Source organism: Chengkuizengella sediminis, from assembly GCF_010078385.1.
Taxonomy (GTDB): Bacteria; Bacillota; Bacilli; order Paenibacillales; family KCTC-33759; genus Chengkuizengella; species Chengkuizengella sediminis.
In genome coordinates this window covers 1-57069 of sequence record NZ_SIJC01000013.1, presented here as the reverse complement: position 1 = coordinate 57069, position 57069 = coordinate 1, and the positions used below count along the sequence as shown (strand labels likewise).

67 protein-coding genes, 1 pseudogene and 1 other annotated feature are annotated in these 57069 nt (G+C 33.1%); of the genes and pseudogenes, 23 read left to right on the top strand and 45 right to left on the bottom strand.

Features of this window, described 5'->3' with window-relative positions; all coding sequences use genetic code 11:
• The first annotated feature begins 209 nt into the window (after positions 1 to 209).
• Together EPK97_RS18805 and EPK97_RS18800 are read left to right on the top strand one after the other, a co-directional pair.
• Positions 210 to 1211 (top strand): NAD(P)/FAD-dependent oxidoreductase, encoded by a 1002-nt coding sequence (locus EPK97_RS18805; RefSeq protein WP_420826813.1) that lies wholly within the window; start codon positions 210 to 212, stop codon positions 1209 to 1211.
• A gap of 51 nt (positions 1212 to 1262) precedes the next feature.
• A complete protein-coding gene (locus EPK97_RS18800) occupies positions 1263 to 1520 on the top strand; it encodes a hypothetical protein (RefSeq protein ID WP_162038165.1) in 258 nt (85 codons plus the stop codon).
• Here EPK97_RS18800 and EPK97_RS18795 read toward each other — a convergent pair.
• On the bottom strand, positions 1517 to 1702 hold the full coding sequence (locus EPK97_RS18795) for a sporulation histidine kinase inhibitor Sda (RefSeq protein ID WP_162038164.1): 186 nt from the start codon (positions 1700 to 1702) through the stop codon (positions 1517 to 1519). The two genes, EPK97_RS18800 and EPK97_RS18795, sit on opposite strands and share 4 nt — an antisense overlap.
• 89 nt (positions 1703 to 1791) lie before the next feature.
• On the opposite strand from EPK97_RS18795, the gene EPK97_RS21435 reads away from it, so the two are divergent.
• Complete coding sequence (locus EPK97_RS21435) at positions 1792 to 1956, top strand: hypothetical protein (RefSeq protein ID WP_170295576.1); 165 nt, start codon at positions 1792 to 1794, stop codon at positions 1954 to 1956.
• A 31-nt stretch (positions 1957 to 1987) separates the two neighbouring features.
• Here the strand turns inward: EPK97_RS21435 and EPK97_RS18790 are convergent, their stop codons facing one another.
• From EPK97_RS18790 to erpA, 3 genes are all read right to left on the bottom strand, one after another.
• A complete protein-coding gene (locus EPK97_RS18790; protein WP_162038163.1) occupies positions 1988 to 2161 on the bottom strand; it encodes a hypothetical protein in 174 nt (57 codons plus the stop codon).
• A 66-nt stretch (positions 2162 to 2227) separates the two neighbouring features.
• A complete protein-coding gene (locus tag EPK97_RS18785; RefSeq protein WP_162038162.1) occupies positions 2228 to 2371 on the bottom strand; it encodes a hypothetical protein in 144 nt (47 codons plus the stop codon).
• Positions 2372 to 2496: 125 nt separating this feature from the next.
• Complete coding sequence (erpA, locus tag EPK97_RS18780; RefSeq protein ID WP_162038161.1) at positions 2497 to 2850, bottom strand: iron-sulfur cluster insertion protein ErpA; 354 nt, start codon at positions 2848 to 2850, stop codon at positions 2497 to 2499.
• Positions 2851 to 3131: 281 nt separating this feature from the next.
• Between erpA and mqnE the strand changes: the two genes are divergently transcribed.
• Positions 3132 to 4238 (top strand): aminofutalosine synthase MqnE, encoded by a 1107-nt coding sequence (gene mqnE, locus EPK97_RS18775; protein WP_162038199.1) that lies wholly within the window; start codon positions 3132 to 3134, stop codon positions 4236 to 4238.
• Positions 4239 to 4367: 129 nt separating this feature from the next.
• Positions 4368 to 5432, top strand: a complete 1065-nt coding sequence (locus EPK97_RS18770; RefSeq protein ID WP_162038160.1) for an NAD(P)/FAD-dependent oxidoreductase — start codon at positions 4368 to 4370, stop codon at positions 5430 to 5432.
• A 26-nt stretch (positions 5433 to 5458) separates the two neighbouring features.
• On the opposite strand, the gene EPK97_RS18765 is transcribed toward EPK97_RS18770, so the two are convergent.
• Positions 5459 to 5710 (bottom strand): YuzB family protein, encoded by a 252-nt coding sequence (locus EPK97_RS18765; protein WP_162038159.1) that lies wholly within the window; start codon positions 5708 to 5710, stop codon positions 5459 to 5461.
• A 118-nt stretch (positions 5711 to 5828) separates the two neighbouring features.
• Here EPK97_RS18765 and EPK97_RS18760 point away from each other — a divergent pair, with 118 nt between their 5' ends.
• A complete protein-coding gene (locus tag EPK97_RS18760) occupies positions 5829 to 6074 on the top strand; it encodes a NifU family protein (protein WP_160645670.1) in 246 nt (81 codons plus the stop codon).
• Between the two features lie 155 nt (positions 6075 to 6229).
• On the opposite strand, the gene EPK97_RS18755 is transcribed toward EPK97_RS18760, so the two are convergent.
• From EPK97_RS18755 to EPK97_RS18730, 6 genes are all read right to left on the bottom strand, one after another.
• Positions 6230 to 7006, bottom strand: coding sequence for an SDR family oxidoreductase (locus EPK97_RS18755; protein WP_162038158.1), 777 nt, complete (start codon positions 7004 to 7006; stop codon positions 6230 to 6232).
• Between the two features lie 59 nt (positions 7007 to 7065).
• The gene (locus tag EPK97_RS18750; RefSeq protein ID WP_162038157.1) at positions 7066 to 7773 is read right to left on the bottom strand and encodes a Cthe_2314 family HEPN domain-containing protein; all 708 of its coding nucleotides are present in this window, start codon (positions 7771 to 7773) and stop codon (positions 7066 to 7068) included.
• Between the two features lie 44 nt (positions 7774 to 7817).
• The gene (locus EPK97_RS18745; RefSeq protein WP_240903888.1) at positions 7818 to 8732 is read right to left on the bottom strand and encodes a DMT family transporter; all 915 of its coding nucleotides are present in this window, start codon (positions 8730 to 8732) and stop codon (positions 7818 to 7820) included.
• Entirely contained in the window at positions 8725 to 10482 is a 1758-nt protein-coding gene (locus tag EPK97_RS18740; protein ID WP_162038156.1) for a UbiD family decarboxylase, read from the bottom strand. Before EPK97_RS18740 ends, EPK97_RS18745 begins: the two co-directional genes overlap by 8 nt.
• On the bottom strand, positions 10479 to 11417 hold the full coding sequence (locus EPK97_RS18735; RefSeq protein ID WP_240903887.1) for a COX15/CtaA family protein: 939 nt from the start codon (positions 11415 to 11417) through the stop codon (positions 10479 to 10481). Before EPK97_RS18735 ends, EPK97_RS18740 begins: the two co-directional genes overlap by 4 nt.
• A gap of 225 nt (positions 11418 to 11642) precedes the next feature.
• On the bottom strand, positions 11643 to 11990 hold the full coding sequence (locus tag EPK97_RS18730) for a thioredoxin family protein (protein ID WP_162038155.1): 348 nt from the start codon (positions 11988 to 11990) through the stop codon (positions 11643 to 11645).
• Between the two features lie 182 nt (positions 11991 to 12172).
• Here EPK97_RS18730 and EPK97_RS18725 point away from each other — a divergent pair, with 182 nt between their 5' ends.
• Positions 12173 to 13384 carry a DUF2515 family protein gene (locus EPK97_RS18725; protein WP_162038154.1) on the top strand — a complete coding sequence of 404 codons (1212 nt, stop codon included), beginning with the start codon at positions 12173 to 12175 and terminating at the stop codon, positions 13382 to 13384.
• Here the strand turns inward: EPK97_RS18725 and EPK97_RS18720 are convergent, their stop codons facing one another.
• Positions 13385 to 15025, bottom strand: coding sequence for a putative polysaccharide biosynthesis protein (locus EPK97_RS18720; RefSeq protein WP_162038153.1), 1641 nt, complete (start codon positions 15023 to 15025; stop codon positions 13385 to 13387).
• Positions 15026 to 15148: 123 nt separating this feature from the next.
• Complete coding sequence (locus EPK97_RS18715) at positions 15149 to 15892, bottom strand: Cof-type HAD-IIB family hydrolase (RefSeq protein WP_162038152.1); 744 nt, start codon at positions 15890 to 15892, stop codon at positions 15149 to 15151.
• 293 nt (positions 15893 to 16185) lie between these two features.
• On the opposite strand from EPK97_RS18715, the gene EPK97_RS18710 reads away from it, so the two are divergent.
• A complete protein-coding gene (locus EPK97_RS18710; RefSeq protein ID WP_162038151.1) occupies positions 16186 to 17526 on the top strand; it encodes a sensor histidine kinase in 1341 nt (446 codons plus the stop codon).
• A 97-nt stretch (positions 17527 to 17623) separates the two neighbouring features.
• Here EPK97_RS18710 and EPK97_RS18705 read toward each other — a convergent pair whose 3' ends face one another.
• From EPK97_RS18705 to EPK97_RS22260, 4 genes and pseudogenes are all read right to left on the bottom strand, one after another.
• Complete coding sequence (locus EPK97_RS18705) at positions 17624 to 17752, bottom strand: cyclic lactone autoinducer peptide (protein WP_162038150.1); 129 nt, start codon at positions 17750 to 17752, stop codon at positions 17624 to 17626.
• 1 nt (position 17753) lies between these two features.
• Positions 17754 to 18269, bottom strand: a complete 516-nt coding sequence (locus tag EPK97_RS18700; RefSeq protein ID WP_162038149.1) for an accessory gene regulator B family protein — start codon at positions 18267 to 18269, stop codon at positions 17754 to 17756.
• 217 nt (positions 18270 to 18486) lie between these two features.
• Positions 18487 to 18582: pseudogene (locus tag EPK97_RS22665) on the bottom strand (hypothetical protein); the annotation flags it as partial.
• Between the two features lie 32 nt (positions 18583 to 18614).
• Positions 18615 to 18782, bottom strand: a complete 168-nt coding sequence (locus tag EPK97_RS22260; RefSeq protein ID WP_162038148.1) for a family 1 glycosylhydrolase — start codon at positions 18780 to 18782, stop codon at positions 18615 to 18617.
• A gap of 71 nt (positions 18783 to 18853) precedes the next feature.
• On the opposite strand from EPK97_RS22260, the gene EPK97_RS18685 reads away from it, so the two are divergent.
• Complete coding sequence (locus EPK97_RS18685; RefSeq protein ID WP_162038147.1) at positions 18854 to 19483, top strand: HAD-IA family hydrolase; 630 nt, start codon at positions 18854 to 18856, stop codon at positions 19481 to 19483.
• A gap of 32 nt (positions 19484 to 19515) precedes the next feature.
• Here the strand turns inward: EPK97_RS18685 and EPK97_RS18680 are convergent, their stop codons facing one another.
• From EPK97_RS18680 to EPK97_RS18650, 7 genes are all read right to left on the bottom strand, one after another.
• A complete protein-coding gene (locus EPK97_RS18680) occupies positions 19516 to 20604 on the bottom strand; it encodes a glycosyltransferase family 2 protein (protein ID WP_162038146.1) in 1089 nt (362 codons plus the stop codon).
• Between the two features lie 177 nt (positions 20605 to 20781).
• Positions 20782 to 21720 (bottom strand): metal ABC transporter substrate-binding protein, encoded by a 939-nt coding sequence (locus tag EPK97_RS18675; RefSeq protein WP_420826812.1) that lies wholly within the window; start codon positions 21718 to 21720, stop codon positions 20782 to 20784.
• 28 nt (positions 21721 to 21748) lie between these two features.
• Positions 21749 to 22624, bottom strand: a complete 876-nt coding sequence (locus EPK97_RS18670; RefSeq protein ID WP_170295574.1) for a metal ABC transporter permease — start codon at positions 22622 to 22624, stop codon at positions 21749 to 21751.
• On the bottom strand, positions 22624 to 23367 hold the full coding sequence (locus EPK97_RS18665) for a metal ABC transporter ATP-binding protein (RefSeq protein WP_162038145.1): 744 nt from the start codon (positions 23365 to 23367) through the stop codon (positions 22624 to 22626). The genes EPK97_RS18670 and EPK97_RS18665 overlap by 1 nt, the downstream gene beginning before the upstream one ends.
• 285 nt (positions 23368 to 23652) lie before the next feature.
• A complete protein-coding gene (locus EPK97_RS18660; RefSeq protein ID WP_162038144.1) occupies positions 23653 to 25683 on the bottom strand; it encodes a peptidoglycan D,D-transpeptidase FtsI family protein in 2031 nt (676 codons plus the stop codon).
• An 89-nt stretch (positions 25684 to 25772) separates the two neighbouring features.
• Positions 25773 to 26936: a transglutaminase domain-containing protein gene (locus EPK97_RS18655; RefSeq protein ID WP_240903886.1), complete on the bottom strand. Its 1164-nt coding sequence runs from the start codon at positions 26934 to 26936 to the stop codon at positions 25773 to 25775.
• Positions 26937 to 26961: 25 nt separating this feature from the next.
• Positions 26962 to 27378: a hypothetical protein gene (locus EPK97_RS18650; protein ID WP_162038143.1), complete on the bottom strand. Its 417-nt coding sequence runs from the start codon at positions 27376 to 27378 to the stop codon at positions 26962 to 26964.
• A gap of 200 nt (positions 27379 to 27578) precedes the next feature.
• On the opposite strand from EPK97_RS18650, the gene EPK97_RS18645 reads away from it, so the two are divergent.
• The 3 genes from EPK97_RS18645 (at position 27579) to EPK97_RS18635 (ending at position 30149) form a co-directional block, all read left to right on the top strand.
• Positions 27579 to 28724, top strand: coding sequence for an MFS transporter (locus EPK97_RS18645; RefSeq protein ID WP_162038142.1), 1146 nt, complete (start codon positions 27579 to 27581; stop codon positions 28722 to 28724).
• Positions 28725 to 28844: 120 nt separating this feature from the next.
• Positions 28845 to 29708: an SDR family oxidoreductase gene (locus EPK97_RS18640; protein ID WP_162038141.1), complete on the top strand. Its 864-nt coding sequence runs from the start codon at positions 28845 to 28847 to the stop codon at positions 29706 to 29708.
• A gap of 111 nt (positions 29709 to 29819) precedes the next feature.
• Positions 29820 to 30149, top strand: a complete 330-nt coding sequence (locus tag EPK97_RS18635; protein ID WP_162038140.1) for a toprim domain-containing protein — start codon at positions 29820 to 29822, stop codon at positions 30147 to 30149.
• A gap of 91 nt (positions 30150 to 30240) precedes the next feature.
• Here EPK97_RS18635 and EPK97_RS18630 read toward each other — a convergent pair whose 3' ends face one another.
• Together EPK97_RS18630 and cyoE are read right to left on the bottom strand one after the other, a co-directional pair.
• Positions 30241 to 30876 (bottom strand): SCO family protein, encoded by a 636-nt coding sequence (locus EPK97_RS18630; protein ID WP_162038139.1) that lies wholly within the window; start codon positions 30874 to 30876, stop codon positions 30241 to 30243.
• 10 nt (positions 30877 to 30886) lie between these two features.
• Positions 30887 to 31783 (bottom strand): heme o synthase, encoded by an 897-nt coding sequence (gene cyoE, locus EPK97_RS18625; RefSeq protein WP_162038193.1) that lies wholly within the window; start codon positions 31781 to 31783, stop codon positions 30887 to 30889.
• A gap of 251 nt (positions 31784 to 32034) precedes the next feature.
• On the opposite strand from cyoE, the gene EPK97_RS18620 reads away from it, so the two are divergent.
• From EPK97_RS18620 to EPK97_RS18610, 3 genes are all read left to right on the top strand, one after another.
• Positions 32035 to 32457 carry a cell wall hydrolase gene (locus tag EPK97_RS18620; RefSeq protein ID WP_162038138.1) on the top strand — a complete coding sequence of 141 codons (423 nt, stop codon included), beginning with the start codon at positions 32035 to 32037 and terminating at the stop codon, positions 32455 to 32457.
• A 68-nt stretch (positions 32458 to 32525) separates the two neighbouring features.
• Positions 32526 to 32990, top strand: coding sequence for a spore coat protein GerQ (gerQ, locus tag EPK97_RS18615; RefSeq protein WP_420826814.1), 465 nt, complete (start codon positions 32526 to 32528; stop codon positions 32988 to 32990).
• A 195-nt stretch (positions 32991 to 33185) separates the two neighbouring features.
• Entirely contained in the window at positions 33186 to 34175 is a 990-nt protein-coding gene (locus EPK97_RS18610; protein ID WP_162038137.1) for a metal-dependent hydrolase, read from the top strand.
• 81 nt (positions 34176 to 34256) lie between these two features.
• On the opposite strand, the gene EPK97_RS18605 is transcribed toward EPK97_RS18610, so the two are convergent.
• On the bottom strand, positions 34257 to 34475 hold the full coding sequence (locus tag EPK97_RS18605; protein WP_162038136.1) for an alpha/beta-type small acid-soluble spore protein: 219 nt from the start codon (positions 34473 to 34475) through the stop codon (positions 34257 to 34259).
• Positions 34476 to 34592: 117 nt separating this feature from the next.
• On the opposite strand from EPK97_RS18605, the gene EPK97_RS18600 reads away from it, so the two are divergent.
• On the top strand, positions 34593 to 34772 hold the full coding sequence (locus tag EPK97_RS18600) for a DUF5325 family protein (RefSeq protein WP_162038135.1): 180 nt from the start codon (positions 34593 to 34595) through the stop codon (positions 34770 to 34772).
• Positions 34773 to 34778: 6 nt separating this feature from the next.
• On the opposite strand, the gene trpS is transcribed toward EPK97_RS18600, so the two are convergent.
• The 3 genes from trpS to EPK97_RS18585 form a co-directional block, all read right to left on the bottom strand.
• Entirely contained in the window at positions 34779 to 35765 is a 987-nt protein-coding gene (trpS, locus tag EPK97_RS18595; protein ID WP_162038134.1) for a tryptophan--tRNA ligase, read from the bottom strand.
• Between the two features lie 152 nt (positions 35766 to 35917).
• Positions 35918 to 36148, bottom strand: a binding site (T-box leader).
• A 57-nt stretch (positions 36149 to 36205) separates the two neighbouring features.
• A complete protein-coding gene (locus tag EPK97_RS18590; RefSeq protein ID WP_162038133.1) occupies positions 36206 to 36685 on the bottom strand; it encodes a hypothetical protein in 480 nt (159 codons plus the stop codon).
• Positions 36686 to 36812: 127 nt separating this feature from the next.
• On the bottom strand, positions 36813 to 37193 hold the full coding sequence (locus EPK97_RS18585) for an O-methyltransferase (protein WP_162038132.1): 381 nt from the start codon (positions 37191 to 37193) through the stop codon (positions 36813 to 36815).
• A gap of 397 nt (positions 37194 to 37590) precedes the next feature.
• Here EPK97_RS18585 and EPK97_RS18580 point away from each other — a divergent pair, with 397 nt between their 5' ends.
• Positions 37591 to 38850 carry a methyl-accepting chemotaxis protein gene (locus tag EPK97_RS18580; protein WP_162038131.1) on the top strand — a complete coding sequence of 420 codons (1260 nt, stop codon included), beginning with the start codon at positions 37591 to 37593 and terminating at the stop codon, positions 38848 to 38850.
• Between the two features lie 81 nt (positions 38851 to 38931).
• On the opposite strand, the gene EPK97_RS18575 is transcribed toward EPK97_RS18580, so the two are convergent.
• The gene (locus tag EPK97_RS18575; RefSeq protein WP_162038130.1) at positions 38932 to 40029 is read right to left on the bottom strand and encodes an SDR family oxidoreductase; all 1098 of its coding nucleotides are present in this window, start codon (positions 40027 to 40029) and stop codon (positions 38932 to 38934) included.
• A gap of 207 nt (positions 40030 to 40236) precedes the next feature.
• Between EPK97_RS18575 and EPK97_RS18570 the strand changes: the two genes are divergently transcribed.
• Entirely contained in the window at positions 40237 to 40389 is a 153-nt protein-coding gene (locus EPK97_RS18570) for a YycC family protein (RefSeq protein ID WP_162038129.1), read from the top strand.
• 70 nt (positions 40390 to 40459) lie between these two features.
• Here EPK97_RS18570 and EPK97_RS18565 read toward each other — a convergent pair whose 3' ends face one another.
• The gene (locus tag EPK97_RS18565) at positions 40460 to 40831 is read right to left on the bottom strand and encodes a globin domain-containing protein (RefSeq protein ID WP_162038128.1); all 372 of its coding nucleotides are present in this window, start codon (positions 40829 to 40831) and stop codon (positions 40460 to 40462) included.
• A gap of 211 nt (positions 40832 to 41042) precedes the next feature.
• Here EPK97_RS18565 and ylbJ point away from each other — a divergent pair, with 211 nt between their 5' ends.
• Entirely contained in the window at positions 41043 to 42272 is a 1230-nt protein-coding gene (ylbJ, locus tag EPK97_RS18560) for a sporulation integral membrane protein YlbJ (protein WP_170295573.1), read from the top strand.
• Between the two features lie 66 nt (positions 42273 to 42338).
• Complete coding sequence (locus EPK97_RS18555; protein ID WP_162038127.1) at positions 42339 to 43145, top strand: NAD kinase; 807 nt, start codon at positions 42339 to 42341, stop codon at positions 43143 to 43145.
• A 116-nt stretch (positions 43146 to 43261) separates the two neighbouring features.
• Here EPK97_RS18555 and EPK97_RS18550 read toward each other — a convergent pair whose 3' ends face one another.
• Positions 43262 to 43543 (bottom strand): YutD family protein, encoded by a 282-nt coding sequence (locus EPK97_RS18550; protein WP_162038126.1) that lies wholly within the window; start codon positions 43541 to 43543, stop codon positions 43262 to 43264.
• Positions 43544 to 43629: 86 nt separating this feature from the next.
• Positions 43630 to 44526, bottom strand: coding sequence for a lipoyl synthase (lipA, locus tag EPK97_RS18545; protein ID WP_162038125.1), 897 nt, complete (start codon positions 44524 to 44526; stop codon positions 43630 to 43632).
• Between the two features lie 246 nt (positions 44527 to 44772).
• Here lipA and EPK97_RS18540 point away from each other — a divergent pair, with 246 nt between their 5' ends.
• Positions 44773 to 45744 (top strand): M23 family metallopeptidase, encoded by a 972-nt coding sequence (locus tag EPK97_RS18540; protein WP_162038190.1) that lies wholly within the window; start codon positions 44773 to 44775, stop codon positions 45742 to 45744.
• 30 nt (positions 45745 to 45774) lie between these two features.
• Here the strand turns inward: EPK97_RS18540 and yunB are convergent, their stop codons facing one another.
• The 3 genes from yunB to EPK97_RS18525 form a co-directional block, all read right to left on the bottom strand.
• Positions 45775 to 46527 carry a sporulation protein YunB gene (yunB, locus tag EPK97_RS18535; RefSeq protein ID WP_162038124.1) on the bottom strand — a complete coding sequence of 251 codons (753 nt, stop codon included), beginning with the start codon at positions 46525 to 46527 and terminating at the stop codon, positions 45775 to 45777.
• Positions 46528 to 46854: 327 nt separating this feature from the next.
• Positions 46855 to 47640, bottom strand: a complete 786-nt coding sequence (locus EPK97_RS18530) for a TrmH family RNA methyltransferase (RefSeq protein WP_162038123.1) — start codon at positions 47638 to 47640, stop codon at positions 46855 to 46857.
• Between the two features lie 7 nt (positions 47641 to 47647).
• Positions 47648 to 48307 (bottom strand): potassium channel family protein, encoded by a 660-nt coding sequence (locus tag EPK97_RS18525; protein ID WP_162038122.1) that lies wholly within the window; start codon positions 48305 to 48307, stop codon positions 47648 to 47650.
• A gap of 95 nt (positions 48308 to 48402) precedes the next feature.
• Here EPK97_RS18525 and sspI point away from each other — a divergent pair, with 95 nt between their 5' ends.
• Positions 48403 to 48606: a small acid-soluble spore protein SspI gene (sspI, locus tag EPK97_RS18520; protein WP_338075736.1), complete on the top strand. Its 204-nt coding sequence runs from the start codon at positions 48403 to 48405 to the stop codon at positions 48604 to 48606.
• 100 nt (positions 48607 to 48706) lie between these two features.
• Here the strand turns inward: sspI and EPK97_RS18515 are convergent, their stop codons facing one another.
• Genes EPK97_RS18515 through zwf form a run of 3 tightly spaced genes read right to left on the bottom strand, consistent with a single transcriptional unit; the run spans position 48707 to position 52522 of the window.
• On the bottom strand, positions 48707 to 50293 hold the full coding sequence (locus EPK97_RS18515) for a peptide chain release factor 3 (RefSeq protein WP_162038121.1): 1587 nt from the start codon (positions 50291 to 50293) through the stop codon (positions 48707 to 48709).
• A 43-nt stretch (positions 50294 to 50336) separates the two neighbouring features.
• A complete protein-coding gene (locus EPK97_RS18510) occupies positions 50337 to 50960 on the bottom strand; it encodes a cyclase family protein (protein ID WP_162038120.1) in 624 nt (207 codons plus the stop codon).
• An 11-nt stretch (positions 50961 to 50971) separates the two neighbouring features.
• Positions 50972 to 52522 (bottom strand): glucose-6-phosphate dehydrogenase, encoded by a 1551-nt coding sequence (zwf, locus tag EPK97_RS18505; RefSeq protein WP_162038119.1) that lies wholly within the window; start codon positions 52520 to 52522, stop codon positions 50972 to 50974.
• 247 nt (positions 52523 to 52769) lie between these two features.
• Between zwf and EPK97_RS18500 the strand changes: the two genes are divergently transcribed.
• Positions 52770 to 53111, top strand: coding sequence for a hypothetical protein (locus tag EPK97_RS18500; RefSeq protein WP_162038118.1), 342 nt, complete (start codon positions 52770 to 52772; stop codon positions 53109 to 53111).
• Positions 53112 to 53216: 105 nt separating this feature from the next.
• Here the strand turns inward: EPK97_RS18500 and EPK97_RS18495 are convergent, their stop codons facing one another.
• From EPK97_RS18495 to EPK97_RS18475, 5 genes are all read right to left on the bottom strand, one after another.
• The gene (locus EPK97_RS18495; RefSeq protein ID WP_162038117.1) at positions 53217 to 53861 is read right to left on the bottom strand and encodes a response regulator transcription factor; all 645 of its coding nucleotides are present in this window, start codon (positions 53859 to 53861) and stop codon (positions 53217 to 53219) included.
• Positions 53845 to 54915 carry a sensor histidine kinase gene (locus EPK97_RS18490; protein ID WP_162038116.1) on the bottom strand — a complete coding sequence of 357 codons (1071 nt, stop codon included), beginning with the start codon at positions 54913 to 54915 and terminating at the stop codon, positions 53845 to 53847. The genes EPK97_RS18495 and EPK97_RS18490 overlap by 17 nt, the downstream gene beginning before the upstream one ends.
• A gap of 112 nt (positions 54916 to 55027) precedes the next feature.
• On the bottom strand, positions 55028 to 55678 hold the full coding sequence (gene liaF, locus EPK97_RS18485; RefSeq protein WP_162038115.1) for a cell wall-active antibiotics response protein LiaF: 651 nt from the start codon (positions 55676 to 55678) through the stop codon (positions 55028 to 55030).
• A 166-nt stretch (positions 55679 to 55844) separates the two neighbouring features.
• Entirely contained in the window at positions 55845 to 56516 is a 672-nt protein-coding gene (locus tag EPK97_RS18480; protein WP_162038114.1) for a PspA/IM30 family protein, read from the bottom strand.
• Positions 56516 to 56905 (bottom strand): PspC domain-containing protein, encoded by a 390-nt coding sequence (locus EPK97_RS18475; protein ID WP_162038113.1) that lies wholly within the window; start codon positions 56903 to 56905, stop codon positions 56516 to 56518. Before EPK97_RS18475 ends, EPK97_RS18480 begins: the two co-directional genes overlap by 1 nt.
• Positions 56906 to 57069: the final 164 nt, after the last annotated feature.

The window sequence follows — 57069 nt, the reverse complement described above, 5'->3', positions numbered from 1 at the left end:
TATAACGTTAATTCAAAAATAGCAAGAGAAATTTGTCTAAATTCGTAACAAAATTCACAAACTAACATCATTGATAACAATAAGTGATTAAATCCATATAAATTTTGTATCGATGAATTATATTCTGGGTAATTTAAAAGGTTTTCTTTTAAGATAGGTAAGTTTATAATGAATTACGGAAGGTTCAAATACTCGGAGGTGCAATTTTCGTGTCAAATTTACAACATAATAATGAAATCGTTGATATTACCGTTATTGGTGGAGGACCTGCAGGAATGTTCGCTGCTTTTTATGGTGGTATGAGACATGCTTCTGTAAAAATTATAGAAAGCATGCCACAATTAGGTGGTCAATTAGCTGCATTATATCCTGAAAAATACATATATGATGTTGCTGGATTTCCTAAGGTAAGAGCTCAGGAGTTAATCGATAATTTAAAGGAACAAATGAAACACTTCCCCACAGAAGTTTGTTTAGAAGAAAAAGTATTACAAGTTGAAAAAAAAGAAGAGCGTTTATTTGAAATCACTACCAATAAATCTATACATTTAACAAAAGCTATCATCATTACAGGTGGAATAGGTGCTTTTGAACCTAGGAGACTAGATTTACCAAATGCAGATCAATTTGAAAAGAAGAACTTACATTATTTTGTTCCAGATCTAAGTGTATATAAAGATGAAAAAGTTGTAATTTGTGGAGGTGGTGACTCTGCAGTGGATTGGGCATTGATGTTAGAGCCCATCGCAAAGGAAGTAACGATCATCCATCGAAGAAATAAATTTAGAGCACATGAGCACAGTGTGGATAATTTAATGAATTCTTCAGTTAATGTGTTTACACCAAAAGAGATTAGTAAGCTTCATGGTACAGATAGAATTGAAAAAGTTACGATTAAGGATTGTAAAACAGATGAGGAATTTGACTTAGACGTAGATACAGTTATCGTAAACTATGGTTTTATCTCATCATTAGGTCCGATTGCTGAATGGGGTCTAAATATTGTAAAAGGGTCCATCGTTGTTGACTCAAGAATGGAAACAAATATACCAGGTATTTTTGCAGCAGGGGATATTTCAACATACCCAGGAAAACTAAAACTTATTGCTGTTGGATTTGGTGAAGCTCCAACTGCCATTAACAATGCAAAGGTATATGTTGATCCTGATGCAAAATTATCTCCAGGACATAGCAGTAATATGAAATTTTAAAATATAGGGTATCCTACTCCTGAAGAACTATTTAAAACGGAGGGATATCCTATGTCTTTTTTTTGTTCAGTTTGTAATGGTTTCTCAAAACTTAAAGTCATTTGCCCCAAATGTAATCAAGAAGCAAAAGATTGCGGACGAATCGGTGACTTTATGGGACCTTATTCTGCTTATCTAGCTATAGATGAATTAAAAACTACAAACGGTTATCCTGATTTGATCAATCATCAATGCGTGCATCTTGTTTATTGTGAATCATGTCAATCTGAATTTCATAAAATTATTAATGAGACTGGATATAGCACTTAAGCACATTGAATAGAGTATAAAACACTACTTTCTTTGATTTCAGTTTTATACTCTTCATCCTTAACCTTTAAACCTCTTCTATTACATTCTTCTAACAATAATTGAATAAAATCTTGATCTAATTTTAATTTTAAGGACAAAGCATACGTTTTCAATAATTTTTCATCACTAAGTAACTTCATTTTAATCACCTGTTAAAATAGATTTATTCATAGTGTAACAAAAAATAAGTTTTAGAACAAGTGTTCTGATGAATCGGGAGAGTGAAGAAATGTTACAATGGTTAAAAAATTTATTTGCTCCAAAAAAATGTGCGATCTGTGGAAAACAAGCAATCGATGCTAGGAAATATTACAATGACACTGAGGAACCTGTAGTGGTATGCAGGAATTGTACAGAATATGCTGAAAGACGCGCATTTCGTAAAAGAAGCTGATGAAGGATTTCATCAGCTTCTTTTAAAAATCTTATTTCAGTTTTGTATTACTCAAATTCATTTCTTCCAAACTTATATTAAAATCCTGCCATAAATAGGTTTGATCATACAATGCTGTATCTTTTTTCACTGCTAACATAAGAAGATACGCTAGATAACAACAAAAACTTAAAAAAAGAATGATAATAATCAAAAACGGCCACATATATAACTCCCCCTCTAATAAATGAGTAAAGTAATATATGTATATGTAACAAAATGATCACAATTTCTAATGATTTATATTTTTATCATCATTCCATAGATATTTATTGTCATATTCCGTTGTATCATTCTTTACCCCTACCATTAAAAAGTATGCTAATAATAAACAAAAACCTAAGAATAATGTAACAATAACTAAAAATGCGATCATCAAGCTCATCTCCTTTTTTTTAATACAAAAACCTTCCCGATAGTATTTTGTAATTCCTTACTATCAAGAAGGTTTTTATGCAAATCATTATTAAATTGTAAAATACATGTTTTAATATTTAATCATTAACATTCACTTGGCTGTCCTGCATCTGAGTCTGTTCTAAATGAACTTCCACAACCACAAGTTGCTGATGCATTCGGATTATCAATTGTAAATCCTCCGCCCATAGCTGACTCTTTATAGTCTACATTTAAACCATTTAAATATTGTTGGCTATCCTCATCAACTACAACCTTAAGTCCTTGAATGTCTAGTACTTTGTCATTCTCAGCCTGCTCATTATCAAAACCCATGCCATATGAGAAACCGCTGCATCCTCCTGACTTAACACCTATTCGTAAAAATAAATCGGATGAATCCTCAGCAGCTAACATTTCATTTATTTTTTCTAATGCTGTATTTGTGATATTAATCATATCTTCCCCTCCTTTAAAATTTGTGGGAGCTTATATAATTTATAACTGTGTGTTACAGATTTAATCGATCTGTTAAGTATATTATACTAAGAAACATAATTAGTAACAAGAAAAGGATAAATTTTTCGTATTGCTCGTAGTGGACACTAGGTTTATAATGGATAGGGTGTCATTTAGATTTCTGTGAATGGAAGCTCATTTCAAGAGCATTCAAAGCTATATATGTACCTTAATAAACGTGTACTTATTTATATATTTTACTAAATAATAGGAGGGAGAATATCATGAGTATCCTTACAAGTCGTTCAGATACTAAAATGCAATCCATTATAGAGAAAGTTCAACACGGAGAACGAATTAGCCTAGAAGATGGACTCTTTTTATATCAATCTGATGATCTTTTAACAATAGGTCAATTAGCTAACCAAGTTAATTTAAGGAAAAATGGAAAAAAAGTTTATTTTATCGAAAATATGACATTGTATTTTACAAATGTTTGTGAAGCTACATGTGCATTCTGCGGCTATAAACGAAATCCGGGTGAAGAAGGTGCCTTTACCTACAGCCCTGAACAAGTCATTGAATTTGCAGAAAAACACTATCATCCAGGGGTAAGAGAATTCCATATCACTGGAGGGCATAATCATACTGTTCCTTTTCAATATTATTTAGATTCTATCCAAGGACTAAAGAAACATTTCCCTAATGTAACTATGAAAGCTTACACAGCCGCAGAGGTTGAATTTTTCTCTCGAATCAGTGGATTAAGTATGAAAGAAGTGTTACTAGCATTAAAAGAAGCTGGTGTTGAAACACTCACTGGTGGTGGTGCTGAAATTCTTTCTGAAAGATATCGCAAAAAAATGAGCGTTAACAAAGCAACAACAGAGCAGTGGTTAGATGTCCATCGTGCGGCCCATCAAGTAGGTATGAAAACACATGCTACAATGTTGTATGGTTCTATTGAAACTTTAGAAGAACGTCTGCAACATATGGTTTATTTAAGGGAACTCCAAGACGAAACTCAAGGATTTATGGTCTTCATCCCTTTAGCAGTCCAACCTAAAAATGTAAATGCTGGAATCAAAAGACGTACCTCTGCATTTGAGGATATCAAAACAATGGCCATTAGCCGTTTAATGTTAGATAATTTCCCTCATATAAAAGCATACTTTATTAATATTGGAACTCAATTAACTCAAATGTCATTAACTTTTGGTGCTTCAGATGTTCATGGTACTTTGATTAAAGAGCGAATTAGTCATGCTGCAGGTGCTCTATCTCAGGAAGGTTTAACTCGTGATGAATTGATTTGGTTAGTAAAAGGTGCTAACCGAATTCCTGTGGAAAGAGATACTTTTTATAACGAGATTAAAGTTTACGAATAAGGAAAAGCTAAGAACACTTATGAAATAAACAAATAGGGGAAAAAGGGCCTTATTTAAATAAGGCCTTAAATTTCCTTTATTTCATTTATTAGAGATTATATATAAAGGTTCAATGAAAGGAATAACTTTATGAAAAATATTGTAATATTAGGCGGTGGATACGGGGGATTATCAACTGTTATTGAATTATTAAATGATCAATTTCCAGATGACGCACATATCACCTTAGTAGATCGTATGCCTTATCAAGGTTTAAAAACGGAATATTATGCATTAGCATCAGGTACAATCTCTGATATGGCTATCAGAGTTCAATACCCAATTGATTCAAGACTAACGGTCAAATATGGGGAAATTATAGACGTAAATATCGAAAGTCAACTTGTCCACTTACAAAATGATGATCCTATATCTTATGATCAATTAGTTATTGCTCTTGGTTGTACAGATCGTTATCATGGGATTCCAGGCGCAGATATTTATACTAATAGCATTCAATCTTTATCCGCAACTCGTAGAACTTATCAAGAAGTAAATGATATTAAACCAAATGGACAGGTAACAATTGTTGGTGGAGGTTTAAGTGGTGTTGAAATTGCTGCTGAACTTAGAGAAAGTAGACCAGATCTAAATGTTCGAATATTAGATCGAGGTGACAGCATCCTTTCATCATTTCCAAAAAAACTTCAATCCTATGTACGTGCTTGGTTCGAAGAACATGATATTGAAATGCGCGGAAACATCTGTGTAACTGAAGTAGAACCAAATATAATACATAACCAAAGTGAAAAAATAAATACAGATATCACGGTATGGACTGCAGGTATTCAACCTGTTGAATTAGTTCAAAACCTTGATTTTGAGAAAGATAGCCAAGGTAGAGTCATATTAAACGAATATCATCAAGTGCCTTCAAAACCTAATGTTTATGTTGTAGGTGATTGTGCTAGCTTGCCTTTTTCACCTAGTGCTCAAGCCGCAGAGGCTCAAGGAAAACAAGTAGCAGAAGTCATTCAAGCCATATGGAGAGAAGAAACTCCAAAGCTTGGTAAAATTAAGCTTAAAGGAGTTTTAGGATCTTTAGGTAAAAAAGAAGGATTCGGAGTTATGGGTAAAAAAACAGTGATGATCGGAAGAGTACCAAGAGTATTAAAAAGTGGTGTACTATGGATGTCAAAAAATCACTTTGGATAAATCTTTTTTAACCCTTAAATATTACATTAAACATCCAGATCAAACGTTTTTAAGTATTCTTCAATTTCTTTTTCAATCTTTTCTTTTAATTGATCTGGTGATTGCGCAGTAATTAAATCTCCGTTTACGAGAGCATACGGTTCCATGGAACAGACCCCGCAGTAACCTAGACATCCGTATTCGATTACATCGTATTCGGGATTTTTTTCTAGTTCTTTCATGATTTTATCAGTTCCTAAATGCATATTATTAGTGCAAAATTCTATAATAGGTCTCATATATTTTCACCTGCTTTGATGTAATTTTGTTTGAGATTAACTTTTATTTTTTCAAAAGCAAACCATTTGCAATACTTACTTATTGTAATATAATAATAGAAGGAAGGAGATGAATCAAATGAATGTAGAAGATAAACAAAAGCAGTACGATGAGGTACTTGAAGTATTAGATAAACTCCGCCCATTTCTTCAGCGTGATGGAGGAGATTGTGAACTTGTAGATGTAGAAGATGGTATTGTTAAACTTAAATTAGTGGGTGCTTGCGGCAGTTGTCCAAGTTCTACAATAACGCTTAAAGCAGGGATTGAAAGAGCTCTTACTGAAGAAGTTGAAGGAATCACTGAAGTAGAGCAAGTATTCTAAAGCACCCCAAAAAGTGAGGTCAAGCTTTGGAGACTACACCTGTTACTTTTCGGGGGCCCCATAACAAATTCACCCACAAAAGTGAAGTCAAGCTTTGAAGGCAAAGATATAAGAGTCGTCCAATAACTGGACGACTCTTTATTTGTAATTAATTCTCATTTCATCATTGGAAAAGTTCGAATTGGATCAAGTCCACCTGAAATATCTATGATGTTCCCAGTTACAAAATCAGATTGTGGTTGACATAAAAACGTAATGACTCGTGAAACATCTTCTCCAGTCCCTGGTCTTCCTCTTGGTGATTCCTCATCATAAATAGTCACAACATCTTTAATTTCTATCTCTTTATTTTGACCACGAATATCACCTGGACAAACCATATTCACTGTAATTCCATATTCTGCTTCTTCTACTGACAATGTTTTTGTGAAAGATACTAATCCTACTTTTGCAGCAGCATATACGGCTCTATGAGGCCAACCTCTTGATTCTGCTGCGTGTCCAAAGCCAAAGTGTATAATCCTCCCCCATTTTTTCCTGCGCATATGAGGAAGCACTAAATGATCCAACTGCATAACACTTAAAAAATTCCCTTGAACTAAATAATTCATTTCTTCAAAAGAGTAGTCAGAAAACAACTTTCTTTCACGAATAAATGGACCTGCGTTATTTACTAATATATCAACTCCACCAAATTGCTCTTCAATTTGGTTTATCATGGATTGTAATTGATTAAATTGAGTCACATCAGCCTGTATCGCAGCAGATTTTACACCTATTTTTTCAATCGTTTCAACTAAATGTTCCGCTTCATTTTTACTATTTACATAATTAATGATGACATTACAACCTAGTTCAGCAAAAGCCAAAGCTGTTTTTTTGCCTAACCCCTTTGCACTTCCAGTGACTAGAGCAACTTTATCTTTTAACATTGGAATTCTCTCGTCCCCCTCTAGTGACAATTGAATCACTTACCATCTTCTTATGTATGTTACAATTTTTTTTGTAACAATTGATTTGCATAATCAAATACTTCAATTAAAGATAAACAGACCATTTTATAACCTTGCTGCAAAATATAAACATTGTTTGCTAAGTTTTCTACTGTTACTTTTTCTTTTGATACGTCATCCGTTTTGGCCAAATCATCTAACATTTCAACATTAATGTAATGAATTTCTAAGTTTCTTCTTTTTCTAAGCGTTTTCATCGGTTCTTTATATTCTAATTTAATATGATATAGTAACTTTTGTAAAGTAGGATGTTTTTTCAAACTATACATCTGCCTTAAAGCAGTGTAATATGAAAACCTTGGTTTAACTTGTTCTGTTTTCAATTCAAATAGATCATTCAAAAAATACCCCAGTTTATCTAATATAGAAAAAATTCGAATGAACGAATTTTTATAATAATAAACATGCAAATAATAATCCTTTAATTCCTCTGCGTCCATATCTTCTTCATATGTAGTGTGAATCTTTTTACTATATTTTTCACTGGAAAACACACTCTGCTCCAATTCATTTAAAGAAATAATAAACGCTTCAGCTAACAGCTTAATTCGAATATATCTATCTGGTAAGTCTTCTTTTCGATCAATTTGGATAATTAAATCGCTAAATTTTTCAATCGCTTGATTGATATGAAAGAAATCCCCTTCTTTCTTTCTATTCGGTAATTTAAACGAATGGTCAAACATCACATCACTTCCTTCATATCAGTTCTTCACCATTTTATCCGCTTCTATTCTATCTTCTGACTAAACCGTTCTTTTTGAATAAGGTACATCGAAGATAACACGGCAATTGCACCTAAGATTTGTATAAAACTTAAACGTTCTTGTAAAATAATAAATCCTGCGAAGGCAGCTGTAATTGGAAGTAAAAAACCATATACTGAGGATTTAAAAGCACCCAGCTTACCTAAACTGTAATGATGTAAATAAAAAGCGATTACCGTTGCAACAATAGATGTGTACAACAAACTAATCCATCCTATGGTTGTAACTGATTGCAAATAGGAAATATCTACGTTCCAAACCACAAAAGGAAGTAAACTTATTGCCCCTACAGTCATTTCAATAGAAACGATAAATGTAATTGGATATTTTTTCAAAAGATGATTCATACCGATTAAATAAGCAGCTCCCATAAAAGCTCTTGATAACAGTAATACATCACCTTTAAGCGTATCCATTCCAAAGTGTAAATTGTTTCCTAACATCATCAAAATAACACCTAAAAAAGCTGTAGGGAGTCCTATGATTAACCGCTTAGACAGCCTAATTTCTTTTAACATCAAAGCAAAGATTGCCGTAACAACCGGCATAAATCCTCTACCTAAAACAGCTCCATTTGCTGAAGTGGAGTACTGTAATGCATAAGAAAGCATCGCCTCCATTCCAACAGCATTTAACACACCAAGTCCAAATAATAACAATAAATCATTTATTTTAATGGATAAGTTTATGTTTTTTTTTCTAAGTGAAAGATAAGCAATTACCCATACAAGGGGGACAATACTAAAGAATCTGATCCCGTTAAATATAAGCGGCTCCCATTCTTGACCCCCTATTTTCATAGAGGTTATGTTAATTCCCCATAATAAATATACAAATGCAAATCCTATATGTGGTAACAAATTTGTTTTATTACTCAAAATACTCTCCCCAACGTTTTGAAACAAGCTCTACAATATCTTCACGTGGAAACAACTCATCAGGATACCCTGGTTTCATTCTTGCATCTATGACGATTGGCAGTTCATAGTTTAGATGATGCTGTCGGATTTCACCATCTGCATACATATCTGTTGCAGGGTTAAATCGAGTAAACACTGTCCATAAAAAGGAGGTTTGATCCTTTGTAATATTTGCATCATCAACTAGAATAACCATTGGCCATGATTCCAACTTTTGTTTATTTGTTTTTAGGATATGTGCTGCTAACTCAGGTTCTTCTTCATACTTTTTACCTGAAATAACTAGACATCCTTTACAGTAAGTAGAGATTTTAGATATTCCTGCTAATTCTCCACCTGTGTAATCACCAGGTAATTCTCTCTTTGGATCGCCTACTCCAATTAGCACTGCTTTACTCCCATGATTCAACTTTTTCCCAGTGTAATCTAATGTATCGTGTGAAGTTTTATTAAAAATAAACAAATCCGTTTTTGGTTCAAATCTTTCTAATACAGATTCAAATAATTGTGGGAAATTTTCTAAGTTTACGTTTTGATCTGTTAAAATTAAAAATTTTGTTAGCGTAAGCTGACCTTCTCCAAAAATTCTAAAAGCACTTGCTAACACTTCACGTGAATAACTTTCCCTTACTACTGCTGCTGCCAACGGATGAAAACCTGTTTCAGCATAAGTCCATAACTGTTTCACTCCAGGCATCGCCATTGGAAAAGCAGGAGATAATAATCGTTGTAAAAACTCACCCATATAATAATCTTCTTGTTTTGGTTTGCCTACAATGGTAGCTGGATAAATAGCATCCTTACGATGCCACATATGATCAATTCGAAATTCAGGAAAATCATGAATTAAAGAATAATATCCGTAATGGTCTCCGAAAGGGCCTTCTGGTCTTGTATAATTCGGTGGTACCTTACCATGAATGGCAAACTCAGCATCTGCAATCAGACGATGATCTCCAAGTGGATTGTCAGCAGTCTTTAATTTTTTCCCCAAAATTAAAGAAGTTAATAATAGTTCTGGTAAATGCTCTGGTACAGGAGCAATGGCAGAGGCTATTAGTGCAGGTGGTCCTCCTAAAAAAACGGTAACAGGAAAAGGTTCATTCTTTTTCTCTGCTTCATGATAATGAAATCCTCCACCCTTATGAATTTGCCAATGCATTCCTGTTGTTTGATCATCATATACTTGCATGCGATACATACCAAGATTGTGGTCCTTCGTTTCAGGATGTTCTGTATATACTAAAGGCAAAGTGAAAAATGGTCCTCCATCTTCCTGCCAACTTGTAATCACTGGAAGCTCACTTAACGGTTTTTGTTGTTTTAATACCTGCATAACAGGAGCTTCATTTTTTAATACTGTTTTAGTGCCGATTTTCAACATATCTAATATTAAATTTTTCTCTTTCCATAGTGCTTTTGGAGTCGGTGGAAGAAGTGTGTCCATCGCTCCAATAATTTGTTTCATTAATAACTCTGGTTTTGGACCAAAAGCTAAATCCACGCGCCTACTTGTCCCAAATAAATTTGTAACAACTGGGAAAGGGCTTCCTTTTACGTTGGTAAATAACAATGCAGGACCGCCTTCATCAATCACACGTCGATGGATCTCCGCTATCTCAAGATATGGGTCAACTGACGCAGATATTTCTACGATATCGTTTTCTTTTTTTAAAATATCAATAAATGCTCTTAAATCTTGAATCATTTAACTTTCTCCCTCCACTGCCATACTAACATACTTAAATAACATAATACTCCAAACATGACTGATATAATTGATGTGTGTAACAAAATGGCAAATAGGTACCAATTTTCATTACTGATTGCTGCAACTAATATAACACCACTTATGACTTGGGCTACAATTAAAACAAGTGCAGCGATTCCAGCATTACGAATCGGACGAATATGATGATATGATCTATAGGCAAAATGAGCGACAATTAACATAATAATAAACAAGAAACTCGCAGAAGAAACATGTGTAAGTGCTACCGCCACTTTCCCTATCAAGGTTTGAAATGTATTTTGATATAGCTCAACAAAAGCAGATCCTGAGTCCGTATGTTTCACTAACGCTCCAGTGTAAACCACGATATAAGTATAAATGACTGTAAACCATACAAAGATACGATAACTTCTACCAACCGGTTTATCTATAGTTGTTGTCGGTTCACCCCATTTTGTATATTGACTCTGCTCTTGTGGATTTATTTTCCAAACGATCATCACGAGCAACAAACTGCTTGCAAATGCCATTATAGATATTCCAAAATGAAGTGCTAGAACAGGAGACGATTGTGGCCACATGACTGCCATAGCGCCCATGATGGCTTGTACTACAGTAAACAACAATGTTCCCCATGCATACAATAAGGCATCTTTGCGATGATTTAATAATTTGATGACCATAACAAGCGTAATCACCACTAGTATTCCCTCTATACCAGTTACAAACCGGTGACTGTACTCTATGATCGATGAAATAGTATAGGTAGGTACGAATTTACCGTTACATAAAGGCCAATCATGGCCGCAGCCTAGTTCTGATCCCGTATTTGTAACTAACGTCCCAGCAAGTAAAACGAGGAACATTCCCACACATGTGATCGTAGCTATCCATTTTAATCCTTTAACCAATGTTTTCACCCTTCTCTATGTACAAATAACAACAGTTATAATTATATCTGTTAATAGTTAAGAATACCATATCACGATTCCTTAAAAAGTGAAGAAAATCCGAAGAAGTATAACCACTTTTTTATATAAGAAAATCGCCGCTCCAAAATAGAAATAATTCTTTTTAGAACGACGAGATTATATGTTTAGGGCTTATTTTTCTAGATGTTATGTGTTTAGTTTAAATTATGACTTTTCTAAAGCAGAAGCCACTTCTATGGCTCGATCAACAAAGGCCTCGATTTCTTCTTGCGTTTTTCTTAATTTACTCACAAATCGAATAAGCTCCTTATTCTCATGAAGAGCGATAAAACTTGGAATACCAAGCACATTGTACTGATCAACTAAATCAGGAAATTGTTCTGAATCAATCTCAATAAAACGGACTTTACCTTCATATTTTGCAATCACTTCTGGCATAAATGGATCTATGAAACGGCAATCTACGCACCAATCCGCTTTAAATACTGCAATTGTTGGTTTGTTTTCAGATATCATTTCTGTAAACTGTTTTTTACTCGTTAATTTTTCCATCATCTTTCACTCCTCTTCTTCTTGTCCTCTTTAAAAAGGAATCTTAAGAACTATTATACGGAATACTAGTATAACCATTCAAACTTTAATGCTAAATGACTCACACCCATTTTAACAAAAAATCATAGTTAATTATGTGAAACTTCTTACATTCAATCAAATTTAGAAAGAAGGTGTTCCTAATGTTTAACGAACTTTTTAATGAATCAAAACAAAAAGAAAAAAGTTTCTTTAGATTCTTACAACTAAAAAAACAATACAACCCTTTAGATTACAACAAAAAAGACTTGCGAATGATTCATAAAAAATTAAAGAGTATATTGGAACACCCTAAAGCTACGAAAACTACTTTTACTAAAATTGAACAAGAAATTATAAAAAAAATTCAACAAAAAACTAAGGAAAATAACCTAAATAATATTACACGCACTCAAGCGTACCTAGAAGTGTACAAGAGAAACCCTAACCTTCACTGGGCGTTTTTAGCTCATATGGTATCAAGAAACGGCGGTTGGAATATGACCGATTTAATGGGGGAATTTCTACCTCGTTTACTAAACTACGAAAAACGATTAGCAACATTTTTAATGCTAGAAAGTGCAAATGCACTTATTTTTCATGATGCCTATCCTCAGTTATTATTATATGAGGAAAGTTTACGATTGAAAAAAAACTTATTTCATTTGTTAGATGCTTTTCATGTATCTAAATTTGTGCGCCCCTTCTGGGAGCTTTTCTGGAATGATCCACAACAATACACTTTGATAACTATCGCTCTTATTATTAATGAACAAAATCACATCGAAAAAAGAGTTGTTTTAAATCCCAAATTTAAAGAAAAAGTGTTGGACAAATTTTATTTTAAAGTACAATCTTTATTACAACTAAATCAGGTCATCTTTCCCATGTTTTCTTCTCATCAAAGTCATAAAATGGAACTTGTGGGGTTAACAGTTCAGAATTTTTCAAATCTTCAAGAAAGAATTGAAGTAGGCAAAAAACTATATACGGTTTTATTCTGTTATCCTAACTATTATCAGGCCATTACAAATTTCTCTACTCAAGTTCCTCACACTGGTTCACGAGTAGACTATTGTCCTGAACTATTTTCAAAAAAGAAGTCAACCTCTTCCAATTATAAAACACAAAAAATCATAGGGAGTAAATTAAAAAAAGGAGCTGAACCACTCTTCAGCCCTCAATTAACTCAAATATGGTCTAACATTCCTTTTCAGTCCACTACTCACGAAGACTGGTTCAGTAATCTCTCTAGCATGAAATATTTTAAAAAAATAAAACCACCTATCACTTTAGAAATGACACACAATTATTGCCAAGCTTTAAATAAAATTGAACTTGCAGTTATGGCAGAAAATATGTTGTTTGAGGATTGATCAGCGATTTATTAAACGTAATACCTTCTGCATCACTTTCTGAATTCTAATAGGTAAATGACGAATATCATTTTCTGTAATCACTCTAAATTTAATCATGAATAGTAAATATAAAATCCCGATAATCGGTCCTAAAATGATAGAATGTACCGCATAAGTGATCCTCTCAATGGAAAGCTGAATCATAGATTGGTTAAACATTGTAATTAAATATCCAACACCAATAAGAAGGAGTGACGTAACTATCGTGCCTATCCACTTTTTCCCCAATATCGTGTATGAAACTGTTTTCTTCAAATACAATAAGTTTAATATCATTACAATTGAAAAACTGATGGCAGTAGATAAAATAATTCCACCAATTCCAAGCCACGGTGCTAATAAAAAGTTCCCTGCCACTTTCAATATCACTCCTAGTGATACATGAATCATCGGTCTTTTGAATTGTCCTAATCCCATTAAAATCGTACCTGATGTCATCATTAATACTTGAAATATTGTGCTGGCTGTTAGATAAACAATAACAGACGTTCCTAAAGTATTTTTGAATAACAAAACATTAATAGGCTCTGCTGCAATACATAACACTAAGATGACTGGCAAGCTGAAAAGAATAGACATTCTTAAAGCTAGCGATGTTTGTCGGTTTAATACTAACTGATCCTTTTTTGCATACGCTGATGAAATGATTGGAAGAATAGATTGACTAATTGCAATAGAAAATATGATGGGTAGGCCTGCGAGTGCCTGGGCTCTATTTTGCAAAATACCTAACATTTCTTCAGCACTACTATACCCTAACTTCCCTTCAAGTAATGAAATTACAGTTGAAGAGTCAATAAAATTAATTGCTGGGACAGCAATGGCAATCAAAATGACAGGTCCCGAAATTTTAAAGATCATCTTATATATTTTTCTGTAAGTTAATGACTTAGCAGCTTTTATCTCTTCTTGATTCTTTTCATTTGATATATCAGGCTGTTGATCCTTAATATCTTGTTTTTTTAGCCTACGCCAATAAAACAACATCACTAATAGTGCCGCAACCCCACCAACGACCCCACCAAAAGTTGCACCAGCGATCGCCATTTGCTCTGTAGTACCCATAAAAAGTAATAATGATGCGAGTCCAACGGAAACAATCACTCTCACAATTTGTTCAACAATTTGTGAAATACCATTCCCCATCATTTGTTGCCTTCCTTGAAAATAACCTCTCATGATAGCAATGACAGGGAAAAACAGTAAGGCAGGAGCAAGAGCACGTATCGCTAACACAGCATCCTTATCCTTCGCAATATTTGTTGCATAATAATCAGATGCAAACCAGAGTAATGTTGTCATAAAAAGTCCTGCAAAAATTGCAAACTTAATAGCTGCAGCATAAATACGTTGAGCTTCAGCAAACTTTCCAACCGCGATTCGTTCAGAAACTAACTTACTAATTGCAACGGGAATCCCAGCTGTTGCTATCATCAATAAGAGAAAATAAATGGAGTTTGCAATCCCATAAGTAGCCATCGCATTGTCACCAAGCATATTCTGCAGTGGAACACGCTGAAATATCCCTAAAAATCGTGCAATGAAAGCTGCGATTGCTAATACTAGTGTGCCTTTAATTAAAGAATCTTTAGTTGACAATGTAACTTTCCTTCCTGATTAATGATCATATTTTAAGAAAAACTACCATGATAATATAATTTGTCATTCACAAAAGCGAATTACCTGTAGTTTTCATTTATATCGCTAATGCGCTTGAGAATCTTATGTTACTAGTATGTATTCCTCTATTATTTTTGCCACACCATCTTCATCGTTTGTCAACGTTACTATATCAGCTTCTTTTTTTATAATATCCTGTGCATTCCCCATCGCAACACCAAGACCCGCTGATTTAATCATAGCAAGATCATTCATACTATCACCCATAGCTATGACCTCTGACATATCAAATCCTTTCCAGTTGCATAAAGCTTGTAATCCACTTGCTTTACTAATCCCTTTTGGATTTAATTCAATATTATTAGGATGTGAATTCGTGATTTCCATAATTTGCCATTTATTAATGATTTCAAAAATTTGTTTGATTTTACTATCATCTTCAGTATAATAACCAAATTTTAACCACTGATAATCATCTAAATTATCCGTCCATTGTTCCTTATTAAATAACCCTTCCACAGCATAACCCCAAAACCAAGTATCATAATGAACTGCAATTTCATGCATTTCTTTAATGACTTCAGATTCTAGTAGGTGACGCTGCATTAATTCTTTTGGATTCTTCCAAACTTCACTTCCATTCACAGCTACAATCGGTGTATCTAATTTCAGTTCATGAATATAAGGCGCTATACCTTGATACCCTCTACCTGTTGCAAAACTAACAATAACTCCTTTATTTAAAGCTTTATCAATTGCAACTTTATTCGCAGGCGAAATTTCTCTATTTTCATTTAAAACCGTTCCATCCATATCCAAAGCAATTAATTTATATTGTTTAGTCAAGCCATTCCCTCCTATGATCTAATGAAAATGAAGCTCTCTATCGGAAGTTTCATTAGTTATTAAGTATAACATAACGGGTTTACCCGAACACTTTACATGGATCACAAAAATTCCCATATGAATAAATGTAACATAAAGGTTTTTATTTGATCATAATCATGGTAAGTTATATTCGAGGTTATTCGACATTAAAATACATATCTTAACAAAATTATTTCATATTATGATATTATATTATCAATGAAGGTATATTTTTAGTAGATTAATTACTAATTTTAGAAAAGGTGAATGTTTTGATTGAAACTTTTTTAGAACTATTTATGAATGCTTTGCCTCTTATCTTGGTTTATTCAATCCCCACTTACTTTATTATTATATATTTTTCCTTCACTTTTTGGGGAGTATCTATTAAAGATAAGTGGAAAAAAATATTACTATTTGCAACACTTGAATCGATCTATATTGGTTTATTTATTTTTGATCTACCCTTGTACTTACATTTAATAAATGGAATTATTTCTTATTTTATATTATTCTTTCTCGTATTCTATTCTTTGAATACAATCTATAAAATTATAATTCCTTCATTTGCTTATATCACTGCTATGTTTCTAGAAGGGATTTCTGGAAGTGTAATATTTTTATTTATTCCAAGAGAGCAATTTATAAATAGTGTAATGAATATGTTGTATATCACAGTATTTATTACGACCATAATGATATTATTAAATTATTTAATGAATAGAAAAAAATGGTTTCCTGGTAAAGACCTTATAGAGACTATTAAAAAAAACAAAAAGATCACATTATTAGTGTGTATTTTGTCTATTCAATTTTTGATGACCGCATTAATTATGTCAATAGGCTATTTTGGATCATTCCATAATTTATCTAAAATAATTTATATCTTGTTGTTTTTAATGATATTTATAAGTCTCATTATTATGATATTAACTTTCAATACGATAAAACAATCTAAAAATGAAGCTATTAGAATGACTCAGCAATTCTATATCGAAGATGTAAATCGGATGTTTACGAGTATTAGAGGTCAAAGACATGATTTTCTAAATCATGTTCAAGTTATTCATGGTTTTGTTAAATACAAAAAATACAACCAATTAGAAGAATATACTAAAGAACTTACTGAAGAAATTTCCGAAGTAAACGAGATTTTACAAATAGGGCATCCAGCAATAGCAGCCTTAATACAAAGCAAAATGATTATTTCCCTTGATAAAAAAGTGAAATTTAAATATGAAGTTTCTGGGTTAGATGGACTATCTTTAGGTATAACATCGATAGATATAGTTAAAATCTTAGGAAATCTAATAGATAATGCTATAGATGAAGTTAATAACTTTCCATTGGAAAAAAGATGGATTAATTTAAAAGTTACTACAGAAAACGGGAAATTATATATTATAACTAAAAACCCATGCAGTATAAAGATTCAAAATACAAAAAATGATTTGTTTACTTCAGGTTATTCAACTAAAGAAAAAGACTTACATGAAGGCATTGGATTAGCTATAGTTAAAGATAGAGTGGATTATTATAAAGGACAAATAAAAATCTTAACTTCTTTAAATAATGAAATTGAATTTAGAGTAGAATTGCCATTAAAAGTATAATACAAAAGAATTTTTAAATATAAAAAAGCCCCAGCTTATTTTACGAAATTTGGAGCCTTTTTATATATTAACTAGTAATTAAAAATATTTGAAAGTTCTACTTATGTAACAGCTCTTCTGGTACTTCTGGTTGATTCATAGTCCAATGACATGCTACACTAACGAATCCTAGAGATACTATACTTAAAATTTTTGATGTTAATATTGCCAACTTCTTCATTCTCATATTAAACCCTCCTTCCAATCAAGGTTATTGACTGTATAAGAAATGCTAGTGTAATAGGATCTGATTTAATTATGTAACTACTCACCACTAACACAATCGCAGTTAATTTTAAATAAGGATAAAATTTCTTAGGAATTCTCGTCCGCCCTTCCAAATTAGCAGGTGCAAAGATTAAAATCAGTAATATACTTAATCCTGCAAATAATTCATACATCCAACCAGTTATAGAAATGAATGGAATTAAGACAACCATTATAATAGAAGTAATTGAACATGCTAGAGCACTTTTAAAATGATACCCTCCAGTAATATATCGTAAAATTACAAATGAAAATAGTCCTAACATAGTTAGTACTGTTTGATTTAAAATAATACTTATGATAAGTGAAATTGAAAATACTAAAAACCCGTCTATTAAAACTACTAAAGCAAATTTCATAACTTCAATACTTGCAGTATTTTTTGGATCAACATCTTTTATAGATTTTGCTATTCTAAAAGCTAATGCTTCTACCATCTGAATTCTCTCATTTCTTACTGAAATAAAATTTTGTACTGTCTCCTATATTCTATACTATATATTTTATATTTTACAGTTGAATTTTTGGGAATTTTGTATAATATTTGCGATTAATGATGAATTTTGATGAATTTTGATGAATTTGTATAAATTTAACCAAATAATCTAGCAGTTAAAAATTAATCTAGATCCATTGAAAATAAAAGAACGGGGATTATAAATGAGGATATAAAGTGTCGAGAAGTGACCAAACATAATACCCTTGTAAATTCTCCCTATCCTTAATTGCTAGATAACAAGAATTTAAATGTTGATAATAATAATGCTATGTCCATTATTTTTTTATTTTTTTATTTTTGAATTGATATCTGGAAACTCTACACCATTTTCAGTAACCCATAATGATATTTTCCCATAATCTCGATCTAATCTCATTAACAAAACATGTAAACCATTTGAAACGTCAATTCCCCAACCTTTTGAATCTAATTTATTTTCTCCTGAATTCATTTATAATGACTTATAGTCACATATTCTTTAATTAGTTGGAATAAACATATACTTACTTAGGAGGGACTTAAATGAAACATATCATTTTTGATTTTGATGGGACGATTGTACAGTCCAAGAGCCTAACGATAGATATATATAATGAACTTGCAGCAAAATATAATTATAAGCTTATTGAAAAGGATGAAATCCCATACTTAAGTTCTCTAAGCATACCTCAAAGGAGTAAGTATCTTAAGGTACCATTGTGGAAACTACCCAGTCTTGTCAACGAGGTAAGGAAAAAATATAAACAAAGAATATTAAAAATCCCTACTGTGAATGGAGTACCAGAAGTTATAAAGGAATTACATAAGTTAGGATATCAACTTGGCATTATATCAACAAACGATAAAAAGAATATCATTCAATACTTGTCCAAGCACAGGATTAAACATATTAGCAAAGTTTTTTGCTCAACAAATGTTTTTGGCAAACATCGACTAATTTATAAGTATTTAAACCATTTTAAAATCAAAAAAGAAAATGTAATATATATTGGAGACGAAATAAGAGATATTGAAGCATGTAAAAAAGCAAAAATTAAAATTATCTGTGTTTCATGGGGGTTCGATGCAAGGAGGCTGCTAGAACAGGGAAAGCCAGAATATATAGTGGACCATCCTCAACAAATTAAAGAGATCATGATAAAACAAATATGATAGTATAATCCCTTCACTTCAACATTGAAGAATCATACTCTTCTTTTTCCTTTATAATACTTTATATCAAATTTAGATTCATGCATCTGTATTCTCACATCTAACATCTCTTCATTTGAATGATCCATGATAAGGATTGGTTTATGCTCTGCTTCTTCCAATATTTTTTGAATAGTTGATTCTTCTAAATCACCAGTTAAGTGATGGACAGTTGGGGAAATGTTATCAAGGGTTCTCCCTTTTTTCCATGCTCTGATAGCATATTCTAACAGGGTAAACTTATTAATCCATGACATTGTATTCATTTTATTTATTGCATTTTTATAAATGTCCATTATTTCTAACATCTTTACTTCCATATCTGAATGTTTATTTCTAAAAATCTCATAATTTTGGCTCCATTTTAAAATTTTATCCATTTCGTCAGCTTCATGATGTTGATGGTAAACGATAGATTCACGACTGTAAGCAAATTTAACCCCTTCCTTGTACAATCGATACCCAAATTCGCTATCCTCAAGTCCCCAATATATAAAATCTTCATCAAAACCACCAATTTTTTCAACCATATTTCTTTTAACTGAAGTATTACATGTCCAAAATAAATACCATGCAAATGAAAGATTACTGAAGTTCTCTGAAAACTGACCTATGATTTGAAATCTTTCATCTATCTTTTTTATAGGAGGATACATTTCTTCAGAAAACCCTTCTGCTAATTTTTCCACTTGAGTATCTCCTTCAGATAAAAACTGACGGAAACCAATAATTGCAAAATTATCATAAGCTTTATGAAACCTTAAATGTTCATTTATATAATTGGGAGGTACAAGGTGGTCTCCATCAATAAACAAAATGACATCACCATTTGCGGCCTCTATACCTTTGTTTCTTGCAGCTGATCTAGAGGAATGTTCACTTCTCGGTATGTATATATATTTCGATTCATAATTTAAAGCCATTGATGATACGACTTCAGCTGTACCATCCGTTGAACCATCATCTATTACAATCACTTCAAAACTATCCTCATGTTCTAGTACTTGGTGTTTAAATGTTAATAGACAAGCTTTCAACAAGTTTCTAACATTATAAACTGGCATAATCACACTTGCCTTCATGAATTCACATCCTCTATCGATATAAGAATTGATTTGAACCTCAAACCTCTATCTATCCTTTGTATTCCATTATTCTTATTCACCTCTTCATGTCCATATGCACTTTCTTTTGGAATTCTATGAGCGTCAAAAAACCACCTATGATTTTCATCATAGATGGTTTCTAATCATCTTCTCTTATTCGGAAGTAACCCCGTTATAAATCATATCAATATTCCATTCCATCATTTTGACGTAAGTATCTCCATCTTCACCTGGTTTTCCCACTGAATCTGTAAATACTTTACCAAAGATCGGAACTCCAGTTTCATTTGATACTGTTTCCATTGATCTTGAATCAATACTCGTTTCTAGAAATAATACAGGGACTTCTTTTTCACGAATTAAATCAACAATGGCACTGACCTGTGAAGGTGTTCCTTGATTCTCAGCATTAATTTCCCATACATACCCTGCATCAAAGTCATATGCTGCACTGAAATATTTGAACGCTCCTTCACTTGTGACTAAAAATCGATCTTCTTTTGGAATTTCATTAAAACGATCAACTGCTTGTTGGTGAAGCTCTTCTAATTGTGTAATGTATGCCGCTGCATTTGCATCATAAATGTCTGCATGATCTGGATCAATTTGTTTCAGAGCATCTCTTGCATTTTCTGCGTAAATGATCCCGTTTCTAACATCTAACCAAGCATGTGGATCAGATTCGTTTTCTTTTCCTGCTGTAGTAAGGTATTTCACTTCTACACCTTCACTCAAACGGAACACAGGAGCATCTTCACCTGCTTTATCAGTTGTTTCAAGTAGTTTTTCAAACCATGAATTCCCACCTTCAAGGTTTAACCCGTTATAAAATACTGCATCGGCATCCGCCGTTTTTTCTACATCAGAAGGTAGTGGATCAAATTCATGGGGATTGGCACCAATAGGCACCATACTGTGAACTTCAACTTGTTCTCCACCTACATTTTTTACAATATCATAAATAATAGAATACGTTGCAACGACCTGCAGTTTATCTCCCTGTGTTCCATTTTCCGATTCCTCTGTACTGCAACCTACCAAACCCATAAGTAAAATCAAAGTTAATGAACTGAATAATAATATCTTTTTCAACAAAATCACCTCTAAGTATTTATATAATTTAACCTCTAGCTAACGATTTGGTGCTTTTAGATCTAATACTTCTCCATAAAACACCTTGTTTAGGTGAGAAGATAAATGCGATTAAAAACATCGTTGTTGCTGTTAATACAATGGTTGCTCCTGAATCTAAGTCAAATCTATTACTAAAAAACAATCCTACAATAGAAGAAGTCGCCCCAAAACCTGAAGATAAATAAATCATGATCCATAATCGATCTGTAAGTAAATACGCTGTTGCTGCAGGTGTGATTAACATCGCTACAACGAGCACGATTCCTACTGTCTGAATAGATGCCACTGTCACCATCGTAAGTAAAATCATTAATAAATAATGAATCATTTTATTCGGTAAACCGTATGCAGCTGACATTGTTGGATCAAACGAACTAACTAAAAGCTCTTTGTAAAATAAATAAATCATCACTAATACAAATACACCGATACCAAATGTAGCCCACAATTCAGAAGTTCTAACTACTAATAAATTTCCGAATAAAATGTGATATAAGTCCGTGCTGCTTTTCAATAATGTAACCCAGATAATCCCGATCGCAAAAGCAAAAGTAAACATAATTCCGATGGCAATATCATTTTTGATTCTACTATTTTGACTAATATATCCAATCCCAATCGTTGTTAAAACACCAGAGACTACCGCCCCAAAAAAGAAATTAATACCTAACACATAGGACAATGCAACTCCTGGTAATACGGCATGGGAAATAGCATCCCCCATTAAAGCCATTCCTCGTAAAATAATAAAACAACCGATGGCTCCGCATATGATCCCTACGATAACAGAGGTAAGAAATGCCCTTTGCATGTATTCATACTCCATTACATAGTTCACATAATTTATTATTTCGCCAAACATTAAACGCTCACCCCAATCTCCTTCATAAAAGCAAACTGACCTTTATATGCTTTTTCCATAATTTCAGGTCGAAAAACTTCATTTACAGATCCAAATCCGATCAGTTCTTGGTTAATTAATAACAATTTGTTAAAATAACTTTCTGCTTTGCTTAAGTCATGATGTACAACCGTAACGGTTTTACCTTGGTCACTAAGATTTTTCAGTATGTTAATAATGGTCTCTTCACTGCCTAAATCCACACCGACAAACGGTTCATCGAGGAAAAATAACTCCGCTTTTTGAGCTAGTGCTCTAGCAAGAAAAACTCTTTGCTGCTGTCCACCTGAAAGTTCACCAATTTGACGTTTATAAAATTTCTCCATTCCTACTTCCTTCAAACATTCATAAGCCCATTCTTTATCATTTTTTTTCGGCCTTTTAAACATTCCAATTTTAGGATAAGTACCTAAAAGCACAGTTTCTAAAACGGTAATTGGAAAATCCCAATCGATATCATTTCGTTGTGGTACATAAGCAACTTGCTTGCGAATTTCCTTCACTGTTTTCTCCAGAAATGTAACCTGACCTTTATCTCTAGGGATCAATTGAAGTATGGCTTTAATTAAAGTTGATTTACCCGCTCCATTAGGTCCAATAATCCCCAATAAATTCCCAGCTTCTAAAGAAAAAGACACATCCTTAAGTGCTGTATTTCCATGATAAGAAACATATAAATCTTCCACTTGAATCGCAGATGACATTTAAATCAACTCCTTTTTATATAAAATAAAATTTGCGGCAAATGTTGCCTTAGGGAAACTTTTAAATTAAAAATATATGAATATTCCATTTTTAGTCTAACCATAAAAAATGGTTTACTATAAAAAAGTTGGTCTAGCACAAAAAAATAAACAAAAAAAATGATGAATATCCATTTCAGTAATTTTATTATACACAAAAAAGTTGAACTTGTGCAACATTTATTTTTTCTTTTATTTCCTTTAAACAAAAAAAGACGAAATCAATCATTGATTTCGTCTTCATGTTTAGTTAGCAGTAGCTTCTTCAACTTCAGCCTCTTCTTCTGCTTCATCATCAAATCCAAAATAGGCATCGAACATTTTTCTAGCTATAGGACCCGCTCCGAATGAGCCATATCCACCTTCTGGTACAACAACCGCAACAGCTAGTTTTGGATCTTCCACAGGTGCAAATGCTATAAATACTGCATTATTAACTCTTTGTCTGGCAACATCTTGCTCTGATGTTCCCGTTTTGGCAGCTACGACATATGGAAAATCATCAAATCCTGATTTACTCACCTGAGTCATTGCACTATGGATTAAATTCCAATCTGAATCAGGAAGTTCTACTTCATTTAATACTATCGGTTCAAACTCCTCTACTGTTTCTGCATCAAAGGTGGTTATTTTATCTACAAATTGTGGCTGTAATCTCTTTCCTTTATTTGCTAACATCGTAGCATACTGTGCAAGCTGAAGTGTCGTATAACTCGCTTCTTGTCCCCAAGATGCTCGTACTAATGAGGATAAAATACTTCCTGTTGATTCTAAATCTGTGTAGTTTATAAGTCCAGATAATTCCTTAGGTAATCCACTTTCTGTTGATACACCTAAACCAAATTGTTTCATGTATGAATCCCAAAGATCTAGCCCCTCTTGTCCTTGTCTTGATAAAGGTTCTCCGATCATGGCGGACATAAAGGTATTAGAAGAGTATTTAATAGCATCAAACGCGGTAATTGTACCATTACCTCTTCCTCGTGCATTCCTAATTCTTGAATTATCATTTCCAAAATAGAAGATTCCACTATCATTATAAGTTGTATTTTCAGTAATTAACCCTTCATTTAAACCGATTAAGATCGTTAACGGTTTGATCGTTGATCCTAAAGGGACAATCGAACTTGGGTGCTTTTTCCTTTCGTCAGCTTCTTCATGATTAGAATACGAGGTAGTTATGGTTCCATTACTAAGGAAGAGTTCATTATTATCATACTCTTTTTGGGATGCCCCACCTTCCCAAATATTAGGGTCATAATCAGGCATGCTAGCCATAGCTACTACTTTCCCAGTGTCCACCTCCATGGCTACAGCATAACCCGTTGTCGCATTCACACCACTTTTGTTGTACAATGCACTCTCATCCGTTTTTAAATACTCTATTTGATCTAAAATTGCCTGCTCTGTGGCAAGCTGAACATCTTTATCTATCGTTAAATATAAATTATTTCCTTTAACTGGAGGTACAACAACCGGATCTCCAATAATTCTTCCTAGAGCATTAATCGGATAGGTCATCGTTCCATTTTTTCCACGTAACTTTTCCTGATACAAAAACTCCAAACCATCAAAACCTACGTATTCCTGATCTAAATATTCTCTTAATACATTTTGATTATTATACTTTTCCTCCAGATACCCTGTTAAGTTACTTGCTGAATTAAACTTTTTTAAATACCCTACTAATTGAACTGCAATGGTTTCTTCACTATATTTCCGAACGCTCTCCTCGACGACTTTAACTCCTGGGAATTCTTCAATATGTTCTAATATATATGCGATTTCTTCCTTAGTAAGGTCTGTTTTCAACCTTCTAGGACGAGTACTATAATTCATAATTGTTTTTTCTTCTTTATGAATATCAAAACCTACATCCATATCATCAACGATTTCTTCTGCAGATTTTTCAGATAACTCTTCAGCTCCATATTGCTTAAAAACGTCAGCTAGTCTGCTAGCTAAATCAATAACTTCATCTTCGTCTGGTTTAGTTGGAAGTTCATAATAGAGAGATTGACTTGAAGTAGAATAGGCTATAGCATAACCATTCACATCATATATATTTCCCCTAATCGGTGGAATTTGATTAGTCACTTCTGAATTTTTATTCTTTAATGCTTGATACTCACTTCCTTCGACAAACTGAATAAAAGCAAGTCTAACTATTAATACTGAAAATATTATAAATACAGCAAAGAAAAAAATATTTAAACGAAATGCAAAATTTCTCCGTTTAATCAATTCTCGTTTCTTCGGGTCATTTAAACTGCTCATGTTCTTCTCCTCTTCACAAATATTTCACCACAAATTAAATATACGGTACGGTTAATTTCCATTCCTTTATTATAATTGAAAATGAATAGCTAAACATCCTTTATATGTGTTTCATAAAAATCATTGGAATTAAACCAATTTCCTCCAGATGATACCCAGGTGGTGTCTAACGGAATCCATTCATCTGTTTCAGATAAATATACTTCATTCCAAGCATGAGCACCCATCCCCCCGCGACCATCAGATCCAAGTCCAGTAACTACTTTCACATCCAAATCAGCCGTCCTTGCCATCACAGCAAATAATCTAGAATAATCTATGCAGACCCCTTGTTTTGAAAGAAACGTATCTTCAGGTGTTTGTTCCATCCATACATTTTCTTCCTCATACAACCTTACTTTTTCCCAGTTATATTGAACTCTTGTCCCAACCCAATCATATAAAGCTTTAGCTTTTTCCTCATCCGTGTTTAAATCTTTTACAATGATATGTGTAGCTTCCACTATATTATCTGGAATGTTATGGTCAATAATCTCATATTTCCTCTGTAGAACTTCCTTGTATTCATCTTCAGCTTCTTTAGCCAATACCGGTAGAGTAGTCTCTATAAAATTCTGACTTAACGGTTGCAGTACTCTTTCAGTACCTCCTTGGTATAAAATGGAGGATTGGATATATGAGGTGAAGGGGGTTTGTGGAAATAAAGTAACAAAAATAAACAAAATCAAAATGACAGTCAAACCCTTAGCTAAACCAAATATTACACCGATAAAACCCCCGAATAATTGACTGATGAGTAGTGGAATTTCTGCCTTTGTTTGTTTACTTTCGTTCATCAGTTTCATCGCTCTTAATAGATTTAAAAACACCAAATTAAACAACATCATGATCAAAAATTGTATCAATAAATAACTTATTAAAAAGATGAAAATAAAGCGTATAAAAGTAAAGTCTCTGATTGAGGTGAGAACAATATAATACCCTTTTTCCAACATATTCAGTTCTTCAGAAGGAATTTGAATCGATTTCGAAATCAACCAGCTTTGAAGTTTAGGAGATAGCCAATTTGTAGTTTTCCAAGATAATAGGGCGGCAGTCATATTGATGACAATATCTTGGATAGCATGAGACAATTGAAAGGCAGACTTAGATACACCTCTCTTAATCCCTTGGATCAAGGAAATCAAAATTACAGACACGATAAGCAATGTAATGTAGTTAATATTTGTGATCATATCAATAAAAGTCTGCAATTTGTTCTCCTCCAGATAAACTTATTTAATTCTTGTTTTCTAACAATTTTCTAATTTCATCATTCATTTCTATCGTATAGGTTTCCCCACCATACGTAATGGTTAAGAAGTCTGAATCCGTATCTCCTTCTATGGTTACATCTTCATTTTCGATGAGAAAATCCCCATCCATAGCTTCGTTTACTATGTATTCTTTAATTTCATTTATTGCCAGATCTATCAATTCTTCTTTTGAAATCATTTCTAAAAACTGATCACTCGCTGTTTTAAGTGTTTCACTATAGCTAGAACCGTAATAAATCAATACAGCTACAATCGCCAAAACGATGAACCATTTCACTAATGTTTTTACTAGTTTAATAACAATAAATAACACAATAATTGCTGCAAGAATGATATACCATTTTTCTTGGACAAATATAATCCAACTCTCTATATCCATCTTAACACTCCCGTCTCTACTCTCAGCTTATTACAACTATATCTATTATACAAAAAATCAACCATCAACGCATGTTCAATTACAGAAAAAACCTTAATCAAATCACTCAGTATGAATATTTTTTAAAAAGTAACGTACAAGTAATAACAAGCTATATTTGAACAACCTCTTTAAGAGTATCTCTATTGGATGGTGATTAGATGAAAACAGCAATTTGGCTATATCTTTTTATGTTCATTGCATTCTTTGACTTACATGCACAATTTCCTATCTTGTCTCCTTATGCAATATCTCTTGGAGCTGCCCCCTCATTTATCGGCTTAATTATGGGGATGTATTCATTGACACATATCCCGGGTAATATTTTAGCAGGTTATGGCGTGGATCGATATGGCAGTAAATATTTTATTATTTTCAGTTTAATCATTGCTGGAGGGTTGTTAATTATTCAGTCCTCGGTTACAGATCCATGGCAGTTATTAGTGATTCGTTCTATTAGTGGATTCATATTAGCCTTTCTATCACCTGCCTGCCTTTCTTTATTAGCAAAAATTGCAAAGGATCAAATCCAACAAGGGAAATTAATGGCAGGAAATGGCCTCGTCCATACATTAGCTTCCATTGTATCTCCAGCTGCTGGAGCATTATTAGTTGCAAAAGTTGGGTATTCAGTTGCATTTAATCTCTTAGGTTGGATACTCATCATCACTGGGGTTTTGGCATTTTGGGGAATACAAAATATAAAATCAACCTCCATAGAAAAAAAACTCCCACATCCACAAACCTTATTCGGAACTGAAGATCAAAAAATACCATGGCTATTTTATGCTCTCCCACTTGCTTTAGCTTGTTCACAAGGCATTTTGTTTTTTGAATTACCTTTAATTCCGATATCACGGAATTCCATTTTTGCTTCTGGACTTTTATTTTCGATTGTTAGTCTCGGCGCATTATGTACGTTAAGCTTGTTATTTTTAAATCGACTATCCCCATTTTTAAGAACAGCAGCGGGATGTTTATTCTTAGCGCTAATATTTTTTGATATGGCATTACATCAATTATTCCCTTTAGCGATTTCCTTATTTTTAATTGGTATGGCAAAAGGGATCATATATCCTGCAATGGCTACTTATTTAACCCATATGTCTAACGTTTCAAAATACGGTCGTATTTTTGCTATATTAGCAATTTCCATGTCATTAGGGGCTTTTATAGGACCTGTTATTGCAGGTCAGGTACGGGAGGTTGTATCACCTTACTTATTTGCTTTTATCTTTTTATTCATTTCACTTTCCATGTTACCTTATCCTAATCGTTTTACCATCTTCACTCAAAGGAAAGTATAACTTTCCATCATCACCATACAATAAGTGAATTTTATATTTACCTTAAATAGAAAGTCGTATATCCTTAAATGTAATATTTAATTCAAATGTTTAAATTAAAATGCAAGGGAGGAAAATAGAATGAATGGAAAAATCGCAATTATTACGGGTGCTAATTCAGGAATGGGTTTAGCAACTACAACTGAAATCGCAAAAAAAGGCGCAACTGTCATCATGTTATGCAGAAACAAACAACGTGGAGAAACAGCTCTCCATACTGCAAAACAACAAAGTGGTTCTCAAAATATTGAGTTGATGATTTGTGATCTTGGTTCATTAGAGAGCATTCATACATTTGTAGCTCAATTTAAGGAAAAATATAATAAACTTGATATATTAATTAATAATGCGGGTGTCATGTCTTTGAAAAGAGAGCTTACAAGTGATGGATTTGAAATGCAGTTAGGTATTAATCATCTAGGTCATTTTTTACTAACGAATTTACTACTAGAGCGATTAAAAAATGCAGAAGAAGCAAGAATAATTAATGTTTCTTCTGGAGCTCATAAAATAGGAAAGATTGATCTTCAAGATCCCTTCCTAACTAAACGATACGGATTCATGAAAGGATATGCTCAATCTAAATTAGCGAATATCCTATTTACAAAAGAACTTTCAAATAAACTTAAAAATACAAATATTACTGTAAATGCTCTACATCCAGGTGCAGTGGCAACGAACATAGGTGTGAATAGAAAAACTGGATTTGGGAAAAATTTTATAAAATTAATGAAGCCATTTTTTCTATCTGCAGAAGAAGGTGCATCTACTGCCATTTACCTCGCCACTAGTGATGAAGTAAAAGATACCACAGGTGAGTATTTTTATAAAAAGAAAATATCTCTCGTTTCAAAAATAGCACAGGATAATGAACTTTCTAAAAAATTATGGACTTGGAGTGAGCAACAAGTATTCTTAACCCCAAAAAGTGATGTTAAGCTTTGAAGACTATGCCTATTACTTTTCGGGGGCCCCATTATTTTATACCCACAAAAGTGATGTATCTTCTTCAAACATGAAGCTCAGCCTTATCACCCTTTATAGGAGGATAAAATAATGGACGCAGTTATTATTGTGGAAGGGACTAATGATCGAATTCATTTAAAAAAGTTTTTATCTGAAGAAATTGAGATTTTATGTACAAATGGAACATTAAACGCACATCGGCTAGAAAAGTTAGTTCAGAAAACTGTTGAGAAACAAATCTTTATTTTTACTGACAATGATATAGCAGGTAAAAAAATTAGAAAAACATTAACAGAGGCGTTTCCAGATGCGGAACATTTATATACCAAAAAAGGGTATGCTGGTGTTGAAGGTACACCTGATGAGCATATTATAAACCAACTTGAAAAATCTGATTTACATGAATACATACTAAATTAATTACAAAATCTCTATTACCATTTTTTAATTCTTAAAATGTAAAAAAACAGCCACTATCTAATGGCTGTTTTTCATTTAATTACACTTAATATTATAATAATGCTTCTATATGTTCTACAATATAATCAACATTTTCCTCTACAGATAAATCATCTTTAATGGGAAGGTATTTTTTAATATTCCCCTCTTTATCGATTAAAACATAGAAATTTGTATGACCAAAATCTCCACCTTCTAATTCCATTATACTTATTCCGTATTCTGTAGCTAGATCTCTTGAATACTGCTCTTCACCACGTAAAAAATACCAGCCTGATGGGTCTGCATGATATACGCTTGAGAATTCAATTAACCTCTCACGAGTATCTCTTTCAGGATCAAAGGTAATAGAAAACATAGCCATTTCATTTCCAAATACCCCTTCTTCCTTTAGTCGCTCCTGCACTTGTGAAAGCAGGTGAGTTGTTGGTGGACAAACATCAACACAAGTTGAAAAATAAAAATATACTAACCTTACTTTTCCATCAGTATCCTCTAGCGATACGGTACTTCCATCAATATTTTCTAATTCAAATGGAGGGGCTTTTTTAGTATTCTCTTCCGTTATAAAACTTACTTCTGACTTTGATTCTGGAAGCCAATTATATATTAAATAAGCTGACATCCCAATGATTAAAATGCCCATCACACTAAAATAAGTTATTTGCAACCATTTTTTTCGATTCATATATTTTCACCTAACTTGTAGTATTTATAATCATCACAAAGAAATTAATCATCAAGTAATTAATCGAAAAGAGAAATACTTTTCTTGCCCATTTATCATTATCTTTAGTGACAAATCCTGCTATGCAGTACATAAGCCAAATTATACTTAATAAAATAGAGACAATTAAATAGATCATTCCTACGTATCCAAAAACATAAAACATGATATTTACAGGTATTAAAAGTAATACATATGGCAGCATTTGAATTTTTGTTCTTTTTACTCCCTTTACTACAGGCAACAATGGAAATCCAGCAGCTCTGTATTCCTCTTTACGTCTAATACCTAACGCCCAAAAATGTGGTGGCTGCCATAAAAATAATAAGGCAAAAAGTAACCAAGCTCCAGGATCTACTTCGTTGGTCACTGCGCAATATCCTAAAACAGGAGGCATTGCTCCAGAAATTCCTCCGACAGACGTACTCCATGTAGAGCTTCTCTTTAACCACATTGTATAAACAAAAACATAAACAAAAAATCCAATAAAACCTAATAAAGCTGAAATAGGATTAACCAAAAAGTATAGAACTAATAGACCTATAATGCCTAAAACAATCCCATACCAAAGCACAACTCTTGGATGAATTCTTCCTGCTGGTAGGGAACGTCCTTTTGTCCTCTCCATTTTCTCATCAAAATCTCTATCCAAAAAGTTGTTTAAAACACAACCTGATGCCATGATCAAAGCTGTTCCAAGCATCATATAAGCGAAAATGAACCAATTGATATCCCATTGTGATGCAAGCCAAAACCCACCAAATGCTGCAATAAGATTAGATCTAATGATTCCTGGTTTTGTTAGCTGAACAAAATCTCTCCAAGAAACTTTTTCTATGTCTACAGAATCAGAGATTGATTCATTCATCACTTGCACATCTAACTGTTTACCCACCTATCTATAACCCTCCTTAGAGCGTAAAAAAACATATCTTTAATCATATCAGTCTGCAAACCATTTGACAACAAAATCGATTCTTTATTCATATTTTAGACGCAAATTTATTTGTCATGTTGTCAAGCAGTATTCCATAATTATATTAATGTATTGAATTGTTTGTTTACATGAAAAGACGATTCCTTTTTAATATACCTTATTGAAAGGATGGACATAAACATATGGCGGTCATTAAAGCAAATAGTGAAGATGTCAAGTTATTAGCAAGATTAATGAGGGCTGAAGCAGAAGGTGAAGGCGAATTAGGAATGTTAATGGTTGGAAATGTTGGCGTAAACAGAATAAGAGCAGATTGTTTAGATTTTAAAGATATTCGAAATATGAATCGAATGGTGTTTCAAAGACCAGGTGGATATGAAGCTACGATAAAAGGATACTTTTACCAAAAAGCAAGGGATAAAGATATCCGTTTAGCCCAAAGGGTAATTAATGGTGAAAGATTCCATCCTTCAACGAATTCTTTATGGTTTTTTAGACCAGAAGGTGCATGTCCATCTCAATGGTATGACCAATATAATTCTGGGAGATATAAAGCTCATTGCTTTTTTACACCTCTACAAAGTGTTTGTCCGAGTGTGTACTAACATGTAATCATTTTATATTTATATTTTAAAGGAGGATTTAACAAATGAATGGAAATAATTATAACGCAATGGCTCAGCAGTATTCTAATGTGATGCCATCGCACGTTAATCCAATGGCGATGCCTGCCGCTAATCCAATGGCGATGCCTGCACAGTACGCTAATATGATGCATGGATCTATGCCTGCATCTATGCCTGCATCTATGTCAGGACCATATGCTCCAAGCGGCTCAGTTCTCGCAAGTTCTGCACCAGCTATGTCGGAGTTCACACCACCAGGTCAATTACCAATGGAAGTTTCTTATATTGAAAATATTTTACGGTTAAATTTAGGAAAAGAAGCAATGATTTATATGACATATGAAAATAACTCTGAGTGGAATGCGAAAGTGTTTAAAGGAGTGCTTGAAGCAGCTGGTAGAGATCACATTGTGATTAGCGATCGTGACACAGGAAAAAGATACTTACTGCTTATGGTGAATTTAGATTATATTACTTTCGATGAAGAATTAAATTATATTCCAACTTATTGAGCACAAGGTTAATAAAAAAACATATACTGTAAGAACATAAAAGACCCATTTATCATATTGATAAATGGGTCTTTTCACTCTAAATAAATTAAATATCTTGGGTACATGATTATTAGTAACGGAACAGGATAAAGATAAAGAGTAAAGATAAAGAATAAAGATGAAGATATTTTGCTTATACAGGAGGGAGCCATATTGGATTCTGGTACTCATTTTGTAGTAGGTTTAGGATTAGCTGGTTTAGCAACGATTGATCCTGCTGTTTCAAATGATCCTAATTTATTTATAGCTGTATTAGTTGGAACTGTATTAGGTTCACAAGCCCCAGATGCTGATGGGTTATATAGATTCAAAAGTAATGGTGCTTATATAAAAAATCACAGAGGGTTGTCTCATTCATTACCTGCTCTCTTCATTTGGACTTTTTTGATCACGGGGCTTATTTTTCTCATTTTTCAGCCCACTCCCATTCTTCATGTATTGTTATGGGTTTTCATAGCGGTATGTGTACATGTTTTTTCAGATTTATTTAATACTTATGGGACACAAGCATTAAGACCTATCTCGGATAAATGGATTTCTTGGAATATTATCCATATTTTTGATCCCATTATATTTTTCTCTCATGTCATTGCCCTAATCCTTTGGGTATTCCATATCGGTGAATCTACATTTTTATTTCCAATATTATATGGCTTTTTAATTGTATATTATATTTGGCGAACCGCAGTACATTATTTTTTGCAAAAAAACCTTTATAAAAAAGACAAACACTATCAAAAAGATGAATCTTACATGCTCATTCCAACTATTCATCTATCTGAATGGAACATCGTTAAAAAAAACAAAAATAATGTTCACATTCTAGGCGAGTTAAAAAGTAATGGAAATATACAATGGATAGATAAAGTACAATGTGAAACACATCCCGCCATTGAAATTTCAAAAAAGAATTCTGATATCGCTTCTTTTTTGTATTTCAGTTCTCAGTACGCATGTTCAGACATTATACAACACGCTTGGGGATTTGAAGTTCGATGGTTTGATGTACGTTATCGACATCGAAAACAATATCCATTTGTGGGTGTTTTACTAATGAAAAAAGATTATACCCCAATTAGGTCATATGTAGGATGGTTAAATGAAGATAAGTTAAACAAACGTCTTGGATTGCATGAAATGTGAATATACCCAAAATACAAAGTGTAAAACATAAAAAGCCCAAGGGATTTAATCCCTTGAGCTTTTGTTACTTTTATTTTACTATTAAGGTTGTCTACCTGCTAATGTTTGCTCGGCAATTTGTACTAAGTGACGTGTCATGTATCCACCAATTGTACCTGTATCACGAGTAGCCATGTTACCATAGTAACCGTCTTGAGGAATCTGAATACCTAACTCCTGTGCTACTTCAAATTTTAATTGATTTAATGCTGCAGTAGATTGAGGTACTACTAGTTGATTACTGCTACGAGATCTTGACATTGATGAGCACTCCTTTCAAATCTATGTTGTTTTTACAAGCTGCTTGTATCACTATTATGTTAACATTTGAAAAAAACTATTCATATTATTTTCATATCATGAAAGGTGAGTCATATTATGAGTAAAAAAACCGCCCTACTTTTTTCTATTATTGGTGTACTGTTCTTGGTTTTAACAGGTGTCGCATTAAGTTATCAACAATCTCTATTGGCATTACTTTTTTTATTTTTATCATTTTTAACCGTCGGAATGGGTTTTAAGGTAAAAGCAAAAATTAGAAAAAAGAATAATCATTGATAGTCATTAATTTGGTAAAACAAAACCCATTTTTTTCTTTATTTCCCTTAAAGTTTCGTTAGCTACATCAGTAGCCTGTTCGGCACCTTGTTTTAAATACTTACTTAATTCACCTGAGGAGCGAATCTCTTTATAACGTTGTTGGATAGGCTCAAAAGTAGCTACAACATGTTCTGCTAAATCCTTTTTAAATGGACCATATCCTTTTCCTTCGTATTCCTTTTCGATTTCTTTTATACTTAAGTTAGAGCAATAGGAGTAAACCGTCATTAAATTACTAATTTCAGGTTTATTTACTGGATCAAATAAAACATCTCTCCCAGAATCCGTTGTTGCCCTTTTGATTTTTTTACGTAACACATCGGGTTCATCTAACATCGCAATATAACTATTTGAATTAGGATTACTTTTACTCATTTTAATTGAGCCATCATCTAAAGACATGATTCTCGCACCAACTTCAGGAATATATGGTTCTGGAATCTTCAAGTACTCACCAAAACGTTGATTAAAACGATTTGCTAAATCTCTTGTTAGTTCAAGATGTTGCTTTTGATCATCTCCTACAGGTACGAGATCAGCATTATAAAGTAATATATCAGCAGCCATCAGACCAGGATATGTGAACAAACCTACTCCTATTGAATCTTGCTTTCCAGCCTTATCTTTAAATTGAGTCATTCTTTCAAATTCCCCCATATAAGATAATGTTGTCATGATCCAACCTAATTCAGCATGTGCAGGAACATGAGACTGAACGAATACACTAGACTTATCAGGATCTACACCTGAAGCAAAATATAATGCAGCTACAGCTTCAGTTTGTTCTTTTAAATCTTCTGGTTTTTGAGGCACAGTAATCGCGTGTAAGTCTACAATAGAAAAAAAACATTCATGTGTATTCTGTAACTTAACATAATTTTGTAAAGCACCAATATAATTTCCGATTGTTAATTTCCCACTTGACTGTATACCAGATAATACTCGTTTCATTTTTTAACCTCCTAATATTTATAATTCTGAACATAAAACTACCCACAAAAGTGAGGCTCATTTTCCCAGTTCATGGATAATTACCACAAGGATGTGGTAGTTTATTTGATGAAAAGTTACACATTTCTTTACGTCAAAAAAAGCCTTTCGTCGAAAGGGACGAAAGACCGTGGTGCCACCCTAATTTATTTCTTTAAACTAAAAAATTCTAAAGAAAACTTAATTTCCGATAACGGGGAATTCCGTGCAGTCTACTAAAAAAAAATTTGTTCAACATTAAGCTCAAGGACCCATTTCAGAAAACATGTTGTACCGACTCTCAGCATATATCGGCTCTCTGATAAACAACGATGTATTCTTACTCTTCCTCTCATCGCATCGTATGATTTAATTTCATTATTATACACAACATTTCTTAAATGTCAATTATCAAAGGTCAATTATTTTTTCAAACGTTTCATCAAATCCTCTATCACTGGTATGGTGTCTTTAAAATAAGGAGAATACGCTAGGTCCTTAATAAATGCTAAAAACTGATCTCCAATTTTATAAACAATCTTTTGATATTCTAGTAAATCAACAAAATATTCGTCCATTTCCTTATGTATATCACCTTCAGATTCTTCCACTTCAATGAGTTGAATACTCTTGTCATCCCTGTGTCTCACTACAAATGAAAATCCTCTGCAATCAGGATCACCACATCCGCATACAAAAAAAGGAGTTTTCTCCCACTCCGTTGCTGAAGCAAATCGGTCTGGAAAGGTATCCTCCAATGTACTTAAAAGCAATGCAGGTAAACCCACATCTATACATAACGGCTCATCAATAATAATATCATCGTTTATTTCTAAAAATACATCAGCTTGAACAATTTGCAGCTCTTTATTCAAAGACAAATGATCATAAGTTAGCTTCATTTTTTTATACACCCTTTCAAGTAAGCCACGTATCAACAATAGTATACCAATCACTGAGAAATGGAAATAACCGTTTGTACCCCATTATGAATACAGAACGGTTATTTTACATCATATTCGTTAACTTTTATAATATCTTTTGCTGAGGTTTGTTCATCAAATTCGCCATGTTGTAGTTAGATTCGAATTGAAAACTCGTTGCTAAGTTTTTGTTTTTCAAAGCAAATTCAAAGGAAATCTGCCCATGAGTCCAATGATTTTTATACTTCAAGGATTGAATTGCCATCTTTTTAAAGGAAAATATTTGCTGAGTCGTTAAACCATGAATGTTTCCAAGAGATCCTCGATCATTTCCTTCTATTGGGTCATGAATAACGCCAAATTTACCAACAGTATTATTTCGAATCTGTAAAAATACAACTCCCGAGGTTAAATTTCCTAACTCAACTTGAATTTCATCAAATACCAAATCAAGCTGCCTCGCTAGTGACAACTGCTCAATATACATAAGTTATTCTCCTTTTTCATTATTTTATTGGCATTGTTAAATAAACACTGTTAAGAGTGTTCTTAAAAAAACACTGTGCTTTCTTTTAGGAATTAAAACTAAGACTATTCAAGTGGTGATCTAGATAAGACGGAAGAAAAAAATACAGAAGTTTCATAATCAGGGGAAATGAGACTAGGATATGATTCACCAATAAATTAAAATATAAATTCTAAACTTGAAAATTACATATTTATACATATAATAATATATTAATATAAAAATGTAAATATTATTCTATTAACTCTTTCAGATTCGTCACATTTTTTCAAATTCTGACAACTTCATAGACTTTTTTCAAAATAGAATGATATAATAATATCAGAAAATTTTAACAACTACCTAAGGAGTCGATGATATGAGCTGGTTTTATGAGCTATCTGTTAAAAATAAACTATTAATCGGAGTATACTCCATTTTAGCTATATTTTCATTCGTTTCAATCTTTTTTTCTGAGAACAAATTGTTCGTTTCCTTCATTATTGTGTTTTTATTAGCTGTAATTTACCCTATACTTTTAAAATTAGAGAAAGTGATTAATGAATCTATAGACAATGTTTCCAAAGCAGCTACAAAAATAGCTCAAGGTGACCTACAACAAAAAATATATATTTCATCAGATGATGCAATTGGTGAACTTGCTAACGCATTTAACAAGATGTCAGAAAGAATGAATAATACATTACATGACACGCTTAATATTTCCAAGTTAGTATCAGACTCAAGTAGAAATATATATTTAAAAAACAAAGCACTAAGTGATGTACTAGATCAAGTAAACTTATCTACTAACGAATTAGCTACTGGAGCGAATGAAATTTCTGAGGACGTGTCCAACATTTCAACATCTATCCAAAATATAGAAAGTAAAGTAAGCGCATATACTGTATCAACAAATGAAATGAATAAACATTCCCAAAACACGATACAATTAGTAGACAAAGGACGAAATGCAGTAGAAAGTCAAAGCGCTGGTATGAAAGATACTGTAGAAGCAACAAACCATGTAGCGTCTACTATAAACGAACTAGCTAAACAAGCAGATGGCATATCTAAGATAACGAAAACGATCTCAGAAATTGCAGAACAAACAAACCTCCTATCTTTAAATGCATCTATTGAGGCAGCAAGAGCAGGCGAACATGGTAAAGGTTTTGCTGTAGTTGCACAAGAAGTAAGAAATTTAGCTGAGGAATCAACTGAGTCAACTAAGGAAGTTTTTAATCTTGTTAAAAATATAGACTACGGCATTAAGCAAGCGATAGAGAATATAGAAAAAAATGAAGAGACTGTTAAAAATCAAACGTTAATGATTCAAGAAACGGAAAAGGTTTTTAGTGAAATTGTACATAGCATACAGTTTATTACTGATCGAATTTATGAATTTTCAAAAGAAAGTGAACTTATGCTTCTTAGCGCTAAAAAAATATCTGAATCCATGGAAAATATATCTGCAATTACACAACAATCTGCTGCAGGTACAGAACAGGTCTCAGCATCAATGAACGAACAAATATCATCCGTTCAAGAAATGGTTGGTGTATCAGAGCAAATGACTCATAAAGCATCACAACTCCAACAATCCATTGAATTTTTCAAATTAAGAACAAATACATAAAGAAAACTTACTGGCAAACCTCAAAGGGAGAGACAAAAAAAATCACCTGAAATATCAGGTGATTTTTTAAACTAAAATTAATTATCGAATAACTAATTGTTTCTTTTGATCATGTTTATGTGTTTTATAATAAGTGACCATCGGTTCTAATATTTCCATGAAATCAGGACAACTAATTCCTGAACCTTTCAAATCCTCCACAGCATTTTGACAATCAAACCTTGCTTCATACTTGAAATAATCCAATGCTTCTTTTTCAACACCCAAAAACTTTCGAATAAACTTGATTTTTAAAAAGAAATCTGTAGTCATGATTGGAATTCTTCCAATAGGTTTTTTTTGTAACAATTCTTTCATCATAGCAGAATATACTTCTTTAACTTTATATGGAGAAGGATCTGTTAAATGATAAGTTTTTCCTTCTCCAATATCAGCATGACCTAAATAACAAGAGGCAGCTATTATATAGTCTACTGGTACAAGGTTGATCTCTACTTCCCCTCGTCCGATGTATGGGAGAATCGGAAGGAATCGAAGGCGATCCATAAAGTTTAATATAAAATAAGGTCCATCAAATTTAATGGTTTCACCCGAAAAGGAATGACCCTTCACAATACCAGGACGTATTATCGTAGTAGGTACATCGTTTACTATTTTTTTGACTAGTGTTTCTGCTTCATATTTTGTCTCTTCATAGTAGTTTTGAAAAGTTTGGTTTTTCTCCAGATCAGACTCTAATATTTTACCCTTACGATCCCCAGCTACGTATGCAGTACTAAAGTATATGTATCGTTTTAAATTTTCTAACTGTTTAACAAATTGGTTTACATTATCCGTACCTTTTACATTCACAAGATAAGCGATATCTTTAGGAACAGCTAAATCATAAATTGCAGCCAGGTGAAATACATGTGTTACTTCCCTTTGAAGGACTTGAAGACGATCATCTGATATACTAAGATTATTTTTTGTAATATCTCCTTCTAATATCGTAAAACGATCCTTTTCAAAACCTCCATCATTCATTAATCTAGCAGCTTCTATCTCGGCTTCTCTATACATAGTTGGTAAAACCAGCACATAAATATGATCTACGTCCTCTTGGTCCTTTAGAAGCTGTTGGATAATTTGACTAGCAATAAAACCTGGAAATCCAGTAAAAAAATACTTGTTACCCATCAGATCACCCCTTATATAATTTAACCATTCTCACTTATGGAAAACCAAGCCATATATAATTGTCAAAAAAGTCAGAATGTTTTCTAATACCATTTTATCATGCCTTTTTGATCTTTCAAGATCATTTAAAAATGTTATAATATATACACCTACAAAAGTGAAGAAAATAGGTGAACATATAGATTCATATTAAAGGAGAGATTAAGAGTGAGACCATTACAAATATCACCAGAAACTGCTCAGGCATTAGCCAAAAAATTAAATGTACCTATAGAGCACTTAATGCATATGCCTCAACATATATTAATGCAAAAATTAGCCGAATTAGCTAAACAGGATAAGGATGAATCAAACGAATAAAACTCTCCCATTGGCTAGCCTCTCAATGGCACAATATAGAAGAGTAACATAAAAATTAAAAATAGGTTTCTTAACTATTAATAAAATGATAAGCGGGACCAGATAATCGCTCTAACAATATCGTTTGTAGCTGCTGATCTAGTTCTATCTTAGAAAGTGCTTTTTTCATACAACTTAACCATGCATCTGCACGCTCTCTTGTAATTTCAAATGGTAAATGTCGAGCTCTCATCATGGGATGGCCGTATTGCTCTGAATATAGAGGGGGTCCTCCAAAAAATTGTGTTAGAAATAAAAACTGCTTTTCCATGACAGGCATAATATCTTCGGGAAATAATTCACCGATGACGGGATTTTCTTGTACAATTGGATAAAAAGTATCTACGATTTTTCGAACTGTTGATTCTCCACCAATGATTTCATATATTGATTTTTCTTCCATAAAATAACCCTCCAATACTCTAGGTTGTTCTGCCTTAATATGTAACAGACGAACGAACTTTATTTATTTATTATATCATAATCCAACCTCTCTCCCAGTTCTCGGAATGAATCTGTTTATATTTTCATACTATGATATAGAAGACAAGCTTGCTAAAAACAGGACTTTTTGAACAGGATCCTTAAGGGCAAATTCATTAGGAGGCCTCTTTATGCTCCCTATAAAAAGATACATAGTATACATCATTCCGTTAATTAGTTTAACCTTCATATTACTCATTATAGTTTATCCAACGATCAGTTTTAACGCTGCTATAAGAGGGATCACTATTTGGTGGGATGTATTGTTTCCAGCACTGTTTCCTTTTCTAGTTGTTTCAGAAATACTGTTAGGTATCGGTATTGTACATTTTTTCGGCACTCTTTTAGATCCAATTATGCGTCCATTATTTCGAGTACCAGGAATAGGCGGTTTTGTCATGACAATGGGATTTGCATCGGGTTACCCTGTTGGGGCTAGATTAACCTCTAAGTTATGGGAGCAAAAGTTAATCAATCAAGTAGAAGGTGAAAGATTAGTTGCTTTCACATCAACTTCTGATCCCATTTTTTTAATTGGGGCTGTTTCTGTTGGTTTTTTTCATGATGTAAACTTGGCTCTTATTTTAGCTATTTCACATTACGGAGCAGGAATAATAGTTGGTTTACTCATGAGATTTCATGGAAAAAACACAACGAATACCATATTTCAAATTAAAACTGAGCAAAGAGGGTTTATTTTATTTCGTGCTTTTCAATCGATGCATAAAGCTCGCTTAGAAGATGGTAGAACTCTTGGCATAATTATATCTGAAGCAGTTGAAGCTTCCATTAAATTAATTTTTGTTATCGGTGGACTCGTCGTTTTTTTCTCCGTTATATTAGAAATTTTAACGAAGATTAATTTCTTGGATCTATTTTATTTTATATTTCAATATTTTCTTCCTTTATTAGGTCTTCCCATTGAACTCAGTCAAGTGATTATTAACGGAACCTTTGAGGTTACTTTAGGTGCAAAATCAGCAGGTGAGGCAAATACCAGTTTGATTGCCAAAACTGCAGCAGCCGCTTTTGTTGTCTCTTGGAGTGGACTGTCCGTCCATGCTCAAATCGCCAGCATATTGCATTTTACAAATTTAAGATACACACCCTTTTTCATTGCCAGATTACTTCATGGATTGATTGCTGCTGGACTCGTTTATTTAATATGGGATCCAATTCAATCCTATCAATCTTCATTTTCATTTATCCTTCCTGCTGTAAGTGAAGTAAAGACAAAATCTGAATATATTTCTTCATTTCTCTCCTTTTCTCTTTGGAGTATATCGTTTTTATTTGTTTGTATTTTTTTATTGTACTTTATATATCTCCTATTTAAAGTTCTTTTTCATCCTAAAAAGTGAGCATTGTTTTATATATGATTTTTGTATATGATGTATACAGCAAATGATTTGTAGGAGGTTACACTTTTGAAATATTTCGTCTTGGACCGTGGAGATGAAACTTCTTTAAAATTATCTGACAAATTTCATAAATTAGCAAAACAACACAATATGATTCTTGATGAATTTTCACCTGACATTGTGATCTCAATTGGTGGAGACGGAACCATGTTATATGCATTTCATAAGTTTGTACAACAACTTGAAACCATTTCATTCGTTGGGATTCACACTGGACATCTTGGATTTTATGCAGATTGGAAACCAGATGAAATCGAACATCTATTAGAAATCATGGCTAAAAAAGCGAATTCTGATGACGTTATCGTAGAGTATCCTATTGTACAAATAGAAATAAAAACCGTAAATGATACAAGAATTTATTATGCGCTAAATGAAATTACGATAAAAGGAATCCATGCCACATTGGTTGCTCAACTCGATATTAATGATGATAAATTTGAAATGTTTAGAGGAGATGGAATTTGTATATCTACTCCATCGGGCAGTACAGCTTATAACAAAGGTTTGGGTGGGGGAATTATTCATCCTTCATTAGCAGCGATTCAAATTGCTGAAATGGCCTCTATAAATAATCGTGTGTTCAGAACTTTAGGTTCACCCATTATTTTACCAAAACATCATCATTGTGATATTTATCCAAAAGCAAATCAAAAAATATTACTGTCGGTAGATCATTTACAGTTTGAACATAAAGATATCATTTCTATTCGCAGTAGTGTTTCTCATAAAAAGGTTCGGTTTGCAAGATATCGTACTTTTCCATTTTGGAATCGAGTCAAAGAAGCTTTTGTGGGTAACGACTTAAATTAATTCTTTCTATCCTATACAATGAAAAAAGAAGAGCCGAAAAAATCCTTAAGGGAATTTTTTCGGCTCTTGTTGGCATTACAAGTAACACATCTTATTTTGTGTTCATAAATTTAATATCAATTTGTTTTTTTTACTTTTTTTAATACAAAATATGCACAACCAAAATTACAATATTCATAAATATAATCCTCAAAGCTATTAATGGAAGATTCCTTAGTTGCTTTTGTATGACCGTGATTAAAAAATCCTTTTAATCGAAGCTGGTTATATCCCCAGTCTCCAACAATAAAATCATATCGGTCCAACACTTCACTATATCTAGAGCGAAATGCTTCTTGATTCCAACCATTTTTATGATCTTTAATAAGTTCAAATGACTTTCCTGTAAATTGGATCATCTTTCTAATTATCCTCCTATATTCAATCGTCTAAGAGGTTCTTTAAAAAAATCCCCTTTGAACAAGCAATTTATGAAAGATTTTTTCTATCTAGCATTTAACGTTTCATTCGCTGCTTCCTTTTGCTCGCGTGCATGATATGAACTTCGAACTAAAGGTCCTGCTTCAACATGGCTAAATCCTCGTTTCATGCCTTCTTCTTTCAATAAAGAAAACTCCTCTGGTGTATAGAACTTTTCCACAGAAAGGTGTTTTTTAGTAGGTTGTAAATACTGACCAATCGTTAATATGTTACAATCCACTTCTCTTAAATCATCCATCGTTTGCAGAATTTCATCCCATTCTTCTCCTACTCCAATCATAATACTGGACTTAGTAGGGATTTTACTTTTGTATGATTTAGAGCGCTGTAAGAGCTCAAGAGACCGTTTATATTTTGCTTTTGATCGAACTCGGTCAGAACATCTTTCCACCGTTTCAATATTATGATTTAACACTTCTGGGTTAGCATCTAATACTTTATATAAAGCTTCTTGATTTCCCATAAAATCGGGTATTAAAACTTCTACATCACATAATGGAAGACGTTTTTTTACAGATTTGATGGTTTCTGCAAAAATCATAGCTCCTCCATCTGCTAAATCATCACGAGCTACTGAAGTAATAACACAATGTTTTAAGCCCATTTCTTCTGCTGCCTCTCCAACTCTTTCAGGCTCCTGAAGATCTAATTCATTTGGAAGTCCAGAATTTACTGCACAGAATCGACAAGCTCGTGTACAGATGTCACCTAGAATCATAAAGGTAGCCGTTCTATTCACCCAGCATTCATGAATATTAGGACATCTTGCTTCTTCACACACCGTATGTAATGTTTTTGTCCGCATCGTTTTTTTTAGTTCTTTATATTCTTGAAGTTCATCGCCAGAAGGCAACTTTATTTTTAACCAATCTGGTTTTCTCTGTGGTGTTTGTATTGCCATATTTATCTCTACCCCTTCCTGGGTTCTTAAGAATCTTTATGTATATGTATTATAACAATGGATTAAAAAACATGCCACCTTTGTAAAAATTGGATTGGATAATACAAAATACCATCGAGCACTCTATAAAACAATGAGATTATAGACCAAATGATTGAACATCTGAAACTACATAGATGGAAAATTTTTGTAGGGGGGATCATATTGAGAATACATTTCCTATATTACTTTCGTATATTCATTCTTATGATCTTAATTGTTTCTTTTATTAATTCAACAACGTTTGCAAAAACAGAAGAACTTAGTTTAAAACAAATTTATGAAAAACGACAGCAATTGATTGAAGAAATGAGTGCAGTGACAGAAATCCCTTGGTTCTATTTAGCTGCTATTGATCAATATGAAAGATCATTAAGTATAGCGAGTCCAAAAAAAAGACCCATTAGAGAAGGGCTTATAAGTATTAATTTTGAAAAATCAGATTGGGTAGGAAATTTAAACCCTGATGAACAAGATTCTAACTTAACATCCATTTTGTTTTTTAACGGTAGAGGAAGAGACGGTTCAGGAGATGGACTTGCAGATTGGAACAATGACCAGGATGTTTTATATACGATGTCACAACACATCTTAAAATATGGTTTATCAAAAGACGATTTTCGCATTGCTTTATGGGAGTATTATCAAAATTCAAGAAGTGTGAAAAGAATTGAACAGTTTGCAAAAATTTATGAAAAGTACGGTACATTAGATTTATACAAACATGCCTTTCCTGTACCCCTTCGTTCAGATCATTCATATCGCAGTACTTGGGGGGCAGGAAGAAGTTTTGGTGGATTCCGAATTCATGAAGGAACCGATATCTTTGCTCATCATGGTTTACCTGTACGAAGTACTTGTTATGGGATTATTGAAGTCTTGGGTTGGAATCGATATGGTGGTTGGCGAATAGGAATACGGGATCTTAATAACGTATACCACTATTATGCTCATTTATCAGGATACCAAAAAGAAATAAAACAAGGAGACATTGTAGAGCCAGGTCAAGTGTTAGGATGGGTAGGAAGCTCAGGTTATGGTAAACCAGGAACACAGGGGAAGTTCCCTCCACATCTTCATTATGGATTATACCGCGATAATGGATATAGTGAATGGTCTTTTGACCCGTATCCATATTTAAGAAAATGGGAACGAGAGGAGCGAAGAAACCGAAAATAAATGCTTCTTCACTCCTATTTGAATTCTTTATTAATTTTCAGTATTATCCTCTCCGTCTGTTGAATTAAATTGTGGAATAGATATAGGTGGTATTGGATTCATTCCATTTAATGAATCCATGGGTTTGCCATTGGAATCAAAATAATATGCTGGTACATCTCCCACAACCAATAAATAAGTAATTGGAACTTCTGTCTCCACAATTTCAGCTTCTGTATCAAAAGGGATAATAATCGTTACCTCTGCAATGATGTGTATGTAAACTTCAACAAGAATCATATTGATGCCAGCATCTTGTTTTCTTGTCGTCAGATCAATCAATACTGAACCCGCAGGTACAAATTTTATCGGTATTTCTGGACCAAAGGAAGCAATAATTGCACTATCCAAAGCTTGACCTAACGGAATGGACTCAGGCATTCTTTGTAAATCATCTAATGTTTTTTGAACGATATTCCTAGTTTCTGCAGCAATTCGCATATGTTCAGTATAATTTAGCATAAAACCAGTAATTTTCCCTGTATGGTCGTATTTCCATTCAATTAATTTTTCTAAATTTGTCCCCTTAGATATTTGTTCAGTAAGTGAGGCATTAATCGATTGAGTAGCGATTTGTTTAATTCTAACTTTTGCAACATTCATCAAAGGGGGTCTTAAATTTTTCTCAATAAAAATAAAACTTTGTACAGTAATTAAAGTAAAGATAATTAGCACTAAGAAAAACACTTTCTTTTTGCTGCTTTTTTTTACTGAACGACTTCTCCATCTTCTTTTTCTTCTCATGTAATGCCCCCTAGCTAAACCTTAGTAATTGCTGCTTAAACAACTATTCAGGAATATCTAAGCTAGCAAGAAATCCCATCCTATTAAATAAATTTATGCTCTAGATGTACAAAATAAACCTTAAAAAGACGAGAGCTTCTTTTTCAAACACAAAAAAAAGAAAAGCATATATATATTAATGCTTTTCTTTAGACCTTATCTTAAATTTTGATTACTCTTTTGAGTGACTTTTCAAAACAGGATGTTTTGATGCATTGTTATCCACATGGATGTGGATGATTTTAGATGTAATCCTTATGTTTGTGTTTTGATGCATCGTTATCCACCTTAATTATTTCTATAATTTCTTTGTCTTAAAGTCTCATACAACATTATGGTGGTCGCCATAGCAACATTTAGAGATTCTGCAGTACCTTCAATCGGAATTTTAATTTGTTTACTTACATATTGATCTAATTCTTGAGAAACTCCGTTCCCCTCATTTCCTACAATAAACCAACTTGCTTTAGTTAAATCCGTTTCATAGAAGTTTGATTCTGCTTGTAAACTTGTGTTTAATATTTGAATTGAACGATTTTGTGCTTTTTGAAGCATATCATCCAAATCACTTTGTATAATAGGGAAATGAAAAATAGATCCCATTGTTGAACGAACTGTTTTAGGATGATATAAATCGACACACCCCTTGCCTAATACAACCCCAGTTGCTCCTACTGCATCAGCACTTCGAATAATCGTTCCTAAATTACCAGGATCTTGTATAGCATCGCAAGCAACAACCAGAGCAGAACCTTCAAATAAAAGTGTATCATTCCAATTTCTTTTATGTACGATTGCAAAAATACCTTGTGGTGTTTTTGTATCGGAACATTTATTTATGATATCGTTACTAACACTTATCCATTTTTGTTCTTCATAATCTAATAATTCAGAGGGAACTCCCTTTTCATATGAATACACAACATGTTCTACTTTTACATTAGCACTATTTATCGCTTCTTTAACTAAATGAATTCCTTCTACAATATACTTACTTTGTTGATCCCTGCCTTTTTTAGTTAAAAGTCTAACCCATTCTTTTACATGACTGTTTGTTAACGAGGTGATTTTCATGCCTCACTTACTCCCTAAATGACATTTCAAAATTTTGTAAATGTTCATTGTCTCCTACAACAACAAGAATATCATTTTCCTTTATTAAATCCTCGGCATGCGGAGCAATGTTCATTTTATCAGCGCTTTTGATGGCAATAACGTTACAACCAAACTTAGCTCTAATATGTAACTCACTTAAATTTTTCCCAATCATTCTAGATGCTGCTTTGATTTCCACAATGCTATAATCTGCAGAAAGTTCAATATAGTCTATAATATTGGGGGATATTAAGTGATGTGCAACTCGAACACCCATATCTCTTTCGGGGAAAATAACTTTATCAGCACCAATTTTTTGAACAACTTTACCATGCAGATCGTTTTGTGCCTTTACGATTAAAGTATTAACTCCCAAATCCTTTAATATGAGGGTTGTTAGAATACTCGCTTGTATATCTTGTCCAATAGCAACAACAACGACATCAAAATTTCTAATTCCAATCGCTTTTAAGGCTTCATCATCCGTTGTGTCCGCTTGGACTGCATGGGTAACTTCATTAATAATTTCTTGAATACGACTTTCATTGGAATCAATGGCTAATACTTCAAAACCCATATGATATAACGTTTTTGCAACACTTGATCCAAAGCGGCCTATTCCAATAACTGCAAACTGTTTTTTCAAAAAAGTCCCTCCTTTGAGGTTAAAACAAAATTGATATTAAACGTAATGATTGAGCAAAATAAACTATACAACACGATGTGGAGGTTTTTAAACTGATGATGGACTTAAGACAAGCCATTTTCCAAAAGCTTCAAAACAAAAATGAATCTGAATTACATGAGATCATTACTGATTCCATTCATAATGATGAAAGAGCATTACCAGGACTAGGTGTAATTTTTGAATTGATCTGGGAAAAATCAGATGAACAAACACAAAGTCAATTAATTTCTACCTTGGAAAGTCATTTACCTCAATAATAAAATTGTAGTAAAAGGGTTGTCTTCAAAATCTACGTTTATTTACTGACAATCCCTTTTTTTCTGCAGAATTTTTTGTATAACCTTATACCTTTGAAGATTACTGCAGTGGGTTCTCAAGAAATTGAACGTTCTCATTCTTTTCCATAGACGTTCTCATCGCGTATTCATTTTCAAACAAAGCTACATGATTTCCTTTTTTATCTAATACTAATTGTGAATTGATTCTAAATTTACTTGGTTCGATTTGATCTGCTTGAATCCATCTTGATAATTGATAACTTAATCGATGGAGTTCAATGTCTACACCGTATTCTACTTTCATACGGTATTCAAATACCTCAAATTGAAGTTGTCCTACAACACCTAATATTTTCTCATCTCCAGCGATGGATTGAAAATATTGAACAGTCCCTTCATCTGTTAACTGTTCTATCCCCTTTTGAAATTGTTTATTTTTCAAAGCATTTTTCACAATGACTTTGGCAAATAATTCAGGTGGAAATGTTGGTAGTTCATCAAACTCTAAATTTGCTTTCACACTTAATGAATCACCTATTTTGAATATCCCAGGATCAAATAATCCAATGATATCACCTGCATAAGCCTGCTCAACAATATCTCTGTCTTGCGCCATAAACTGCTGCGGTTGTGCTAATTTAATATTTTTACCTGTTCGAATATGTTTTACACTCATTCCACGATCAAATTCTCCAGAACAAATGCGTAAGAAAGCAATACGATCACGATGTGCGGGATTCATGTTCGCTTGTATTTTAAATACAAAACCCGAAAAGTTTTTATCACTTGGACTAATTTCACCTTGACTACTTGTTCTTGGTACTGGACTTGGGGCTAACTTTAAAAAGTTATCTAAAAAAGTTTGAACACCAAAATTATTAATCGCACTACCAAAGAAAACAGGTGTTAATTCACCTTGTTTTACTTTCTCGTAATCAAAAGGATCTCCTGCAACATCTAACAGTTGTAAATCTTCATTTAAACTCTCAAATAAATAATCTGTCGTAATATTTTTTATAATCTCATCATCATAACCACTAACATCTTGAACTTTTATTTCATCATGATTATCCCCTTGGAATAATTCAACTCTTGTGGTATGACGATCATATACTCCACACAATTGTTTACCAGATCCTATTGGCCAATTCATTGGGAACGAACGAATTCCAAGTACATTTTCAATTTCCTCTAATAAATCAAATGGATTCTGACCTTCTCGGTCCATTTTATTAATAAATGTAAAGATTGGGATACCTCTCTTACGACAAACCTCAAACAGCTTCATCGTTTGTGCTTCCACACCTTTTGCTGAATCAATTAACATCACAGCACTATCCGCCGCAGTTAGGGTTCGATAAGTATCCTCACTAAAATCTTGGTGACCTGGTGTATCCAATATATTCACTTTATGTCCTTCATACTCGAATTGCATAACACTTGAAGTAACAGATATTCCTCTTTGCTTCTCTATTTCCATCCAATCTGATGTGGCATGTTTAGATGCTTTTCTTCCCTTTACAGTACCAGCGAGACGAATTGCTCCCCCAAATAAAAGAAGTTTCTCCGTTAATGTTGTTTTCCCAGCATCTGGATGGGAAATGATCGCAAATGTTCGTCTTTTATTTACTTCCTGATCAAATGTTTCTTTTGAAGTCTGATTCATTTATAAATCCTTTCTAATTTTCAATTCAATGAAATTGATGTTTTTATTGACCCAATAATAACGCACGTGCAGGAGCAGCATCAATACCTTCTAATTTTAAAGGAGCGATAACCATAAAATATGTTCCTGATGGCACATCTTTTAGACGAAGACCTTCAACTATAATAATTTTATTTTCAAATAATATTTTATGTGTTTCATGATCAGGTTGGGCACGTTCAATACCTAATCCATCTGTACCGATCCCCTTCACATTGATTTCTTTTAAATAAGCTGCACCATCTTCATTTAAATAAATAAAGTTGAAATCAAATTGTTCTGATAATGAATTTTTTGTTTTGAATAAGATCCATTCCCCTTCTTGAATCGCAAAAGGTTCTAAATCACTTTTTCCAATTTGCCCCTCTACATGTGTTAAATCTAACACACGTGCCGTAGATACTAAATTTTCTAATGGGATGGATTCAATCGTTTCTCCCCCCTCAATCATATGTAACGGAGCATCTAGATGTGTTCCAGTGTGTACGTTTAAACTTAAAATCGATTCAAAAGCAGACGAATTGGAAAAATCAGATGCTGTTTCAATTTTTGGTTTTTTTTCCTCTTTATTTTTATACACTTGCATATCTTCGTGTATTGTCATAGAAATGTCATATATTTTAAACATAGAAACTCCTCCTATTTTTCACTCTTAACCTGAACCCATGTGACCTCAGCTTCTTCTTGACCATGAACTGGCCACCACTTAAAACCTTTTTTCTCTAAAAGATCTTTCATTCCTTTTGGTCCCCATGTTCCCGCTTCATAATACTGCAGATCGCTTCCATCTGATGATGACCAAGATTCTGAAATAGAATCAATGTATTTCCATGCAGAAGCTACTTCATCCCAACGAGTAAAATAAGTTGAATCTCCACGAATCGCATCAAACACTAATCTTTCATAGGCTTCAGGTGTATTTAATCCCACTTCACAGCTTTGGCAGAAATCCATAGCTACTGGTATAATCATGGATTCTCCACCTGGTTTTTTAGCATTAAATTTAATATAAATACCTTCCTGTGGATTGACACGGAATACTAACAAGTTTGGTTCTAGTGTGTTCGTTTTAGCGAAGTACACGTTTTCTGGAATATTTTTAAATTCCACAACAACTTCTGTCGCTTTAGCTGGCAATCTTTTACCTGTGCGCACATAAAAAGGAACACCTGCCCAACGAAAATTATCAACGTACAATTCTGCTGCAAAAAAAGTTTCTGTATTTGAGGTTTTAGAAACTGAATCTTCATCTCGATAAGCTTTCACTGTTTTATTATTCAAAGTACCTTCAATATACTGAGCTCTTACGACACTTTCCTTTACTTCTTGCTCATCTTTATAAGATCGAATTGAACGTAATACTTTCACTTTTTCATCTCTTATATCTTCCGATTCCATTCTGCTTGGTGGTTCCATAGCCATCATTGCTACCATTTGCAGCATATGATTTTGTGCCATATCTCTTAATGCACCTGAATTCTCATAATACCCACCACGATCACCTACACCGACCGTTTCACTTAATGTAATCTGAATATTTGCTATGTACTTATTGTTCCATAATGGTTCAAAAAACGCATTTGCGAAACGAATAACTTCTATGTTTTGAATCATTTCCTTCCCAAGGTAATGATCGATTCGATATATTTCTTCCTCTTCAAACACTTCTCTTATTTGTGTATTTAAGTCCTCAGCAGATTTCAAGTCATACCCAAATGGTTTTTCAATAACCACTCGATGCCATCCAGTACTTTGCAGAAGTCTACCCTCACGTAAGTGATTAGCGACCTGACCAAATAGTTGAGGGGCAAGCGCTAAATAAAATAATCGATTACCTTCGATATTGAATCTTTGCTCTAAAGATTCTGTTAGTTGATTTAACTCATAAAAAGCGTTTTTGTCATTAGTGTTTAGCGACATATATTCAAAGTGATTTACAAAGCTTTGCCAGTTATCATCCTTCGATATATCATATCGAGCAAACTCCTGAATTGAATGATATACATCATTTTGAAACTCTTCCTTGGAACGATGTCTTCTGGCTAGTCCAATCACTGCAAATCTTTCAGACAGTTTACCTTCTCTAAATAAACTATAAATAGCTGGATACAGTTTACGTTTGGCCAAATCTCCTGTAGCTCCAAAAATAAAAAAAGTAACTCCTGATTGACTGTTTAAATTATTATTCATCTCATCATCATTTCTTTCATCCGTATTTTTCTATCTACCTTTTAGAAGTGTAGCATAATCAAATTATATGATTCAATATCCCTTGCATGAAATAACCTGCAAAATTGGAGATAAGCTTTGTCCCAATAGTTATAATTTCTTATCATTTTTAAAAAATGGGCTTATCTCACCTAGTTATTCGTCTATTCCAAAAGTTCAACTTTTGAATATGTTAAATATATGGATATTTGTAGGAGGTGAAAAGCCTATGTTTCCTATAAAACTGGATGAGGAGAACATAAGCAAACATATAGGAAATCCATTATTAGTCCTAACTAATGATGGAAAAGAACATTTTGGAATTCTGAGTCGGATCGATAGTAGGCGTAGACTATATTTTAATGATTTTAATCATACCAGTACTTCAAAATTAAAGAAGAAAAGTAGCAGAAAACAAAAAAGAAACAAAAAAAAGAAAGCCATGACTTTCCATGAAGGAATCGGCTTTTATCCTAATGAAGTTGGTTTTACATCAGAATTAGACTTCGGCACAAAATATAAAGTTGAACTTTCGGATATTAATTTATTGTTTGATACAAGTTTCTTTTAAATTAGTATAACATATATCGGTTAGTTCAATCTTTGAACAAAAGCTCTCAACAAAGCCTTCATCCCACTTTTATTATAAAGTGGGTTTTTTTTGTATATTGTATTTTTACTCAGCTAAACCATGTTTAAAAGCGTAAATTGCGGCTTGAGTTCTATCTTCAACTCCAAGTTTTGCTAATATATTCGTCACGTGAAATTTAACTGTCTTTACACCGATAAAAAGTTCATCCGCCACATCTTGATTTGACTTCCCTTTTGCTATCAGTCTTAACACTTCCATCTCACGTTCAGTTAATTCTTCATGCGGTTCTTTTTCTTGTTGTGTTTGTCTAAATCGATTCATAATTTTTGAAGCAACTTGTGATTCGAGAATAGGATGACCATTCATCGCTGAACGAATGGCCTGAGCGATTTCAGTTGCACGAGATGTTTTTAATAAATAACTAAACGCTCCCGCTTCTATTACAGGATAAACCTTTTCATCATCTAAATAACTGGTAAGTACAATCACTTTACATTTGGGTTTAAGTTTTAATATTTTTTTTGTTGTTTCTATTCCATCCATTTCTTCCATCACCAAATCCATTAAAACAACATCAGGATCATAGTCCTGCGCAAGCCTGATCCCTTCCTCCCCGTTACTTGCCTCACCTATGATCTCAATGTCTTCCTCAGTACTTAAAACAGCTGAGAGACCAATACGAACCATTTCATGGTCATCTACAATTAAAACCTTAATTGGAATAGGCATCTTGCCTCCCCCTTTCTCCGTTCACAACAGGAATACGTATTTCAATTCTTGTTCCTTTTCCAGGTGCGGTAATAAACTGAATAGACCCACCTATTTCATTTATTCGTTCTTTCATGGAGACAATACCATAAGATGCATGTTTTTGAACATTCATATCAAAACCTACACCATTATCTTTTATCATTAAACGAACTATACTCCCATTGTAAGAACATTTAATTTCCATCTCAGATGCTTTAGAATGTCGTAATGTATTAGATAATGCTTCTTGAATGATTCGAAAAATATGATCCTCTACTCCTTTAGTTAATTGAAGGTTGTCATCCATATCTAACGTAATATGTATGGGAACCTTGGAGTTCAACTCATGTAACAACTCATGCAATCCTTGAGATAGTCTTTTTCCTTCTAAATGAACAGGACGTAAATGTAACAATAGTGCCCTCATTTCAGATTGGGCTACAGATGCCATCTCTTCAATGAGTGATACTTGCCTTTTTGCTTTCTCAAAATCTATATTTAAAGTCCTGCCTACAGCTGTTGCTGTCATAGAAATAGCAAATAACTGTTGACTGACTGCATCATGTAATTCTCGAGCTAACCGTTGACGTTCCTCCGTTACAGCAGAAAAACGAGCTTTTTCTGCAAGCTGTGCATTGTTTGTTGATAATCTTTGCAGTGAGGTGATTTGATCCTCCCACTTTGTTCTAATATCACTTAATTGATCTGCTAATCTACCGATTTCGTCCTCACCTAATGAAGGGATATCTTTTGGTAAATTTCCTTTCTCTAACAAAAGCATAGAATCATGTAAACGATCTAACCTTTTTTTAATTTTATTGCTTTGTAAAAAACCAAATAGCGCGCCGATGATAAGTACAATAACAAAGAGAGTGAGACTATGCTGAACCATGATCCATGGTTCTAAACGTTTTAAGTATCCGTTGGTTTCTAAAAAATATATAATAATGAAAAAAATCAGTATAGAAGCCGTAATGGATTCCCCCATGTTTCTCCATATCATATTTGTTAGCTTTTTTTTATTACGCCGCATAGTAACTCCCCTCCTTCAAAAAACGATACGAAAATGATATGAAACAAATTTGTTCAATACAATGAAATACGTAATTTCCTTATTAAAGTTTCAGTTCACTTTTGTGGGTATCTTAAATTATTCTTATATCGATATCTCCTATAAGATAAGATATGACAAAATGAATTTTCACATCAGAAGAAGCATAATTTGGAGAAGTCCATATATATTTATTCATGATCCCTGCTTCTTTTTCCCAGTTCAACCCTATTTCCCCTATAATAACAGTTGATTCTATCGTAACACCAATATGCTCAGGGACAATAATATCAATGTCACCCACGATGCCTTGCAAAATAATTTTTGTTTCTTTTTCCTCTATAAGTGCATTTGATACGTCCATTTGGATTTCTCCTACAATGGAACGAATCATCATATTTTTCAAAGTCCATTGATTCTTTTTCCACTTTATGCTTTGTACAATATTTTGTTTTTGCATAAATGGTTCATCAAATTTCTGTTTATCTGATCTCATATAAAAATATCCAAAGGCAATTAATACTAAACCAACAACAAACATGACATGATTACTGATCAGTATAATAATTCCAATAACGATCAAAAGATAACCTTTATTTTTTTCTCCAATGCGAACTCTATTTGCACCAAACCATATCAAAATTAGGGCAGCAACAGTTAAAAAACCAATTAAATTACCAAACAATAAATATAGTCCAGCAAATATCAAAACTAAAGCAGTATTACGATTACTCCGCTCCTTCATATTGTCGCTCCCCTTTCCTTGAGTATGATTACAATCACAAATGTAAAACAATTCTAAACTATAAGCCATGAAAAGCCATAGCGGCAATAACAAACCGTATGGCTTAATCCTTTAATAGCATAACATAATTGTACAAATTTTGGATATATGTTTTGATCTAAATGGTTTATTTTGATTTTGTAGCTTTATCTTTTAAGGCTTTAAATTCTGCGTCTAACTTTTCTTTATTTGCAGGATTTATATTTGTAAGATTAGATTTTGTAAATTCTTTGCTGCTAAAAACTTGTGATTCTATTTCCTTCTGTACTATTTTCTCTTCAACTCTTCTAAATCCAGATGAGGCGTTACCACGATCAATTTGTTGATTATTTGATAACTGAGCCATTTGCTTTTTTGTATCTGCAATCTGAGATCTTGAAGCTAACTCATTACGCTTGTTGCGCATTTTGTAAAATTCTTCTTTCATTTCGTGAAGCTGATCTTTTAATTCTTCTGCTTGCGATTTTGAAACTAAATGCATTTGAGTAAGCTCTTCAGCTTTTTGATCTAGTTGTATTTTTTGTTCAAGTATTTCCTTGGCTTCATCATCTTGCCCATTTTTCATAACCTCTGTAGCTTTTAGTTCCTTACTTTTACTAGAGGCCACCATTTCATCTAACCTCTGTTTTAACATACGTTCATTTGCAAGCTGTTTAGCTACTGTCACTTCAGCATTTGCAATTTCTTCTTCCATATCTCTTAAGTATTGATTTAACATTACAATTGGATCCTCAATTTTATCAAGTACCTCGTGTAAAGATGCTTTTGTCATATCTGATATTCTTTTAAAAACGCCCATTATTTTTGTTCCCCTTTCTCATATTTAGCTAATTTTGATTTTAAATTTTCTATTTCTTGCTGCATTGCTTTTTTTTCAACATCTTTCATCATGTCATCTATTTTAGAACCACTGTCATAAGTGGTTGTTGGTTGAGCTTGAGATTTTTGTTGAACATTTGAATGATCATAAGCTGTATGTTGATTTTGAAATGAAGGTTGTAATACAGGTTCCTTCGAGATGACTAAACTGATTAGAAAATAAAGCAATATGACTGTGCCACCCGTAAAAACAGCTGTAATGATTAATATGATTCTCAATAAATTTGCATCTACATTTAAATACTCAGCTAAACCACCGCATAAACCTGTTAGTTTTTTATCCGTTTGTGATCTATATAAGTTTGCCATCGCAAATTCACCTCCTTTGCTCTAATTTTTTCTTTAATGCTTCAAATTGATTTTCTACTTCAGATTGTAATTTAGATCCAAATGTTGATCCTGTATTGGAGTCAATGGATCTGACCTCTCTTAAAGCATTTGTTTGTAATTCTAATTCAGAAAACTTTCGATCT

Bases quoted from the DNA above. Each gene is read 5' to 3' on its own strand.
- EPK97_RS18760 (WP_160645670.1), top strand. From the start codon at position 5,829: ATGAATGTAGAAGATAAACAAAAGCAGTACGATGAGGTACTTGAAGTA.
- lipA (WP_162038125.1), bottom strand. From the start codon at position 44,526: ATGGCAATACAAACACCACAGAGAAAACCAGATTGGTTAAAAATAAAG.
- EPK97_RS18755 (WP_162038158.1), bottom strand. From the start codon at position 7,006: ATGTTAAAAGATAAAGTTGCTCTAGTCACTGGAAGTGCAAAGGGGTTA.
- EPK97_RS18635 (WP_162038140.1), top strand. From the start codon at position 29,820: ATGGACGCAGTTATTATTGTGGAAGGGACTAATGATCGAATTCATTTA.
- EPK97_RS18700 (WP_162038149.1), bottom strand. From the start codon at position 18,269: ATGGTAGAAGCATTAGCTTTTAGAATAGCAAAATCTATAAAAGATGTT.
- EPK97_RS18645 (WP_162038142.1), top strand. From the start codon at position 27,579: ATGAAAACAGCAATTTGGCTATATCTTTTTATGTTCATTGCATTCTTT.
- erpA (WP_162038161.1), bottom strand. From the start codon at position 2,850: ATGATTAATATCACAAATACAGCATTAGAAAAAATAAATGAAATGTTA.
- gerQ (WP_420826814.1), top strand. From the start codon at position 32,526: ATGGCTCAGCAGTATTCTAATGTGATGCCATCGCACGTTAATCCAATG.
- EPK97_RS18740 (WP_162038156.1), bottom strand. From the start codon at position 10,482: ATGATTCAAGATTTAAGAGCATTTATTGATATTTTAAAAAAAGAAAAC.
- EPK97_RS18480 (WP_162038114.1), bottom strand. From the start codon at position 56,516: ATGGGCGTTTTTAAAAGAATATCAGATATGACAAAAGCATCTTTACAC.
- EPK97_RS22260 (WP_162038148.1), bottom strand. From the start codon at position 18,782: ATGAATTCAGGAGAAAATAAATTAGATTCAAAAGGTTGGGGAATTGAC.
- EPK97_RS18770 (WP_162038160.1), top strand. From the start codon at position 4,368: ATGAAAAATATTGTAATATTAGGCGGTGGATACGGGGGATTATCAACT.
- trpS (WP_162038134.1), bottom strand. From the start codon at position 35,765: ATGAAACGAGTATTATCTGGTATACAGTCAAGTGGGAAATTAACAATC.
- EPK97_RS18600 (WP_162038135.1), top strand. From the start codon at position 34,593: ATGAGTAAAAAAACCGCCCTACTTTTTTCTATTATTGGTGTACTGTTC.
- EPK97_RS18640 (WP_162038141.1), top strand. From the start codon at position 28,845: ATGAATGGAAAAATCGCAATTATTACGGGTGCTAATTCAGGAATGGGT.
- EPK97_RS18665 (WP_162038145.1), bottom strand. From the start codon at position 23,367: ATGTCATCTGCGATTCAAGTGGAAGATTTATATGTTTCTTATCATGGA.
- EPK97_RS18580 (WP_162038131.1), top strand. From the start codon at position 37,591: ATGAGCTGGTTTTATGAGCTATCTGTTAAAAATAAACTATTAATCGGA.
- EPK97_RS18575 (WP_162038130.1), bottom strand. From the start codon at position 40,029: ATGGGTAACAAGTATTTTTTTACTGGATTTCCAGGTTTTATTGCTAGT.
- EPK97_RS18660 (WP_162038144.1), bottom strand. From the start codon at position 25,683: ATGAGCAGTTTAAATGACCCGAAGAAACGAGAATTGATTAAACGGAGA.
- EPK97_RS18680 (WP_162038146.1), bottom strand. From the start codon at position 20,604: ATGAAGGCAAGTGTGATTATGCCAGTTTATAATGTTAGAAACTTGTTG.
- EPK97_RS18670 (WP_170295574.1), bottom strand. From the start codon at position 22,624: ATGTTTGGCGAAATAATAAATTATGTGAACTATGTAATGGAGTATGAA.
- EPK97_RS18475 (WP_162038113.1), bottom strand. From the start codon at position 56,905: ATGGCAAACTTATATAGATCACAAACGGATAAAAAACTAACAGGTTTA.
- EPK97_RS18650 (WP_162038143.1), bottom strand. From the start codon at position 27,378: ATGGATATAGAGAGTTGGATTATATTTGTCCAAGAAAAATGGTATATC.
- EPK97_RS18795 (WP_162038164.1), bottom strand. From the start codon at position 1,702: ATGAAGTTACTTAGTGATGAAAAATTATTGAAAACGTATGCTTTGTCC.
- EPK97_RS18765 (WP_162038159.1), bottom strand. From the start codon at position 5,710: ATGAGACCTATTATAGAATTTTGCACTAATAATATGCATTTAGGAACT.
- EPK97_RS18750 (WP_162038157.1), bottom strand. From the start codon at position 7,773: ATGTTTGACCATTCGTTTAAATTACCGAATAGAAAGAAAGAAGGGGAT.
- EPK97_RS21435 (WP_170295576.1), top strand. From the start codon at position 1,792: ATGTTACAATGGTTAAAAAATTTATTTGCTCCAAAAAAATGTGCGATC.
- EPK97_RS18800 (WP_162038165.1), top strand. From the start codon at position 1,263: ATGTCTTTTTTTTGTTCAGTTTGTAATGGTTTCTCAAAACTTAAAGTC.
- EPK97_RS18785 (WP_162038162.1), bottom strand. From the start codon at position 2,371: ATGATCGCATTTTTAGTTATTGTTACATTATTCTTAGGTTTTTGTTTA.
- EPK97_RS18790 (WP_162038163.1), bottom strand. From the start codon at position 2,161: ATGTGGCCGTTTTTGATTATTATCATTCTTTTTTTAAGTTTTTGTTGT.
- EPK97_RS18510 (WP_162038120.1), bottom strand. From the start codon at position 50,960: ATGTTTAAAATATATGACATTTCTATGACAATACACGAAGATATGCAA.
- EPK97_RS18685 (WP_162038147.1), top strand. From the start codon at position 18,854: ATGAAACATATCATTTTTGATTTTGATGGGACGATTGTACAGTCCAAG.
- EPK97_RS18550 (WP_162038126.1), bottom strand. From the start codon at position 43,543: ATGATCCAATTTACAGGAAAGTCATTTGAACTTATTAAAGATCATAAA.
- sspI (WP_338075736.1), top strand. From the start codon at position 48,403: ATGATGGACTTAAGACAAGCCATTTTCCAAAAGCTTCAAAACAAAAAT.
- EPK97_RS18725 (WP_162038154.1), top strand. From the start codon at position 12,173: ATGTTTAACGAACTTTTTAATGAATCAAAACAAAAAGAAAAAAGTTTC.
- EPK97_RS18730 (WP_162038155.1), bottom strand. From the start codon at position 11,990: ATGGAAAAATTAACGAGTAAAAAACAGTTTACAGAAATGATATCTGAA.
- EPK97_RS18620 (WP_162038138.1), top strand. From the start codon at position 32,035: ATGGCGGTCATTAAAGCAAATAGTGAAGATGTCAAGTTATTAGCAAGA.
- EPK97_RS18515 (WP_162038121.1), bottom strand. From the start codon at position 50,293: ATGAATCAGACTTCAAAAGAAACATTTGATCAGGAAGTAAATAAAAGA.
- EPK97_RS18705 (WP_162038150.1), bottom strand. From the start codon at position 17,752: ATGAGAATGAAGAAGTTGGCAATATTAACATCAAAAATTTTAAGTATA.
- zwf (WP_162038119.1), bottom strand. From the start codon at position 52,522: ATGAATAATAATTTAAACAGTCAATCAGGAGTTACTTTTTTTATTTTT.
- cyoE (WP_162038193.1), bottom strand. From the start codon at position 31,783: ATGAATGAATCAATCTCTGATTCTGTAGACATAGAAAAAGTTTCTTGG.
- yunB (WP_162038124.1), bottom strand. From the start codon at position 46,527: ATGAGAAGAAAAAGAAGATGGAGAAGTCGTTCAGTAAAAAAAAGCAGC.
- EPK97_RS18540 (WP_162038190.1), top strand. From the start codon at position 44,773: ATGATCTTAATTGTTTCTTTTATTAATTCAACAACGTTTGCAAAAACA.
- EPK97_RS18490 (WP_162038116.1), bottom strand. From the start codon at position 54,915: ATGCGGCGTAATAAAAAAAAGCTAACAAATATGATATGGAGAAACATG.
- ylbJ (WP_170295573.1), top strand. From the start codon at position 41,043: ATGCTCCCTATAAAAAGATACATAGTATACATCATTCCGTTAATTAGT.
- EPK97_RS18565 (WP_162038128.1), bottom strand. From the start codon at position 40,831: ATGGAAGAAAAATCAATATATGAAATCATTGGTGGAGAATCAACAGTT.
- EPK97_RS18495 (WP_162038117.1), bottom strand. From the start codon at position 53,861: ATGCCTATTCCAATTAAGGTTTTAATTGTAGATGACCATGAAATGGTT.
- EPK97_RS18605 (WP_162038136.1), bottom strand. From the start codon at position 34,475: ATGTCAAGATCTCGTAGCAGTAATCAACTAGTAGTACCTCAATCTACT.
- EPK97_RS18630 (WP_162038139.1), bottom strand. From the start codon at position 30,876: ATGAATCGAAAAAAATGGTTGCAAATAACTTATTTTAGTGTGATGGGC.
- EPK97_RS18530 (WP_162038123.1), bottom strand. From the start codon at position 47,640: ATGAAAATCACCTCGTTAACAAACAGTCATGTAAAAGAATGGGTTAGA.
- liaF (WP_162038115.1), bottom strand. From the start codon at position 55,678: ATGAAGGAGCGGAGTAATCGTAATACTGCTTTAGTTTTGATATTTGCT.
- EPK97_RS18585 (WP_162038132.1), bottom strand. From the start codon at position 37,193: ATGTATATTGAGCAGTTGTCACTAGCGAGGCAGCTTGATTTGGTATTT.
- EPK97_RS18590 (WP_162038133.1), bottom strand. From the start codon at position 36,685: ATGAAGCTAACTTATGATCATTTGTCTTTGAATAAAGAGCTGCAAATT.
- EPK97_RS18500 (WP_162038118.1), top strand. From the start codon at position 52,770: ATGTTTCCTATAAAACTGGATGAGGAGAACATAAGCAAACATATAGGA.